The organism is Paenibacillus sp. GCM10027628 (assembly GCF_042676385.1).
Lineage (GTDB): Bacteria > Bacillota > Bacilli > Paenibacillales > NBRC-103111 > Paenibacillus_E.
Genome location: NZ_JBHTHA010000014.1, coordinates 57672 through 115342, shown reverse-complemented (window position 1 = coordinate 115342; position 57671 = coordinate 57672). Strand labels below are relative to the sequence as shown.

At 45.8% G+C, this 57671-nt stretch carries 57 protein-coding genes and 6 pseudogenes (2 of these 63 cut by a window edge); 18 read left to right on the top strand and 45 right to left on the bottom strand.

Translation table 11 applies throughout. The features are described 5' to 3' along the window. From ACFQZT_RS14510 to ACFQZT_RS14500, 3 genes are all read left to right on the top strand, one after another. Positions 1 to 81, top strand: partial view of an aldo/keto reductase gene (locus ACFQZT_RS14510; RefSeq protein ID WP_379300982.1) — the final stretch only. The gene continues 909 nt to the left of window position 1, outside the view; 81 of the gene's 990 nt are visible here — the last part of the coding sequence; the start codon falls outside the window, past its left edge; the stop codon is at positions 79 to 81. A 579-nt stretch (positions 82 to 660) separates the two neighbouring features. Next, positions 661 to 1278 (top strand): TetR/AcrR family transcriptional regulator, encoded by a 618-nt coding sequence (locus tag ACFQZT_RS14505; RefSeq protein WP_379300980.1) that lies wholly within the window; start codon positions 661 to 663, stop codon positions 1276 to 1278. 35 nt (positions 1279 to 1313) lie between these two features. Continuing rightward, positions 1314 to 1718 (top strand): hypothetical protein, encoded by a 405-nt coding sequence (locus ACFQZT_RS14500; protein ID WP_379300978.1) that lies wholly within the window; start codon positions 1314 to 1316, stop codon positions 1716 to 1718. 255 nt (positions 1719 to 1973) lie between these two features. Here ACFQZT_RS14500 and ACFQZT_RS14495 read toward each other — a convergent pair whose 3' ends face one another. The 6 genes from ACFQZT_RS14495 to ACFQZT_RS14470 all read right to left on the bottom strand — a co-directional run bounded on the left by ACFQZT_RS14495 (position 1974) and on the right by ACFQZT_RS14470 (position 6646). Further along, complete coding sequence (locus ACFQZT_RS14495; protein WP_379300976.1) at positions 1974 to 3056, bottom strand: alkene reductase; 1083 nt, start codon at positions 3054 to 3056, stop codon at positions 1974 to 1976. A gap of 31 nt (positions 3057 to 3087) precedes the next feature. After that, the gene (locus tag ACFQZT_RS14490) at positions 3088 to 3873 is read right to left on the bottom strand and encodes an SDR family NAD(P)-dependent oxidoreductase (RefSeq protein WP_379300974.1); all 786 of its coding nucleotides are present in this window, start codon (positions 3871 to 3873) and stop codon (positions 3088 to 3090) included. Continuing rightward, on the bottom strand, positions 3870 to 4568 hold the full coding sequence (locus ACFQZT_RS14485) for an SDR family oxidoreductase (RefSeq protein WP_379300972.1): 699 nt from the start codon (positions 4566 to 4568) through the stop codon (positions 3870 to 3872). Before ACFQZT_RS14485 ends, ACFQZT_RS14490 begins: the two co-directional genes overlap by 4 nt. A 13-nt stretch (positions 4569 to 4581) precedes the next feature. Further along, the gene (locus ACFQZT_RS14480; RefSeq protein WP_379301063.1) at positions 4582 to 5574 is read right to left on the bottom strand and encodes an NADP-dependent oxidoreductase; all 993 of its coding nucleotides are present in this window, start codon (positions 5572 to 5574) and stop codon (positions 4582 to 4584) included. Between the two features lie 95 nt (positions 5575 to 5669). Beyond that, positions 5670 to 6248, bottom strand: coding sequence for a TetR/AcrR family transcriptional regulator (locus ACFQZT_RS14475; protein ID WP_379300970.1), 579 nt, complete (start codon positions 6246 to 6248; stop codon positions 5670 to 5672). Positions 6249 to 6550: 302 nt separating this feature from the next. Then, on the bottom strand, positions 6551 to 6646 hold the full coding sequence (locus tag ACFQZT_RS14470; protein WP_379300968.1) for a YjcZ family sporulation protein: 96 nt from the start codon (positions 6644 to 6646) through the stop codon (positions 6551 to 6553). A gap of 78 nt (positions 6647 to 6724) precedes the next feature. Between ACFQZT_RS14470 and ACFQZT_RS14465 the strand changes: the two are divergent. Continuing rightward, positions 6725 to 6976 (top strand): annotated as a pseudogene (locus tag ACFQZT_RS14465) (DUF6241 domain-containing protein); the annotation flags it as partial. A 47-nt stretch (positions 6977 to 7023) separates the two neighbouring features. After that, positions 7024 to 7110 (top strand): annotated as a pseudogene (locus ACFQZT_RS14460) (transposase); the annotation flags it as partial. Positions 7111 to 8231: 1121 nt separating this feature from the next. Here ACFQZT_RS14460 and ACFQZT_RS14455 read toward each other — a convergent pair. The 5 genes from ACFQZT_RS14455 to ACFQZT_RS14435 all read right to left on the bottom strand — a co-directional run bounded on the left by ACFQZT_RS14455 (position 8232) and on the right by ACFQZT_RS14435 (position 11479). After that, the gene (locus tag ACFQZT_RS14455) at positions 8232 to 8963 is read right to left on the bottom strand and encodes an SDR family oxidoreductase (RefSeq protein ID WP_379300964.1); all 732 of its coding nucleotides are present in this window, start codon (positions 8961 to 8963) and stop codon (positions 8232 to 8234) included. A gap of 47 nt (positions 8964 to 9010) precedes the next feature. Beyond that, positions 9011 to 9475, bottom strand: a complete 465-nt coding sequence (locus ACFQZT_RS14450; RefSeq protein WP_379300962.1) for a nuclear transport factor 2 family protein — start codon at positions 9473 to 9475, stop codon at positions 9011 to 9013. Continuing rightward, on the bottom strand, positions 9438 to 10406 hold the full coding sequence (locus ACFQZT_RS14445; RefSeq protein WP_379300960.1) for a DMT family transporter: 969 nt from the start codon (positions 10404 to 10406) through the stop codon (positions 9438 to 9440). Before ACFQZT_RS14445 ends, ACFQZT_RS14450 begins: the two co-directional genes overlap by 38 nt. Positions 10407 to 10537: 131 nt before the next feature. Then, positions 10538 to 11053 carry a DinB family protein gene (locus ACFQZT_RS14440; protein WP_379300958.1) on the bottom strand — a complete coding sequence of 172 codons (516 nt, stop codon included), beginning with the start codon at positions 11051 to 11053 and terminating at the stop codon, positions 10538 to 10540. Positions 11054 to 11083: 30 nt separating this feature from the next. Continuing rightward, positions 11084 to 11479 (bottom strand): VOC family protein, encoded by a 396-nt coding sequence (locus ACFQZT_RS14435; RefSeq protein ID WP_379300956.1) that lies wholly within the window; start codon positions 11477 to 11479, stop codon positions 11084 to 11086. Positions 11480 to 11601: 122 nt separating this feature from the next. Here ACFQZT_RS14435 and ACFQZT_RS14430 point away from each other — a divergent pair. Then, positions 11602 to 12051, top strand: a pseudogene (locus ACFQZT_RS14430) (EamA family transporter); the annotation flags it as partial. A gap of 69 nt (positions 12052 to 12120) precedes the next feature. On the opposite strand, the gene ACFQZT_RS14425 reads toward ACFQZT_RS14430, so the two are convergent. Beyond that, a complete protein-coding gene (locus tag ACFQZT_RS14425) occupies positions 12121 to 14040 on the bottom strand; it encodes a copper amine oxidase N-terminal domain-containing protein (protein ID WP_379300954.1) in 1920 nt (639 codons plus the stop codon). Positions 14041 to 14090: 50 nt separating this feature from the next. Further along, on the bottom strand, positions 14091 to 14297 hold the full coding sequence (locus tag ACFQZT_RS14420) for a hypothetical protein (RefSeq protein WP_379300952.1): 207 nt from the start codon (positions 14295 to 14297) through the stop codon (positions 14091 to 14093). A gap of 660 nt (positions 14298 to 14957) precedes the next feature. Here ACFQZT_RS14420 and ACFQZT_RS14415 point away from each other — a divergent pair. After that, positions 14958 to 15860 (top strand): aldo/keto reductase, encoded by a 903-nt coding sequence (locus ACFQZT_RS14415; protein WP_379300950.1) that lies wholly within the window; start codon positions 14958 to 14960, stop codon positions 15858 to 15860. A gap of 121 nt (positions 15861 to 15981) precedes the next feature. On the opposite strand, the gene ACFQZT_RS14410 is transcribed toward ACFQZT_RS14415, so the two are convergent. After that, complete coding sequence (locus ACFQZT_RS14410; protein ID WP_379300948.1) at positions 15982 to 16752, bottom strand: DODA-type extradiol aromatic ring-opening family dioxygenase; 771 nt, start codon at positions 16750 to 16752, stop codon at positions 15982 to 15984. Positions 16753 to 16766: 14 nt separating this feature from the next. Next, on the bottom strand, positions 16767 to 17420 hold the full coding sequence (locus ACFQZT_RS14405) for an alpha/beta hydrolase (protein WP_379300946.1): 654 nt from the start codon (positions 17418 to 17420) through the stop codon (positions 16767 to 16769). Positions 17421 to 17774: 354 nt separating this feature from the next. On the opposite strand from ACFQZT_RS14405, the gene ACFQZT_RS14400 reads away from it, so the two are divergent. The 4 genes from ACFQZT_RS14400 to ACFQZT_RS14385 all read left to right on the top strand — a co-directional run bounded on the left by ACFQZT_RS14400 (position 17775) and on the right by ACFQZT_RS14385 (position 21348). Continuing rightward, the gene (locus tag ACFQZT_RS14400) at positions 17775 to 18326 is read left to right on the top strand and encodes a helix-turn-helix domain-containing protein (protein ID WP_379300944.1); all 552 of its coding nucleotides are present in this window, start codon (positions 17775 to 17777) and stop codon (positions 18324 to 18326) included. 113 nt (positions 18327 to 18439) lie between these two features. Beyond that, positions 18440 to 18952 (top strand): CBO0543 family protein, encoded by a 513-nt coding sequence (locus tag ACFQZT_RS14395; RefSeq protein WP_379300943.1) that lies wholly within the window; start codon positions 18440 to 18442, stop codon positions 18950 to 18952. A 102-nt stretch (positions 18953 to 19054) separates the two neighbouring features. After that, positions 19055 to 19861 carry a DUF2935 domain-containing protein gene (locus tag ACFQZT_RS14390; protein ID WP_379300941.1) on the top strand — a complete coding sequence of 269 codons (807 nt, stop codon included), beginning with the start codon at positions 19055 to 19057 and terminating at the stop codon, positions 19859 to 19861. A gap of 455 nt (positions 19862 to 20316) precedes the next feature. After that, on the top strand, positions 20317 to 21348 hold the full coding sequence (locus tag ACFQZT_RS14385) for an FUSC family protein (protein WP_379300939.1): 1032 nt from the start codon (positions 20317 to 20319) through the stop codon (positions 21346 to 21348). A gap of 20 nt (positions 21349 to 21368) precedes the next feature. On the opposite strand, the gene ACFQZT_RS14380 is transcribed toward ACFQZT_RS14385, so the two are convergent. Next, entirely contained in the window at positions 21369 to 21833 is a 465-nt protein-coding gene (locus ACFQZT_RS14380; RefSeq protein WP_379300937.1) for a (2Fe-2S)-binding protein, read from the bottom strand. A 51-nt stretch (positions 21834 to 21884) separates the two neighbouring features. Then, the gene (locus ACFQZT_RS14375) at positions 21885 to 24212 is read right to left on the bottom strand and encodes a xanthine dehydrogenase family protein molybdopterin-binding subunit (RefSeq protein ID WP_379300935.1); all 2328 of its coding nucleotides are present in this window, start codon (positions 24210 to 24212) and stop codon (positions 21885 to 21887) included. Positions 24213 to 24383: 171 nt separating this feature from the next. Here ACFQZT_RS14375 and ACFQZT_RS14370 point away from each other — a divergent pair, with 171 nt between their 5' ends. Then, the gene (locus ACFQZT_RS14370; protein ID WP_379301061.1) at positions 24384 to 25064 is read left to right on the top strand and encodes a L,D-transpeptidase family protein; all 681 of its coding nucleotides are present in this window, start codon (positions 24384 to 24386) and stop codon (positions 25062 to 25064) included. 287 nt (positions 25065 to 25351) lie between these two features. Here the strand turns inward: ACFQZT_RS14370 and ACFQZT_RS14365 are convergent, their stop codons facing one another. From ACFQZT_RS14365 to ACFQZT_RS14325, 9 genes and pseudogenes are all read right to left on the bottom strand, one after another. Beyond that, positions 25352 to 26164, bottom strand: a complete 813-nt coding sequence (locus ACFQZT_RS14365) for a hypothetical protein (RefSeq protein ID WP_379300933.1) — start codon at positions 26162 to 26164, stop codon at positions 25352 to 25354. After that, on the bottom strand, positions 26157 to 28640 hold the full coding sequence (locus ACFQZT_RS14360; protein ID WP_379300931.1) for an FtsX-like permease family protein: 2484 nt from the start codon (positions 28638 to 28640) through the stop codon (positions 26157 to 26159). The genes ACFQZT_RS14365 and ACFQZT_RS14360 overlap by 8 nt, the downstream gene beginning before the upstream one ends. Then, positions 28637 to 29320, bottom strand: a complete 684-nt coding sequence (locus tag ACFQZT_RS14355; RefSeq protein WP_379300929.1) for an ABC transporter ATP-binding protein — start codon at positions 29318 to 29320, stop codon at positions 28637 to 28639. Before ACFQZT_RS14355 ends, ACFQZT_RS14360 begins: the two co-directional genes overlap by 4 nt. A gap of 194 nt (positions 29321 to 29514) precedes the next feature. After that, on the bottom strand, positions 29515 to 30162 hold the full coding sequence (locus tag ACFQZT_RS14350) for a response regulator (RefSeq protein WP_379300927.1): 648 nt from the start codon (positions 30160 to 30162) through the stop codon (positions 29515 to 29517). Beyond that, positions 30143 to 32650 carry a sensor histidine kinase gene (locus tag ACFQZT_RS14345; protein WP_379300925.1) on the bottom strand — a complete coding sequence of 836 codons (2508 nt, stop codon included), beginning with the start codon at positions 32648 to 32650 and terminating at the stop codon, positions 30143 to 30145. Before ACFQZT_RS14345 ends, ACFQZT_RS14350 begins: the two co-directional genes overlap by 20 nt. Before the next feature lie 58 nt (positions 32651 to 32708). Continuing rightward, the gene (locus tag ACFQZT_RS14340) at positions 32709 to 33605 is read right to left on the bottom strand and encodes a DUF4362 domain-containing protein (protein WP_379300923.1); all 897 of its coding nucleotides are present in this window, start codon (positions 33603 to 33605) and stop codon (positions 32709 to 32711) included. 163 nt (positions 33606 to 33768) lie between these two features. Further along, a complete protein-coding gene (locus tag ACFQZT_RS14335; protein ID WP_379300921.1) occupies positions 33769 to 35028 on the bottom strand; it encodes an MFS transporter in 1260 nt (419 codons plus the stop codon). 17 nt (positions 35029 to 35045) lie between these two features. Beyond that, positions 35046 to 36413: a DJ-1/PfpI family protein gene (locus ACFQZT_RS14330; RefSeq protein ID WP_379300919.1), complete on the bottom strand. Its 1368-nt coding sequence runs from the start codon at positions 36411 to 36413 to the stop codon at positions 35046 to 35048. A 328-nt stretch (positions 36414 to 36741) separates the two neighbouring features. After that, positions 36742 to 36861: pseudogene (locus ACFQZT_RS14325) on the bottom strand (NAD(P)H-dependent oxidoreductase); the annotation flags it as partial. 237 nt (positions 36862 to 37098) lie between these two features. Here ACFQZT_RS14325 and ACFQZT_RS14320 point away from each other — a divergent pair. The 3 genes from ACFQZT_RS14320 (at position 37099) to ACFQZT_RS14310 (ending at position 37569) form a co-directional block, all read left to right on the top strand. Beyond that, positions 37099 to 37212 carry a YjcZ family sporulation protein gene (locus ACFQZT_RS14320; RefSeq protein WP_379300917.1) on the top strand — a complete coding sequence of 38 codons (114 nt, stop codon included), beginning with the start codon at positions 37099 to 37101 and terminating at the stop codon, positions 37210 to 37212. 81 nt (positions 37213 to 37293) lie between these two features. Beyond that, a complete protein-coding gene (locus ACFQZT_RS14315; RefSeq protein WP_379300915.1) occupies positions 37294 to 37383 on the top strand; it encodes a YjcZ family sporulation protein in 90 nt (29 codons plus the stop codon). A gap of 72 nt (positions 37384 to 37455) precedes the next feature. Beyond that, positions 37456 to 37569 carry a YjcZ family sporulation protein gene (locus ACFQZT_RS14310; RefSeq protein ID WP_379300913.1) on the top strand — a complete coding sequence of 38 codons (114 nt, stop codon included), beginning with the start codon at positions 37456 to 37458 and terminating at the stop codon, positions 37567 to 37569. 159 nt (positions 37570 to 37728) lie between these two features. Here ACFQZT_RS14310 and ACFQZT_RS14305 read toward each other — a convergent pair whose 3' ends face one another. Both ACFQZT_RS14305 and ACFQZT_RS14300 read right to left on the bottom strand, forming a co-directional pair. Beyond that, a complete protein-coding gene (locus tag ACFQZT_RS14305) occupies positions 37729 to 38700 on the bottom strand; it encodes an aldo/keto reductase (protein WP_379300911.1) in 972 nt (323 codons plus the stop codon). A gap of 73 nt (positions 38701 to 38773) precedes the next feature. Beyond that, positions 38774 to 39523 (bottom strand): annotated as a pseudogene (locus ACFQZT_RS14300) (aldo/keto reductase). A gap of 226 nt (positions 39524 to 39749) precedes the next feature. On the opposite strand from ACFQZT_RS14300, the gene ACFQZT_RS14295 reads away from it, so the two are divergent. Beyond that, positions 39750 to 40256, top strand: coding sequence for a hypothetical protein (locus ACFQZT_RS14295; protein ID WP_379300909.1), 507 nt, complete (start codon positions 39750 to 39752; stop codon positions 40254 to 40256). Next, positions 40222 to 40731, top strand: coding sequence for a hypothetical protein (locus ACFQZT_RS14290; RefSeq protein WP_379300907.1), 510 nt, complete (start codon positions 40222 to 40224; stop codon positions 40729 to 40731). Before ACFQZT_RS14295 ends, ACFQZT_RS14290 begins: the two co-directional genes overlap by 35 nt. Here the strand turns inward: ACFQZT_RS14290 and ACFQZT_RS14285 are convergent. Beyond that, positions 40708 to 41085 carry a hypothetical protein gene (locus ACFQZT_RS14285; protein ID WP_379300905.1) on the bottom strand — a complete coding sequence of 126 codons (378 nt, stop codon included), beginning with the start codon at positions 41083 to 41085 and terminating at the stop codon, positions 40708 to 40710. The two genes, ACFQZT_RS14290 and ACFQZT_RS14285, sit on opposite strands and share 24 nt — an antisense overlap. Before the next feature lie 102 nt (positions 41086 to 41187). Between ACFQZT_RS14285 and ACFQZT_RS14280 the strand changes: the two are divergent. Next, positions 41188 to 41577: pseudogene (locus ACFQZT_RS14280) on the top strand (DDE-type integrase/transposase/recombinase); the annotation flags it as partial. Between the two features lie 84 nt (positions 41578 to 41661). Here ACFQZT_RS14280 and ACFQZT_RS14275 read toward each other — a convergent pair. The 16 genes from ACFQZT_RS14275 to ACFQZT_RS14200 all read right to left on the bottom strand — a co-directional run. Then, positions 41662 to 42492, bottom strand: a complete 831-nt coding sequence (locus ACFQZT_RS14275; protein ID WP_379300901.1) for an amidohydrolase family protein — start codon at positions 42490 to 42492, stop codon at positions 41662 to 41664. After that, a complete protein-coding gene (gene fucU / locus ACFQZT_RS14270) occupies positions 42482 to 42931 on the bottom strand; it encodes an L-fucose mutarotase (RefSeq protein ID WP_379300899.1) in 450 nt (149 codons plus the stop codon). The genes ACFQZT_RS14275 and fucU overlap by 11 nt, the downstream gene beginning before the upstream one ends. Positions 42932 to 42944: 13 nt before the next feature. Further along, entirely contained in the window at positions 42945 to 43670 is a 726-nt protein-coding gene (locus ACFQZT_RS14265; protein ID WP_379300896.1) for a LutC/YkgG family protein, read from the bottom strand. Continuing rightward, positions 43663 to 45177: a LutB/LldF family L-lactate oxidation iron-sulfur protein gene (locus ACFQZT_RS14260; RefSeq protein ID WP_379300894.1), complete on the bottom strand. Its 1515-nt coding sequence runs from the start codon at positions 45175 to 45177 to the stop codon at positions 43663 to 43665. The genes ACFQZT_RS14265 and ACFQZT_RS14260 overlap by 8 nt, the downstream gene beginning before the upstream one ends. Beyond that, positions 45174 to 45902, bottom strand: a complete 729-nt coding sequence (locus tag ACFQZT_RS14255; RefSeq protein WP_379300892.1) for a (Fe-S)-binding protein — start codon at positions 45900 to 45902, stop codon at positions 45174 to 45176. Before ACFQZT_RS14255 ends, ACFQZT_RS14260 begins: the two co-directional genes overlap by 4 nt. Before the next feature lie 97 nt (positions 45903 to 45999). After that, positions 46000 to 46794 carry an SDR family NAD(P)-dependent oxidoreductase gene (locus ACFQZT_RS14250; protein WP_379300890.1) on the bottom strand — a complete coding sequence of 265 codons (795 nt, stop codon included), beginning with the start codon at positions 46792 to 46794 and terminating at the stop codon, positions 46000 to 46002. A 56-nt stretch (positions 46795 to 46850) separates the two neighbouring features. Continuing rightward, positions 46851 to 48011 (bottom strand): UxaA family hydrolase, encoded by a 1161-nt coding sequence (locus ACFQZT_RS14245; RefSeq protein WP_379300888.1) that lies wholly within the window; start codon positions 48009 to 48011, stop codon positions 46851 to 46853. Between the two features lie 14 nt (positions 48012 to 48025). After that, a complete protein-coding gene (locus ACFQZT_RS14240; protein ID WP_379300886.1) occupies positions 48026 to 48349 on the bottom strand; it encodes a UxaA family hydrolase in 324 nt (107 codons plus the stop codon). A gap of 31 nt (positions 48350 to 48380) precedes the next feature. After that, on the bottom strand, positions 48381 to 49283 hold the full coding sequence (locus ACFQZT_RS14235; protein ID WP_379300884.1) for a fumarylacetoacetate hydrolase family protein: 903 nt from the start codon (positions 49281 to 49283) through the stop codon (positions 48381 to 48383). 27 nt (positions 49284 to 49310) lie between these two features. After that, positions 49311 to 50084: an SDR family NAD(P)-dependent oxidoreductase gene (locus ACFQZT_RS14230; RefSeq protein ID WP_379300882.1), complete on the bottom strand. Its 774-nt coding sequence runs from the start codon at positions 50082 to 50084 to the stop codon at positions 49311 to 49313. Between the two features lie 51 nt (positions 50085 to 50135). Beyond that, a complete protein-coding gene (locus tag ACFQZT_RS14225; protein ID WP_379300880.1) occupies positions 50136 to 50885 on the bottom strand; it encodes an IclR family transcriptional regulator in 750 nt (249 codons plus the stop codon). Positions 50886 to 51084: 199 nt separating this feature from the next. Continuing rightward, positions 51085 to 51405, bottom strand: coding sequence for an L-rhamnose mutarotase (locus ACFQZT_RS14220; protein WP_379300878.1), 321 nt, complete (start codon positions 51403 to 51405; stop codon positions 51085 to 51087). A 13-nt stretch (positions 51406 to 51418) separates the two neighbouring features. Beyond that, complete coding sequence (locus tag ACFQZT_RS14215) at positions 51419 to 53353, bottom strand: DUF8034 domain-containing protein (RefSeq protein WP_379300876.1); 1935 nt, start codon at positions 53351 to 53353, stop codon at positions 51419 to 51421. Positions 53354 to 53398: 45 nt separating this feature from the next. Next, positions 53399 to 54160 (bottom strand): SDR family NAD(P)-dependent oxidoreductase, encoded by a 762-nt coding sequence (locus ACFQZT_RS14210; protein ID WP_379300874.1) that lies wholly within the window; start codon positions 54158 to 54160, stop codon positions 53399 to 53401. A gap of 9 nt (positions 54161 to 54169) precedes the next feature. After that, the gene (locus ACFQZT_RS14205) at positions 54170 to 55453 is read right to left on the bottom strand and encodes a Gfo/Idh/MocA family protein (RefSeq protein WP_379300872.1); all 1284 of its coding nucleotides are present in this window, start codon (positions 55451 to 55453) and stop codon (positions 54170 to 54172) included. Between the two features lie 24 nt (positions 55454 to 55477). Beyond that, a protein-coding gene (locus tag ACFQZT_RS14200) for a glycoside hydrolase family protein (RefSeq protein WP_379300870.1) crosses the window boundary here: on the bottom strand, positions 55478 to 57671 show its 3' portion. 80 nt of this gene lie beyond the right edge of the window; 2194 of the gene's 2274 nt are visible here — the last part of the coding sequence; its start codon lies off the right edge, out of view — the gene reads right to left on this strand; the stop codon is at positions 55478 to 55480.

The following is a 57671-nucleotide window of genomic DNA, read 5'->3' as shown; positions in this document are numbered from 1 at the left end:
CTTGCTATACCGGAGGATAGAATTGCAGGAGCCAGTTTCCCTGATATGCGGTTCAAAAATGGCCTTGTGGCTAAGTTCTAACGACCGGTTAACGCCTTGTTATAAAAAATGCCTCTTCTCTTGAACGGGTGTGAAGTCATCTATACGGCGACAAAGGACTCCTTCTGCCGAACGTGAAACGCTTAACGAACTGAATTTATTTGCAAAATAGCTCAAAGATTCAGCATCAATATCGCTTAATCTTGTGTCAGTCATACATCCCTAGTGTGTAAGATTAAGACGAACAGTGTTTGCTCCCCTTAAACTTTGCAATATTGATTTTATTGTTTTTAAAATACACATAGAGAAATAAAAGTACCAACTTTTTGATTAAAATAATTGAGTTATTACACTAATCTGCCCGTCCCTCAATGAACAAAGCAGGTCGCCGCGGCGCCTGCTTTGTTTGCAATGTCTTTATGAATCAAAGATTATCCGTTAGAGCGTAATGATTTACTGTGATATGGTTCTCCGCACTATCTATAACGGCAAGTTTTCCGCATAACCCTAATGATGTTGTTCAGGTTGATGAAATCTTCGAAGTGATCTTGATTTTTTTGATCGATCGTACTAAAATTGAACCATTAACACTAAAATTAAAATGTGAGGATAAAAACCAAGATGAACATCCCAAAAAAGTTGTCATTCATCGAAGAAGCAAGGCGAAACCAAATCATGAAGTGCGCAATCGAGATTATTTCCTCGAGAGGTTATGCACAAGCCTCTTTGGCACAAATCGCCAAAGAGGCTGGGATCAGCAAAGGGGTGATTTCCTACCATTTCTCCAGCAAGGACGATCTGATCGAACAGATTGTTTCCGACTTATACGAATTCGGCTCTACGTTCATGACACCTTATCTTGCGGCGCAGACGACAGCATTGGGTTGGATTAACACATATATCGAGAAGAATGTGTTGTTCATGAAATCGCATCGGAAGCATGTTATTGCCGTAACGGAGATTATATTTCATGCAAGGGACGAGGAGGGAAAGCCTCGCCATTTCAGGAGCATCGATACTGATGCGACAATCAATGTGCTTGTGAAGATGTTGCACCGGGGCACTATGGAAGGGGATTTCCGGGAATTTACCGATTTCTCCGCTCGTGTCTTGGCGGCCACGATCCGATCGGCCATTGATGGACTCAGCTTTCAGTTAGCAGCGAGTCTTGATCTTGACCTTGACGCTTATGCTAAAGAGCTCGTTACTATATTTCAAATGGCTGCACGCAAGGTTTGAACCGCTTTATCCATTACCATTAAGCAAAGGAGTTGGTGAGGTTGAATAAAACATTTGTGGTCGGTATCATCTTGATCCTGATCGGGATCGCGTGGGGTCTGCTATTGGACGGGATCGGGATGCGCGAATGGTTATTGTTGCTGTCAGGAATCGTCCTAGGGATTATTGCGGGTCTCGTTCAACGCTGGGCAGTCGCCAGACAAAGACTCGGGCTCATCACACCGGGCAAGAAGAGACTGTGGATTATCGGCGTCATCTTTGTGCTTGTCATTGTAAAAGTTGCCATAAACGTCTTCATCCCGTCTTATCTTGCGACGAGTAATAGCGGCATCTACTTGTCCATCGTCTTCGCCATCGGTGGCCTCCTCCTCGGTCATGCATTGTATCTCATAGTCAAACCCATGCCTCAGCCAGCAAAGCTAAGGGCTAATCGAATGTGATTCGCATTTCCTTAATGCGTAGCCTCCACACATATCAACCCCATACGCCGCAAGGAATTCCGTAAAAAACTTACTTTTACTTGTGATACGGTTCAGCGTAACACTCTAACGGCGAATTTTTGAGGCACCCAACAGTTGCATGACCCTCTTGAAGAAGCATAACGGAGAAATGGAGCAAGGTGACGCCGGTTGAGTACCGTCATCACCTTGCTCCGAACTTTTTAGGAAACTTGTTTTTTACCATTCAAGCTATACTTACCCCTTCTGAGACTTTAATTCTTTCATCGTTGGATAATCCGTATAGCCCTCGCTCCCGTTACCAAAGTACAATGTTGTACGGTCTGCTTCATTCAAAGGGAAACCTTCTTTAAGACGCTCCACCAAATCCGGATTAGCTAACGACCATACCCCGACTGGCGCCACATCAGCAAGGCCATTATCAACATCTACACTAAGATCTTCTAGAGCCCGTCCAGCTCGATTTACTAATAATGGATTTGACCAGATGTTGCGAATTTCATGGAGCAGTGTTTCGTTCCCTAAATGCATAACATGGAGGTATGCTAAATTGTATTTAGCTAATTCTCTTACAAGGTGAAGATAAACTTCAGGACCGTGTTCACCTTCATCAATTCCGTTAAGAGGTGTTCCCGGGGAAATACGGAAGCCTGTTTTTTCTGCTCCGATTTCTTCAACGATTGCTCTCGTTACTTCAAGTGCAAATCGAGCACGATTCTCTATCGATCCACCGTATTTATCCACTCGTTTATTCGCATTTTCGCTGATAAACTGATTAATCAGATATCCGTTGGCTCCATGAATTTCAACGCCGTCAGCTCCTGCTGCAATAGCTGCCGCTGCCGCTTTTCGAAAGTCCGCAATTGTCGTTTGAATATCTTCTTCACTTAACTCTCTTGGAACAGGTACTTCCAGCATCCCTTTAGCCGTAAATATTGGTTCGCCAGGTGCGATCGCAGATGGAGCAACTGCTTGACGATGATGCGGAGTATTGTCGGGATGCGATATCCGACCGACATGCATTAATTGGATAAACAGATATCCACCTGCTTCATGCACCGCATCCGTAACCTTTTTCCAACCTTCAATATGCTTTTCAGTATATATGCCAGGTGATCTTAAGTAGCCTTGACCATCATCAGAAGGCTGTGTACCTTCCGTAATAATTAAACCCATAGATGCTCTTTGAGCATAATAAAGGGGAGTTAGTTCTCCAGGTGTACCATCCTCTTGCGCTCTGCTTCGTGTCATTGGTGCCATCGCCAACCGATTAGATAATTCCAGATTTCCAATTTTCGTTTTGCTCCATAGTTTTTCCATTTTCATGCACTCCTCTTTTGTTTATATTCGGTTACTGTTCTACTTTGCACTGTGCGGATCCGACCAAATGGGTCATCAGCTTGCGCGGCAGTAACCGCGGAAGGAAAGCCATCAGCCGACTACGCCCTCCTGTAATAATTAACGTCTTGCCTCGCATGAATTCGCGATATCCGATGTCGGCTACCTGCCCAACCTCCATGACGCCGCTCCTAAACAGCTTTGAGGAGGCAAACCCCGCACGATCTACGAAGCCAGTCGCTGTCGGTCCCGGACAAAGTGCCGCTACAGTCACACCGGTGCCCTTGAGCTCGTTCTCCAAAGCCTCGGTGAACGAAAGCACATACGCCTTTGTCGCGTAGTAAACCGCCATCAACGGTCCTGGGAAAAAAGCCACCAACGAAGCCACATTCAGCACGCCCCCTTGGCGCCGTTTGACCATATCTGACAGGAACACCTTCGTCATAGCAGTCAGAGCCTTGATATTGATGTCGATCATGTTCATCTCTTGCTCCAACAGCGTCTCCAAGAATGCATCATACAAGCCGAAGCCCGCATTATTAACGAGATAATCGATGGTGATACCTTGCTCGCTTAGCTCCTCGTAGATCTCCTCCGCCACGCCGGGCAACGCGACATCTTTGGCGACGACGGTCGCTTGGACGCGGTATCTTTCCCGATATTCCTTCGCGAGATCCAGGAGCTTGGCCTCACTACGCGCTACCAGCACCAGGTCATATCCATCTTTGGCGAATCGATCCGCCAGCTCTTTACCTATCCCGCCCGACGCGCCGGTGATGAGTACCGTTTTGCTCATCACGCCAGCTGTGGGTACAACGCAGCAACACCGCCGGCTAGACCTCGTTGGAGATTACGGCTTGCTTCGTCGGCAAGAATCTCAAAGCTGTCGGACTCTATTCCATCGATAGCCTTTTTTGCAACTCCCGCAGGGTCGACCTTAGGAGCTTCAATACCCGCCGTCATATCGGTTTCCATAAAGCCCACATGCAAACCGGCTACTCTCACCTTTTGTGGATACAGATTTAAGCGCAACTCGTTCGTCAGAGCCCACTCTGCCGCCTTTGCAGCCGTATAGGCGCCTGCACTTCCCATACTGAACCAAGATAATGCGGAAAGAATATTCAGAATAGACCCCCCACCATTATTTGAAATAACAGGTGCAAAAGCACGAACCATGGACAGTGTGCCAAAGAAGTGCGTATTAAATTCCAAGTGAATTTTATCGAGATCTCCGTCAAGTAAAGAAGCGCCTGTAGACGATCCTGCATTGTTGATCAGAAGCGTAACGTCCTTAGCGGTCATAGCAGCTGCAGCTACCTCTTGCGGGTTGGTAATATCAAGCTTTAAAGGTATTACACCTGGAATATCAATGGATTCCGGATTTCTTGCGCCAGCATACACTTTAGCTCCTCTGGATAGAAGCTCCGTGGCAAGTTGGCGGCCTAAACCTCGGTTCGCGCCTGTGACAAATGCGATTTGTTCAGAAATTTTCATTATAAGATGCTCCTCACTTTATCTTTAATATTAACTTCCCTTTTGCTCTGCCCGATTCTGAGTACTCCATCGCCTTTTGAGCTTCTTCAAAAGGAAAAATTCGATCGATAACAGGTTTTATTTTTTCGGATTCAATCCATTCGGAAAGGATCTCCAGTTGCCTGCCGTTCGGTTTCATGAACAAGAAGCTGTATTTGACATTATATTTTTTCTCTAATTTTGTAATCTTTCGGGAAATCAATCGAAAAACATTCGTTTTGATGAAGCCCAGCCTTTCCGCTTCTCCGAACCGCGCATTCGGCGGCCCTACGACGGATACGATTTGACCTTGCTTTCTGACAATTTTAAAGGCCTTCTCTAGAGTCTCTCCGCCTTTGGTATCGAGAACGGCATCATAACCTTGTAACAGCGTATCGAATTGTTCTGTTTTGTAATTGATGATTCGATCGGCTCCAAGCGATTCGACCAATTTGGCTCCAGCTTCGCTTGTCGTTGTTGCGACATAAAGTCCCATCGCTTTGGCAAGTTGGATCGCAAACGTACCGACGCCGCCCGATCCAGCTTGAATCAATACCTTCTGTCCGGCCGATAGCTTCAATCGTTCATGCAATACTTGATAAGACGTAAGCCCGACCAATGGGATTGACGCTGCTTCCGCAAAGGATAGGTTTTTGGGTTTTAGGGCGATATCGTTTTCATGTACGGAAATATATTCAGCAAAGGCTCCGCCCTTACTTGGCCGTCCGTATATTTCATCGCCTATGTTGAATTTTGTAACCTTCCTCCCCACTTGAATGACAATGCCTGAGAAATCATATCCTAGAACATGCGGCATATCGTATTTCAACAGTACGCGTAATTTGCCATCCCGTACTAAGAGATCGAGAGGGTTAATACTTGCCGCATGGATTTCCGCCAACACATCATGATCTCCTACTGCAGGCATTGGAATGTCAGCCAACTTAAGCGGGTATGTGCCGTATTTTTCTATTAACATTGCTTGCATCATGTCACCTCCATTTGCTTCGGTTCACATTTGAGAACGATCATTCTAATAATGGCAAAAAAAATTGTTTTCTATATGGGGAAGAAATGAATCTGTTATTTTTCTAGAAATTTTATCGATACTTGAGCAATACGGTGAAGTTTCTCTTTAGTAACCGATGTTCTTGCCATTACCCTTAACCCCACCCATGCATTATGCAGATATTCCGCCAATTCACCGGCCTCATAATCAGTGGTGAACTGACCGTCCCGCTGCCCCCAAGCAATAATGTCTTTGAGAAGCTGCTCTGCTGTAGCGAACGCTTCAGTGGACTTTGTATCCACATCGGCATCTCGTGCTGCCAACTCCACGGCCGAATTCACCATTAAGCATCCGGGAGGAGAGTCCTCTTCTCCCTCAATCATGAGTTCGAAAATAAACTGAAGAGCTTCCACTGCAGTCTTGGAGCGCTTAACTCCTCCTTCAAGAGAGGCGCTAATTTTATTGTCGAAGCGATCCATCACTTTTAGAAACAACTGATGTTTATCGCCAAATGTGTCATACAAACTTCTTCGATGGATTCCCATGTGCTCGACCAGATCAGTCATGGACGTCTTCTCGTAGCCCTGTTGCCAGAAGAGTCTCATCGCTTTATCCAATACCGCACTCTCTTCAAACTCCTTGCTTCTGGCCATTTCATTTCCCCCCCCCCGACATCAATATAGCATATTGAGAACGATCAGTAAAGAATTGAGGGCTGCCTTAACTTTCCGATGCCTCACTTATCATACCCCTTGCATTCTCAGGATAATACTGGATGAATACTACCAAATTAGGATTTCTCCAAAAATTCGCCGTTACTTGTGATACGGTTCTCCGCCCATGATCTTGAACTATCCTGCCCGTTCAACGATATCAAAAAAGGAGCCGCTTCAAAGCAGGCTCCTGCACTATAGTTTGCGTTAGCTCAACGCCCAACAACATATCATGACAGTGTTTAGATAACAAAGGCCATCGAAATAATGACAAGAAGTATGAACAGTACTAGAATAGCGGCACTCGAAGTACCATATCCACCAGCGTACCCACTCATTTAAAACACCACCTTCCCTTATGGGGATTAAATAAAAGGAGGAACAGTTATAAGTTATTTAACTTAATCTGTTATTGATTGGGCGCAAAGTGTATTTGGTCTTTCGTAAGGGCTGTAACGAATAAGCCGAGCAGTACGGAATTCCTCGACCTCATGATCGAGAACATCGAGAAGGCTCCGAACGTCGAGGACCGGGAAAATTATCTCGCGCTCGCGAAAAAATGGAAAGCAGGCGACTTCACTCGAATCGTGGACGATCAGAACTATCTCGATAAACGACAAGGCGGGACAGACGGATTTTCGACCGGAGTCAATTTACCGGAAGAGGAGGCCCCCTTCGTTCAAAAATGGTTTAACAAAAAGGACGCGACAAATGGTTTGATCACGCAAAGAAACTGGTGGCCTTGGCCGGTGTTGATCCAAGTGCTTATTCATCAGGTAAATTCGTAGCTACCCAAAACAAATCATCCACTGGATTTTTGCCATCTTAACTACTAAGGAAGCGTTCCGCTTAGAGTAAGTAGCAAGAAATAGAAATATATGGAATGCCTCTCTGTGCTTTATGGGACGGTTCTTTCCTGTGCACTTTTTTAAGTATACCACCTCATGAATTCGCCATTAATATACAGTTAAGAGGCCCATTTTCAAAATTGATACCAATCCAATCACTGGGTGAATCGTACGGTTCTTGTACTAACACAACTGTCAATAAATACTCGAAAACTTACTCGTGTGCATTTAAAGATAACTTTTACGTGTAGATCGAAAGTACCAGTTCCTGCTACTTCAACTCTGTCGTTGCCTACTTTACGTGAACTTCCCACAATCCTAAGATGACCCGGATTTGCTTTATCGGTAGGTGTTAATGTCCATTCATAAACAATGTCTCTATCACGTCCAGAACAAAGGTCACCTGTGCATATTAAATTAGCATCTGCAAAGTATACGTTGCTAGTTCCTTCAACCCTTTTAATACCTTCGCCTCTTAGATGTGACTTAAAGCAACAACCACGTACACCTCGGCGTTTATGACTTTTACAGATTAATGATGGAACAGACAGCATGCCATTTCCGATTTTCATACTGATAAAGCGAGTTTCCTTAGCCAATTTGTTGTGTTTCTTTTTGTTGCAATTTCCTCCACATCCACACGAACAAGACATCCTGATACACCGTCCTTAATCGAAATTGATTCAGGTATATCGTATGAAATAGCTTGTTCAAGTGTGTGGACAATTTTCGTGTAAAAGTGCAAAGACGGAATCTGAACGCCCTTGTTGCACATAACTGCACTTTAGCTCAGTCAACAAAAAAAGGGACCCGCAGCAACGGGCTACGGGTCTAAGGTTTATATTTTAAAGGGGGTCACTGTTTATTATAGGCTTGATTTATTAATACTGTATGAAAATAACATTTCAACTTTATTACATTTAATGCTCAAACGTTCTTCGATAGCGGAATAAACAATTTTACATTCGCGAAAAGTCCATATCTATATATGGTGTGTTATTCAGTAAGTTGAAATAATAGAATCGTCGAGCTTGTTCATCCCATTCACTCCAGCCTATGTCGACCTCGTTGCCATTCACCAATCGATTCTCTTCCTATCGCGAAAAAAGCCTCCACTCGGACCATCAGAGTCAAGCTGCGTCAGCCAGAGAATGGATGCCGCAGCTTGTTCGGCGCTGCGCGGCGCCGATGGCCCTCCCATTTCCGTGCGCACCCAACCGGGGCAAACCGCATTTATTTTAATATCTCCCTTAATCTCGGCTGCAAGCAGTCTCGTCATCCCGTTTAAAGCTAATTTGGATAATTTATAGGCTCCCGTCCCCTCGCTGTCCATCGCCGAATATTCGCCATAGCCGGAGGAGATGTTCACGATTCGCCCGTAGTTTTGCTCTTGCATAAAAGGCAGGAAAGCCCGTACGACATAATAAGCGCCGAGGAAATTGGTTCTCATCGTCCGTTCCAACACTGGGAGCTCCGTTTCCGCTAACCGTTCCCCTTCATCCAGATAAATCGCGGCATTATTCACCACAACATCTACGCGGCCGTATTGCTCTCGGACCAGGTCAGCTGCCGCAAATATGCTCTTCGGATCATCGATATCCATCTCCACAAAGGAAACGTCCAGTCCGGAATGAGCTATCATTCGAGCGGCCTCCCGCCCTGCTGCAGCAGTTCTGCCGGCCAGCAGAACATGAAATCCTCTTTCGGCCAGCTGCTTGCACATCTCATAGCCTATGCCGCGGTTACCGCCGGTTACCAAGGCGATTTTTTGCCCGGCTGACGGCGCTTTATTCGAGATCCCCTTCATCCGTGTACCTTCTTTCCTTTTCTAATCCACAATGTCGTTGGCAAAAATCATTTTTGTTGTTCTCCCGCCAAGTTCATAATATTTTGATTGCCGCTAGCCCACACAGCGGTCATGACCAGCTCGGATATTTTCCAATGGCCGTTCTCCTTCTCGAAGCGAAATAAGTATTTCCCGCCCAAAGTCCACTGACTTCCTCCAAAAGGGTTCGGATATTCATGCTGCGCCTGAAAGTAAGCACGGCATGTTGCCTGACGGTCGCTGTCCAGGTTGATAATATGGTTGGAAATCAAGTGCTGCGTTGCTTTTAACGGCGTTAATCCTTTATCCCAACTGTCCATAAGCACTTTTGCCGGGATGGTTGCCGGTTCGCCTCCAGCCAAGGATGTATAGTCGACTGTCACTTCTTCCATGAAGAGTTGCTGCAAATCATCCCATTGCCGATTATCGGCGTAATAAGCAAATTTGGACACTGTTTCAATTATTGATAGCTTGTTCATCCAGTTGAATTTCATTCCTCCTAAGTGTACTTTTACCATTCGGCACCGCATCGTTCCGAACCGTTGACTGTGCATCCAGATCGTTCCCAATTGCAGCAACAACTCCAAATATGGCCATAAAAGTGCCAATCGCTTGTATCCAGCCCACCGATTTGCCCGTTAGCGCAGAGAGGAGCAAAGTAACGACGGGTACCAGATTGAAAAACACGGAAGTGCGGCTTGCACCGACCTTCGCTATGCCTTGATTCCACCAAAGAAAAGTGAGAACTGCGCCGAAAGTACCCATAAAAGCAATGCTGATCCAGGCAGTTACGAGAGCGGCTTGCGAAACATCCATCGAATGGTTGCCCGCAAATGGTAAAAAGCAAACCATAGCAACCGCCATGGTCATGGTTGAGGTTGCCAAAGGAGAACTGTTTCTGAGCCATTTTCGACCAAGCACCCCATAAAGCGCCCAGCTGAGGTTCGCCCCCATTGCGAGAATATCCCCGAACGAAATAGAGGTTAACTGCAACAACGCTCCATTGGTAATAACCAATAAAACGCCTGACATCGAGCAAATCATCCCTATGATTTGCCGAACACGAATGCTTTCCTTAAGCAGGGGTACGGCCAGTAATGCAGTTACTATAGGGTTTGTAGCCATAATCAATGCGGGATGAAGCGGCGGCGTAAATTTTAAAGCCGAGAACTGCAAGGCATTGGTTACGAATACTCCGACAACACCCAGAAGGACATAAGCCCAAAGCGAAGATCGAATCGTACTCCAAGACGGCCTTTCTTTCACCATGAGAAGCAGCAACATAAGCACCGTAGCTATGATGAATCTCCAAGCCGTCACTGTCAGAGGCGGCATTGCTCGAACGGCCAGTTCGCCGGCATTAAAGCTGGCCCCCCAAAACATGGCAACGGCGGCAAGGCGGATATACGTCCATCCGTTTTTCATGGTAACCACTCCATTAACTGTTTTTAACTTTACAACTTCAGTATAAGGAGTTCATATCCGATTTTCTTGAACGTTCCGCTCCGCTTTTTGTACAAAAAGCGCACGCAAATATTCCTGAATTAGGGAAGCCCCTATCTTATGCCTGCCTCCGCCAGTTTTTCGTCCAACTTCGCCTTCTGGCGCAAATGGTGCCTGCTGTGCATCCCAACCATCTCAAACCAATCACGCGCGTTGAGCCAGCCAAACCAGCCATGGCGCACCTTGCAAGCCGGATTCGCTTCATCTACGCAACCCGCCCAGTAGGCCAACTTCTCTAGCACCTGCTCCAGGCCAACTATGATTTCATCCTTGCTCTCGGGGTTGCATGTCGCGTTGGGCGGTTCTTCAAGTTGCACACGGATATTGGGCCACTCTTTTTCGGCAAGCGCCTTCGTTCCATCTTCCGTCTTGCCTTCAAGCTCTTCGTGTGTTGCCTTGGTGCATGTTTCAATATGCCCGATGTACTCTTTCGCCACTTCGATCACGTGGATATACATTTGCCCGACCGACCATACGTTTTCTTTGCATTTAAATCGCAACTGCTCTATCGAATATCTGTCCAGATCCCGCATGTATTGCTCGATAATAGCCGAAGAATCGTTCAACATCCAGATCCTCTCCCCGTTAATCCTAATTCATTACAGCACCTGCGCTATCTCCCATACATGCCCGTCCGGATCGGCAAAACAAGCCGTCCGCCGCCCCCATGGGCGCGTTATCGGTCCATTCAATAACTTAACGCCCCGCACTTCCAGCTCATCGCATACCCGGTCAACGTCTGGCACTTGGATCGTGAATTGAAACCGCGCGCCATCTCCGCCGCGACCAACCTGCGCCGGCTCAATCAACTCGCGGGCATCCGATTGATTTAACAGATTGATGCTTGTATTGCCATAATCGAACACCGCGCAGCTTTCATCTTCATATATGATCGCAAGTTTGAACGTCTCTTGGTAGAATACCTTCGACCGATGTAAATCTTCAACAAACAATGTGATTTCGGTAATTTTGTTCGCCCAGTCAGCTGTCGCCATCCGCATTCGACCTCATTTGCATTTTTTTACAATCCTATTTGGATCATACGAATTGCCTATTCCATTGTCAATGCTAATATGGAGGCTGTGCAAAAAGGAGCTGCATCATTGCAAACTCCCCACTGTACGGGGCCACATCATCGCCAATAGGTGATGGACTAATGCTAGCATCATTTATTGTGTGTGGTTATGGTTATGCGGAAGTAGCACTTCTTTCACGGAGATTAGGTGGTTGGCAAGTCATCTCTTGGGCACTTGTCATTTCGCTCCCCGTTATGTTATTGATCTCGTTTTGTTACATGCCTCAATCTTGGGCTAATATCCATGTTTCTGCATGCTTGAGCCTTGCTTATGTCTCCCTATTCAGTATGCTCATCGGTTTCGTGTTTTGGTATCGTGGTCTTGCTCAGGAAGGTATAGCAGCAGGCGGGCAATTGCAACTCTTCCAGCGATTCTTTGGTTTGTTACTCTCTGCTCTCGTTCTTAATGAGTCAGTAGGTTGATCAATCTTTATTGTTAACATTGGTGTTGTATTGTGCGTGGCGTTTGCAAAACGGTTTGCGACCAAATAGTTCACAAGACGGTTATCCCTCCGAAAAAAGGCAGCCTCTCCAAATAGGAGAGACTGCGCATGCTTGGTGCTAATTTCCGACCGGACTACTGAGCTTAGCATCAAACTCGTTTAGAAAGATCGAAGGTGCTCCCAGTGGATTATTGAAATCGAATTCGAGAGACTGGACAAATTTTCCGGTGCCTTTGATGCGTAACAACATAGACATTGGATCGTGCCCCTCCGGCATCCATCTGGCAGCTATCTTGTATCGCCCGAGCGGTATTTTATCAACTCCGTGACCGCCTGTTGAGAGTGCGTCTGCGTGTGTCGTTATTGTTTTGCCGGCGCTGCCGTCAAACAACGGTCCGACAGGCGTAAGCGTAATTTCCAGGTCGGTCGTATCGAATTGCGGCAAGCTATCGGGGAACGACCAAAAATCGGGATGGATTTCAATATGACCTACGACATCCTTCAAGGTGAAATTGCGTATGGCCCCTGTGCTCCCGGCGAACGATTTGTCGCCGTCAGCCATTAACCAGAAATCGAGCGGTTTGCCGTTATAATCGAGGGAGAATCTCGTAGTCATTCTCCAGGTTGCCGGTACTTGAGCCAATTCAATCCGATAGTATCCATTCACGTCGGTTTCCCCTTGCATGTTGCTATCATATAGCAAAAGGTTATCCGCATTTATCGTAACTCCCGGAATTGGTTCGCCCCGCTTGTTAAGCAAGTAGCCCTTTACGACGTAGGGTTCAACTTCACCTGCAGATGGTACGGGCGCCGGTGTCGGATCAGGTGTCGGTGCGGGTGTCGGTGTCGGTGTCGGTGTCGGTGTTGGCGTTGGAACCGGATCCGGCTCCTTACCCGTTCCGGGGGCAGCGTCCTCGATCCGAATCGTCCACACATTGCCGCTGCTGGAGAAGGCAACATCGTAGCCGCTGCTCTCCGATACGAAGCGCAGTGGTACCATTGTGCGACCATCAATAATCTGCGCAGGTACGTCTAGGGAGACAGCTTTTCCGTTTACCATTGCATTCGTATTGTTGATCGTCAATTCGATGGAAAGGCCGTTCTTCGTTCCAATCGCCTTCCGGACAGCTCCTTCTTCCACCCACTGCACCGTAAAACCCAGGGTTTCAAACAGTTTGCGGAATGGGACAAGCGTGCGACCGTCTTTAACGATCGGCTGGGCATCGTCAAAATGAAGCTCTGCCCCTTTGAAAAGAACATGGATCGCAATATCTTTTGATGCATCCTCAGTAGCAGGGACGGGAGCAGGACTCGGCGTCGGGTTCGGTGTTGGGTTCGGTGTTGGGTTCGGTGTTGGGTTCGGTGTTGGGTTCGGTGTTGGGTTCGGTGCCTGGGAGGGTGTCGGACTAGGTAACGGCGTTGGCGTCGTAGTAGGAGCAGGCGTCCCTTCCGAAATCATTGGCTTCTTGTATTTAATCGGTTTGGAAATTATCGCACCTTGCGGTGTCTCGATTTCCAGCACATAGGACTGCGTTTCTTTAATCGTGCCGTTGTCGCTAGCGTACAAGTCGAACGTGAGCTGCCCTTGGAATTCACCGACTGGCTCCTTCACATCTTTTCGAAAACCCGGGTTAATAATTTCGCTTTCATGGGTTATGGCGCCGTCTGCAGCGGTAACCGATTTGTCCTGTACGATGCCGAGCAGCCAGCCGGTCGTAGCGCGGTTCGTTCTCCATACCCCTTGATAATTATCCTTACCGTAATCATCCGTAGAGCGAAGTACAACCGCATTAATGACCGTTTTCTGGGCTAAATTCAGCACCAGCTTGAAGTGGCCATCCTTATTGCCCTCCGGCTTGAAGTCTGCTGCACCGACAACATCAGACGCAGTATCGAGCAGACTAAACTCCTTGATCGCAACTCCCGCAGGCGAGGTTTCTCCGAAAGCGCCAGCGACTCCGCCATATGACAAGCAGCCCGCCAGTACAAGCGAAAGAGCAGAATTCCAAATTCTTTGTTTTTTAAACGTAACCTTCATGATCATTCTCCTTCTCCAATTTTACAGATATGGAACGAATTTAATATTAATCAGTTGTCGAGAGTTTCTAGGTGCGTTCTTTGGATTGATGGATTCATTGTAACTCCCCAAACTCCCCTCTCGACAGAGGAAGCGATTCCCGGAATCCGGGAATTGCGGTTGGGAAATTTGAGCGACGACGGCGTCATCCCCATTCTGATGGTTCCCGCCAAAACGCCAAGAAACCCAAGCCACTTGACCACTCTCTCCAGTGTCATTCTTTCATCCTCCGTTTGATTCTGTTTTCTTGTAATAAACATAACAAACCTTTATCCCTGATTTGGAGAGTAGCTCCCCTAGGTGAAGCGGGAAATTTCCGTAGGTAATTTCGGGAATTACGGGGGATGTCCCGATTGAAGCAACGAGGAATGGCTGTTCTTCTTGCACCGGCCCAACCAATGTGCATGACCGAAAACCGGTCAACAATCGCCCCACCAGCAGCTCCCGCTGCCATACCAATTTGAAGTATAGACGTATTTAGGCTCAGCACAATTTTCGAAGCTTGGGGAGCCAGTGTAATTAACACGAGAGAGAATACAGTGACAAGCTGTCCGGCTTACATATTGGGATTTTCAAATCGACCGCGATCCTGTCCAATATGCCAGCTATCACAAACTCTGATGTCCCGGCCAAAAAACCTCCCGCAGCCAGCAAGTAAACCCTCCAATAGTACTTCATAAATCATTCGGAGGACATGAAAAAAGAAGAGCTGCATCGCTGCAAGCTCCTCTACTGTGGTTATCCGTTTGTTCAGTTTCGAAAACCTGAAAATATTGCAATAACAATCTAAAAAGCATTGAAAGTATTTGTTTTAGTGAGGTTGTACAATGAAAACGGGTGTATTTGTTACATACTCAATACAAGGTGGGTGACAGTTGATGAAAATTCAACTAAACGATCAGCTTTCCATTTCCAAGTTGGTCATCGGATGCATGAGGATGAATGATTGGAATATGAGCGTCAGGCAATCAGTTGAGTTTATTGAATGGTGCATTGAACGGGGAATTACTACTTTCGACCATGCCGATATTTACGGAGGCGATCATCGAAACGAAGCGCTTTTTGGTGAAGCTTTGCAAATGGAACCTTCCCTGCGGGAGAAAATACAAATCGTTACGAAGTGCTCAATCTGTGTCCCGAATGGGAAAAATCCCCATATTAAAACCCGTTTTTTCAACACGGATAAATCATACATCTTAGAACAGGTTAATGACTCCTTGAACAAGCTTCATTGCGATTACATTGATATCATGTTAATTCATATGTTTGACGTTCTCATCAATCCGGGCGAGCTTAATGAAACTCTCCAGCAGCTTAAAAAAGAAGGAAAAGTCAACTTTTTTGGTCTATCCAACCATAGTCCGCTTGAATTTGACACCTTGCAAAAGTATACGGACATCAAATTTGTCACACACCAATTTATGTTGAATCCGCTCGGCATCCAAAATTATCAAAATGGCACCATGACTCATTGCTTGAAAGAAGGCATTTCGCCGATGATTTGGTCGCCTTTAGCGGGAGGAAGACTTTTCAAGGATACGAATAAGGTTGATGAAAAAATGAAAATCGTACTGGAAAACATTCGGAAGGAACTTCAACTGGAACATCTCGATGAAGTCATTTACAAATGGATCTTCAAGCATTCGTCAAATCCCGCTATCGTACTGGGCACCAGAAACAAGGAGCGGATTGAGCGGGCGATAAAATCTGTGGAAGGCCCACAGATGACCAGAGAACAATGGTATAAAATCCTTATCGAAGCAGGTTATACATTATGGTAATGGGTTACCAACACAATAATTTTTAATGCTAAGTATCCGCGATAAAGAAGGATGTTATCGTCATCTCTTTACGGCTTTAACTTCGGGTGGCACTCATCTCATCCTCTTATATTCGTCTTTCTTAATTAAATTGCCAACAGCTTAAGCTCAGGTTGCCATATTGATAGCTGCGGTGAAGCAGCTTCGCCTGACGATTGGAGTCACCGGTTCCCATCGTAAGAAGCAGCGGAATAAAGTGTTCGCTCGTCGGTACAGCCTCTCTGGCGTATGGAGCCAGTTCATGATATTGGAACAACGATTCCGTATCCCATGACTCGAGCTTATTCTGGAGCCAACTGTCGAACTGTTCCGCCCACTCATCGATTCCTTCGGAGCGCCAATTCAATCTTCTTACATTGTGGACTGTTCCTCCGCTTCCGATAATGAGAACATCCTGTTCCCTTAACTCCGACAACGCTTTACCGATTTGATACTGCTGTTCGTTGGTCAGATACCGGTTAACAGACAGTGCGATAACCGGGATATCCGCATCAGGATATAACAGCTTCAAAACCGCCCAAGCCCCGTGGTCGAGTCCTCTCCTCTCATTACGAACGCTCTGAATGCCATGTTTTTCAAACAGCGATTGCACCTGCTCGCGCAACAAGCGATCGCTCTTGGCCGGATAGGTCATCTCATAAAGCTCATCTTGAAAGCCGCCAAAATCATAAATAGTTTCATACGTTTCAGCAGCGCTGACCGTCTGCACTGGCTCCTCCCAATGAGCGGAGAAGAGAACAATCGCTTTCGGTTTAGGCGTATGATCCTTAAAGCTCTTTAATAGTTGTGTATATTCGTTATCCTCAAGCACGATCGACGGGGCGCCGTGCGAAAAAAAATAGGAAGGCAACATACGGTTTTTCACTCCTAGTTTGTAATCAAATCGGCATCCTGCTTAAGCCAATTCAGAATATCAAGCTGATTCTCTACGGATACGGCGTGATCGGTTGGATATAATTTAAATGCCAGTCGTGGCGTTTGATCCATGAAATACGCCGCCGTCTCATGGCCAATCCGAACCGGGAATACGGAATCGAACTCTCCATGTGAAACAAATACCGATAAGTCCTTCACGCTGCGCAGCGGATACTCCGTCTTCACAAACTCAGGAACATACCCGTTCAGCGCAACGATCCCCCTCAATTGATCTCCCATCGTAAGCGCAAGTGTCATGGACAGGATAGCGCCTTGGCTGAAGCCGAGCAAATAACGCTTTCCAGGATCGATCGGATACTTCTCGGTCGCATAATGAATGAATGCAGCGAGTTGCTTAACCGCATCATCAAACATTTCCCGGATTGGATTGCCCAGGCTTTTCAAATCATAATACTGATAACCTGCGCCTAATGGCAGGTTGCCGCGGATGCCGATAATGATGAAATCATCAGCCAATGGAGCGACCAAACCGAACATATTATTTTCATTGGAGCCTTTGCCATGCAGCGTAAAAACGACCGGATATCTCTTGTCAGTGGCCATATTTGCCGGCATATGAATGCTATATTGAAAAACTGGGTTCATAAGAAAATCCCCCTTACTTGTAAGTTAAGCATTGCGCTTGTTCAAAAATAGGCGGTCAACCGAGAGAGACGAGTTATCGGCAACAGTCAGATACAACGTAACTAGCATGAATCCGAGTTCCAGTTCAAAGCCGGGCATCTGGGCCAAGGGAGATGAACCATGCGTCTACATGACTAAGTCCCATTTTAAACTTAGCAATCCCGTGAACAATGAATATAATCCGTAATATATTTGTTATAGAGAAATAAATTTTATATGACTAATTTAATTTAAACACACTGGATTGTCAATGGAAATATTGCTAATATGTAATTATATTTTGTATTACCTATATTTCATGAGAGGTGCAATCGAATGGATATCGGCTCCACTATACGAGCGATTCGGAAGCGAAAGAATATCACCATCGCGCAAATTTGCGAAGAAAGCGGCCTGTCCCAAGGCTTCATGAGTCAGGTTGAAACCAATAAAACCTCCCCCTCAATATCGACGCTGGAAAGCATAGCGCTGGCTTTGAAGGTGCCTTTGGCTTATTTGCTTTTGAAGAAAGAGGATCGGATGAATATTGTCCGGAAGAATGAACGAAGAATTACAACAAGCGGTGCCGAAAAGTTAAGGGTGGAGCACTTGAGCTCCAGAAAGAATGTAAGGATGATGCTCGTAGAGTTCCCTCCCGGGGCTTCCACTGGGGACGTTCCTCATGCGCATGAAGGCGAGGAGGTCCACGTTGTCATTAAAGGGAGGATCTATGCGGAGCAGGGTGATGACGCGGCCGAATTCGGAGAGGGAGATTCCTTCAGTTGGAATGCGTGCACGCCCCATTTGGTGAGAAACATAGGCGGGGACACGGCAATCGTGCTCATTTCCATTTACACAGAGACCGATAGCGGACTGGATTTACTTTAATTATAAAAATCCGGTATGAGGCAACCCGATCTAGAATGCGTTTTTTACGTTGATATTTGTCCAGAGACGGGGAATGATAGATCTAATCATGTAATATTATTGGGTATCCGGTGGTGATTAACATTCATCTTGCAATCGCATTATTCACTATATTTGCGGCCTGGCGTTGGGCGGATTGGAAGCATTGGCGACGATACCACCCGACCATGCTCTATATTACTGCAGCAGGGTTTCTGTATGAGTATTTGACGGATGATTTCGAACTTTGGGCGTTCCATAACGTCTTACTGCCTAATGTTGAAATTGTCGTCATTATTTATGCCGTTATTACAATGCCGCTCAGCATCCTGCTCTATTTATCTCGATACCCCACCGAAAAATGGACGCGGCAGCTTGGGTACATCATTCTATGGATTGCAATATACGGTGTTGTTGAATTGCTACTGCAATTGAATGGAGGAATCGTGTATAAAAACGGATGGAATTTCGGGTACTCACTTCTATTCGATGCAATAATGTTTCCCATGCTGGTACTTCATCTTAACAAGCCGCTTTGGGCGTATCCAATTTCGGTTGTAATTGTCGTATTGCTTATGTTTTTGTTTAAGGTGCCAATTTATGAATAAATATTAATTGAGTTGTCCTATTTTATCGACATTTGGCATATACCCCCTTCCCGAAGATTATACATATGTTAATCGAATGATTTATGGGGGGGTGTATTCAATTTGTCAAATGAGTTCGTTACGCGTTCATTGGATGAGATCCGATTTTGGTCGCGTATTATGAAAGAACATTCCTTATTTCTAAAACTGGGTTTCCGATGTGAGGATACCCAATTAATCCAAGAAGCAAATCAATTTTATAGTATTTTTGAGCAAATTGAAGGTAAATCCCATTCATTTACTGAGGTAACTGACCCTGAGCAGATTAGACGTTTTAACATGGAAGTGCATTCAGCAGCTACACACATCTGGGCTTTTAAAAGAAAAGTTTTAGGGCTGATTATAACTTGTCAACTACCAGGCGCAAACAATTTCCCTTTATTAGTAGACCACACTAGCAGAGAGGCTAATTATTTTAGAAATCGATTGGAAGAATTAAACACAGGAAGATTAGAACCGCTACCTGATGCGATTATAGATGAAAATGTATTCTTTTTACGGATAATGGCTGACCACGCAAAGTTCATAGGACATCTTCTTGACCCATCTGAACGTCAGCTCGTGGAGCAAGCGCGAAATTTCAGTCACGATTTTGACCAACTTCTATTTCAAGCCATTGATTTAAGTGGAATGCGTCCTCAATCACAGACACATCCGCTTCTTGACCAATTCCTTGACCAAAATCGTGTTTCTGTTGCTTCCTTAAGGGATTTCAAAAAGACAGCACGAGATTTAATTGATGCTTGTCGGATCAAGAGTATTATACATCCATTACTTGCAGACCACGTGTTTCGCGAAGCAGAAAGATTTTTATCCATTATCGATATGTTTGAGGCAACTTTAACGGGAAATCAAGTTCCGAGACCCTGAATCTGAAGTCCAAGAATTACCAAATAAAACTGAATAATATATGATATCCCCTTGTATACAAAGGAGTTGATATCATGAGCCAATTTCCAGATGTAGTGATTATCGTCAGAAGTAAAAGAAATTTTGCTAACATTGGCAGATTCCGAATCATCGGAAGTGCAAATCCGTGTAGAAGATTTATAAGAATAGGGGCTCCAGTAAAAGATGCAGTGTTATGCCTTCTTCAGAATGGGTTTACAATAACTGAGCAAGGAAATATCGGTGTATTTTTCCGCACTCGGTAAGGCTGACATATAGCATTCCGTGCCCGGCATGATGAAAAAAATCATTTCAGATAAAGAAGGCTACCGATCATTGAACGGTAGCCTTCTGTTTTTTTTAACTAATAATTAAGTAAAAATGGCATAAAATAAAATCATAATTTGTCCAACTAAAAAAATGGGGATATCTACATAGTGAAAAGAAAAATCTGGGCTTTTATGAATCATCATGCGGTTGTATGGAAAATCCCATTAGCTGCATCATTATCATGGCAATTCGCTAAATGGGCCGGATCTAACCATCCTTACCTGGCTCCGCTTACGGTCATCTTGACCATACAGATAACGGTTACCAAATCCATGCAATTTGCATGGCAGCGAATTTTGGGTACGATCGCCGGCGTTCTTTTCACTGCGGCTGTAGCGCCTTATGTCGGTTTAAGCGGATGGAGCATCGGGCTATTGCTCCTTGTTGGGGCTATCGTTGTTGCGCGGTTGAATTTGGATCATGCTGTTATGATCCAAGTCGCACTCAGCATTTTATTGGTCATGTACTTTCAAAGCAAGATGCCCAGCTATCCGCTCGATCGCATTCGCGATACGGTTATCGGAGCTATCGTAGCGGTGCTGATCCAAATGCTGATCTTCCCTCCCGATTCCGTTAACAAAGCAACAAAAAAGTTGATTCATTTCGCGGACCATTTATCCAATCATTATGTTAACGCTGCCCAATGGGTTGAACACGGGTGCTCCTCGAGTGAAGCTCAGAGGATGGAGACAGAATTGCAATCCTTATTCCAAGAACTTCATCAAGCGACGACCGAATGGGATACGGCGGAAAAAAGTCTGCGTTATAATCCACTCGCGCAAAAAAAACGCAATACGTTGATCCAACTGTCCCGACAACTGAGTCAGCTCCGGTTAGGCTATGGGAATCTTTCTGATATGATACGAGTCTTTATGAAATGGTCCAAAAGTGGCAGTTTTACAAAAGAGGATCAGCGGATTTGGGCTGATCATATGAACACGTTAGCGGAGCTTGTAAAGGAATGGAAAAACCTTTCAGCCGCCCCGGCCATTCACGGTTTTGTTCCAAATGCCCCCGTCCTGCAAATAAAAGTGCCTGCCCATATGGAGAACTATCAGTACGCTAATGCTTTATATGTGGACGCTGAACAAGTTATTCAAGATTTCCAGGACCCTACATCTATCAATAAAGACTCATAGAACCCTGAGGTTGCAAGAGTTTACGGTCGGTTTCTCGGCTTAAAGACGCTCTTGACCGCTTCATGAATTTCTTCGTAGGACATGCACCTGCAAATATTGGATTCCAACCATACCCGAATCGTTTCGTCATCCGCGTTCGGATGAACATTCAACAGGCCATGACAGTTCACAATAAAACCAGGTGTGCAGTATCCGCATTGAAACGCCTGCTTTTGAACAAAAGCTTCCAGCACCGGCGAATTTCGCAAGCCTTCGATCGTTGTGATATGCAGCCCATCAGCTTCCACGGCAAGCATAAGGCACGCTTTTATAGGAAGCCCGTTTACTAAGATCGTACAAGTGCCGCAATCGCCATTGTCGCATCCGGATTTGCTTCCCGTCAGTCCGAAATGATCTCGAAGAATATCTAAGAGCGTATCGGCAGCCCTTACCCGAGTCATTCGCTGTTCCCCGTTAACGATTAGCGCGGTATCGTAAGATGGCATGCTTCACCTTCTTTCCAGAATGTTTACGCCATCAGCCGCCGGAGAAGCACATCAAACGGTATCATGGACTGCCCTCCATATGGATTCCGGCGTTAGTGGCAGCTTATTAAGTCCTATACTGACAGCTCTTGACAAGCTGTTTGCCAATGCTGCCGGCATGCCAATTAAGCCATGCTCACCGATTCCTCGTAATCCGAAAGGCGCTTCCAAATGAGGCGTCTCGACAAAATCAACCAGATACATCGATTGTTCTCCATACCGAATCAGCTTATAAGTTCGCAGTTGCGGATTTATGATGACCCCATGTTGATCAAACAGAAAAGCCTCCCGGCTTGCAAAACTTAACCCCATACTCATCCCGCCTGTAATTTGACTACGGGCGAAATCCGGATTGATCACCTTGCCGGCATCAATCACCGTCGCCGCTCTGACGATTTTATAAGAGTAATCTCTTGTATTCAATTCAACTTCAACCGCCTGGGCGCCTACCGTCCACTCCGGACCGGGATTCCCTTTACCGGTTTCTGGATCCAGCGGTGTTAAATTTCGCATCGCATAACTCCCCCGCCCGATCACCTGTCCGCCGATCGTATCCCCGTTTGGTAATATATATCCATTGGCGATTTTTACAATCTCTACCCCGACTTCGTCATGACTTTTCAGGAAAACCCTGCCAACTCCAACATCCAACTCGGCCGGCGAGTATTTCAATACCATTGAAGCTATAGTTTTTAGTTGTTCGATAGCATCATCAGCCGCCTTCAGGACTGCGTTACCAACGAGAAAGGCACTACGGCTCGCCACCGTTTTCCAATGCTGGGGATCCTTCCCGGTATTTATTTCCGTAGAAATATGGATCATTCGGTCATCCATGCGCAAACGTTCAGCCAACATTTGAGTAAGCGCCGTCCTCGTGCCTTGACCTATCTCCACTGCACCGCAAAGCAGATTCACGCTCCCATCCGGATTAAATACGACGACGGCTCCCGCCCCTGCGTCTGTTGGCGTATTTGAATTTTTCCAGAAACAGCAGACCCCTTTCGCTTTGATAAGATGACCATCGGTTTCAATTTGGGGACGGTCGTCCCAGTGGATCAAAGTTTTCAGTTTCGCGATACTCATGGGCAAATCACCTACGTTGCTTCGATCTAGCAAGGTTTGCGTCGGGGTTGTATCCCCCGGTCCAATGGCATTCAGAAAACGAAACTCCAATGGATCCATTTTCACTTGATTGGCCAATAATTCCACTGCTCGTTCCATGGCGAACGTCTGCTCCGGATGGCCGAATCCTCGATATGAGGTTGAATAGGGATGATTGGTATACATACATAACGAGTCGCAATGAACGTTATCGATTCGATAAGGCCCCGTACAATCGGCGGCTCCCGCGCGGCTCATGACGACTCCACGGTCCGAATAGGCGCCGCCGTCATATAGAAATAAAATTTCCGCAGCAACAATTCTTCCTTCATTCGTACAGCCAAGTTTGATTCTGGCTTCCAGTCCGATATGTACCGGAGAAGAGATCATGTCCAGTTCCCTGGAATTTATCAATTTCACAGCTCTTCCTCCGACGGCTTTGGAAGCTAAAAAAGCAAGAAATTCCATTTGAATTGCGGATTTTCCGCCAAAACTTCCTCCTACCAAAGGAGTATGAACGATGACTTTATGAAGCGGAATTTGAAACGATTGACTAATCGCTCTGCGAATGACAAAAGGGGATTGTGAAGCGGAATGGATAATCACCTTTCCGTCTGGTCCAATCTCCGCTATACTGCACCGCGTTTCCATCGCGGCATGATCCGATTGCGGCGAAGCAGCATGCAACTCGATGATATGATCGCTCTTCTTCCACCCTTCCTCTAAATTCCCCTTGCGTATTTTGGTTCGGTTAGCGATGTTTGTTCCCGGCTCCGGGTAAACCTCTTCATGCCGCTTGTACTCGGCAAGACGTTCATGAATGAGCGGAGCAGTTTTCTGCAAGGCTTCATTCGGGGAATGGACGACTGGTAAAAGTTCATATTCCACTTTGATCTGAAGAGCTGCCCACTCGGCCGTATATTCCTGATCCGCAACAACAAGTGCGATAGGCTCGCCATAATATCTAACCTTGTCAATTGCGATTGGCGGCCGATCTGCCAGTGGTGAGCCCGTCAAAATTGAATCATATTTTCCTGTTATCACTGCTCTCACACCCGGTATTTTCCAAGCCTCTGAGGTATCGATTGATAAGATGTTGGCGTGAGCATGTGGGCTAACTGCTATTTTGGCATGCAAAAGCCCCGGTCTCGAAATATCATCCATATATTGGGTGAGGCCTGTAACTTTCTCCCATGTTTCCTTTCTGGGGATGCTTTTTCCAACCGATACAGTGTTCATAATCCCCTCCTGTTTTCGAAATTTGGCAGGACTCATCTATACAATATATACAAGACTTTTTGTCCGTATTATCTAAAATCATGCTCATATTATAGGAATCAAAACCTGCCGTGAGGACAACCTAGATGAATATCTTGAAATACTTTCTTATGGTGACATCTTATGAATCGAATGAAACTTTACTCCGCAATTGTTTTGCTGATTTTAAGCATGATTCTAGGAATTGGTCACAACCCTGTCTATGCTGATCCAGCGCTGCCAATTGTGGCCGACCAAGGCATTTATTCCATTGAAGTTTACCCGCACCAGCACCAACTTGTTGTTCGGGCACAGGGACAGAAATTGAAATCATATCCCGTCGCCGTTGGCAATCCATCTACTCCTACACCTGTTGGGGAATATCAAGTCGTTTACAAAGGGAAAAATTGGGGAACTTCCTTTGGCCCACGCTGGCTTGGTTTAAATGTTCCTTGGGGAACTTACGGTATTCATGGAACGAACAAGCCGTTTTCCATCGGGCAGCATCTGAGTCACGGTTGCATCCGCATGCGAAACAGCGATGTTATCGAATTATTTGATATGATTCCGCTTGGAACAAAAGTAACCATTTTCGGGCATGTATTGGGGGATCCGAATCATGAACCAAGGGATTTGGCGGAAGGTGATGTCGGGGGAGATGTGCAGCTGATCCAGTCCCGTTTGAAGAGTGCCGGTTACTTTAAAGGGATATGTAATGGAAAGTTTAGATCGAATACTACTACTGCCTTAAAACTATTTCAAAGAGACCATCGTTTAGCGCAGAACGGTGTAGTCTCGAAAAAGGTTTATGTGGAGTTAGGATTGTTAGAGTGAAGATCAGGAATTTTCTGTCGATCATATATTTTCCAGTAATTTGAAAAAGATTCCCCCATTGGTCATAGAGGAACCTTCTTTTGCATGAAATATGAATAAATCGCTTAGCAAACCTTTATTGAAGGCATCTTTACGTAGTGCTTTGATAATGCTGTTATTGCCCTTGTTCATGAAAAACTGTCTCACATATTCCATAGGTGCACGAATGAGGAAAAATACGGAATCATTAAAAAGCGAAATAAACTACCGACAAATCCCAAAATATAATGCTTGGGGATTAAGCTTAATTATGGAACCTTCACAACATAAGATGCCGTAAACACTTGATTGTCTCTTTGAAACTGTCCCCATATTTTATAGGTTCCGCTCTTCGGAAACGATGTCTCGAAAATCGCATCCGGTCCCGTGCCTTGACCTTCATCCGCATGTACGTGCAGATATTGTTCTCCGTCTTCCGTTAATATCACCACGTGCCCAATTGACCCTAAATAGGGCTGCAGGTCAGTAATCGGTTGACCGGTTTTCTCATCCTTGAAGGAAAACTTCAACGTCAACTCTTTTGCCGCCGCCAGTTGATCGATGGCCAGCTCTACTCGCTTCCCTTCGATGGTCTTGACCAGACTCGTATCCGGGACGATCGGGATGGACTTCGCGCTTTCACCCTCGATACGAACCCATTTCATCTTCGTCATCGCATCACCAATCGTTGGTTTAAAATCGGCTATCAGCCTGTATTCGCCACCGCTAGGAAAGTCATTCGAAATCTCGAACACACCATTCCCCTTATAATCGGGATGGATATGGTTGAAGTAAGATAAATCCTTGCTGATCACCATCAAGTGCAGCAGCTTTTCGTGATTGACCTCAAAATCTTCAATCCGCCCGCCGTCCTTTTTCTTGATCTCAACCCGGATCAGCTTTTTCATGCCGGATCCGGACGCTTGTTCGTCATCAAGCGTCCAGACTGCTTGCACATCATCCGATAAAATTCTCGTGCTGGCGGCTGTCACGGTTTCGTTCTCCCACGAAGGTTTGGTTCCACATGCGGATAAAAGCAGGATCGTGATCATCATGAGAAAAAACAAGGGCCTTTTATTCATATCGCAACGCCTCGCTTAATCGGGTTTTCGCGGCTCTGGATGCCGGCGTGAAGCTGGAAACCAAGCTTACCAATATGCCGAACATGCCTATGCACAGGACAATGATCCAAGAAACTCCAAATTGGTAAGTCAAGGAACGAATCTCAAGGAATGTTGAGGTGATATAGATCAATAGGATTCCGAAGCTGCAACCCACCACGGCGGCTGCGAGTCCGATGCCGAAGCCTTCCAGCATGATCATCCGGATCACTTGCCGGCGCGTAACCCCGACAGCTCTCATCATTCCAAGCTCGCGAATCCGCTCCATAATATTGATAAGCAGCGTGTTCGTAATCCCCATGCCTGAAATGATGATCGATACAATGACAAGGCCGTTGATGACATTGAAGGTTCCGGCATACATGGAACCGACCATGGAGACGATATCTTCAGGGCCGAACATATCCTCGATCCTTTCGCCGAAGCGGCTGAAAATATTTTCTCTCATTTGCAGCGGGGAGGTTATGTTGTCATTAAGCACCAAAGCGTTCTTCGCGTATTTGATCCCGAAGCTTTCTTGAAAGGAATCTTCTTTCATGAAAGCGCCGTAACCGCCGTTTTTCATTGAGCTCACAATGGCGACAACCTTGAAGGAATGCTTCCCCTGCAGCGTCTCAAGCTCGATGCTTTCCCCAATCTTGCCGCCCCAAGCGGCATAGGCGATTCTATCCAAAATGATTTCATCACGGTTCAACCGTCTCACCAGCTCGCTGCGCGATGTGCCCGAACCCGCAAATAACGGGAACCGGTCGATCCACTCTCCAACGCCGAATACTGGGAGCTTGCGCTGCTGGCCGTTCAAGGTCCAGATGGCGGAATACAGCGAGTACATCCTTGCGTCGGCCACGCCCGGAGTTTTCTCCAACTGCTCCAAATCCGTCTTTTCGGTATGATGAAAACGGATATCCAGGTTGCCGCCGTAAGAGGAATAGACGGTTTTTTCATAAGATTGGATAAATGCCGAATTCATCGAGCTCATCAGAACGACCATCGCGATGCCCCAACACAGGATTACTGAGGTCATCGAGGTGCGTCCCAAATTCCGCTTCAAATTGCTTTCAGCCATATGGCCGCTGAATCCGAATAGCTTCCGGTAGAAAGGCCGCAAAAGAACAATGAGCATGCTGAACAGGTACGGATAGACAAGCGCCACTCCAAGCATTAAAGGCACGATCAGGAGCAAATGCTTGATAAAGAAGCTGGAAACGATAAGCAGCACCCCAGTGGCAACCTGCCACTTGCGAGCGATCGTCTTTTCGAAGTGTTTGGGTCTCAGCACATCAATCACACTGGTCCTGCCGACTTGGCGAATCGGAATCAGGGCGGCGGCGAACGGAACCAGCAGTCCGGCCAATACGGAAACCGCAATGCCTTTGATCAGCAGCATGCTACTACCTTCGTCATAGATGCTGAATACCATGTAGATCGCTTTTGTTAAGAGTGTGCCGAATCCATATCCGAGCAATAAGCCGGCGGCCGTTCCCGCGATCGACAGTAACCATACTTCGGCAAGGACAAACCCCCGTAACTGCTCAGGTAAATACCCGATCGTCTTGAGAACGGCAAATTCCTGTTTACGCTCTTTGACGCTTACGTACAAGCTGTTGAAAATGATAAACCCGCTGAGAGCGATGCCCAAAAATCCGGCTACATACAGGGCCAGAAAGAAGGTTCCCGATTCGCTGACGGAACCGAAATCGACCATAACAGGCTGCATATACATGTTTCCGTAACGCTTTACAAGCTCATTCACTTGCTGCTCTACCGCATTCCGGTCGGATTCATGAACAGACTTGATGTGAACATTTTGAATTTTTCCATTCAACCCGAACCATTCCTGCAATACGGAGAGTGGCACGGCTGCCGCCCAATGATGATACTTCGCCATTCCCCAGCTGGAAGGCCCCATAAGCTCAACCGTGTACTTAACTATGGCCGATATTTGGATACTTTTGATCCCCTGATCCGTATCGAAGGAAAGCGTATCTCCCACGTTGGCGTTCCACGCCATTGCCGATCTGTCTGTAATGACGGCACCGCCGGACGTCAAGCTTCCTTTGACCACGCTGAAGTTTGTAAGCGGCGTATCCAGTCTCGAGTAACCGCTCAGCTCCACCCTTTTTTGGATGGCGGAAATCCCTTCTTTTTCTACATGAAGCTTCGTATTTTGCTTCAACACGGCGACAGATGCCGTATTGTTCATTGTTTCGACGTCATTGTAAACATCTTCCGGCATGTAGGCTTCCGTACCTGAGATGAGATAATCCGCTTTGCCGAAAGCCGCTTTCAAATACAGCGGAAACGTTCGCTTGGCGGTATCGACGGAAGCGGTCACCGCAAACGAAGAGGCTACGCCAATGACGATCGATAGAAATGTGAGCAGGGTTCGAAGTTTTCGGCGCATTAAGTTACGCCATGCGATCTGCCAAATATTCAATGCCGGTCCCCCCCATCTTGCACGACTTCCCCATCACGGATCATAATGATACGATCCGCTGTTTGTGCAGCTTTCCGATCATGCGTCACCATCACGACAGTAATGCATTCTTCCTTGTTCAAACGCGACAAAAGCTTCAGAACTCCCTCTCCGTTCGTTTGATCCAGATTTCCTGTCGGCTCATCCGCTAAAATAAGTCCCGGCTTCATCGCAAGGGCTCTTGCAATCGCAACTCGCTGCTGCTGTCCTCCGCTTAGCTGTGACGGGAAGTGCGCCGATTTGCCCTCCAGATTGACGTCTTCCAGCAGTTGATTGACCCTCGTTGCGATCTCCGTCGCCGGTGCCTTATTGGCAGACAAAGAGAGGCCGACGTTCTCCGCCACGGTCATCATGGGAAGCAGTTGATAATTTTGGAACACGAAGCCTACTCTCGTTCTGCGAAACAATGTCCTTTGTTTCTCATCCAGATCGTTCAATCGAACTCCATCGACGGTGACATCTCCCGAGGTAGGAAGGTCGAGACCTCCGATCAGTTGCAGCAGCGTGCTCTTTCCCGAACCGCTAGGTCCCATGATGGCAATGAATTCTCCTTTTTTGATATGAATATCGTTCTCCTTCAGGGCGGTGTAATTCCCCGCTTCCAAGGCGAAAACTTTGGACACTTTATTAAGCTTGATCATCGAACTATCATCCTTTCTATTGATTTGTATAATTTAGTCGATCGATATGAAGTTATTCTAATGCAGAAAGAGATCAGCTAACGCGCAAACGATGAATATACGACCGCAAATATTTGCGGTATCCGCGCAAATAGCTCTCAAGATTGGTGGACAAAACAAAAAAAAGACCGGTATGCACCGGCCTTTCCAAATGACTAATATAGGTCTTCTGTTGGCAGTATCCCTAAGCTTTTCGCTTTTTTTATGACCTCAACCCGTGAGCTCACATGCAGCTTCTGAAACAGCTCCGTTAAGCTATACTCCAAGGAACGCTGGCTGATCATGAGTGTTGTGGATATCTCCTTATTGCTCTTCCCCTTCGCGAGTTCCCGAAGCAGCTTCTCTTCTTCTGGTGTTATTGTTGTTTTATCGCTTTCCGTATCCCCGAGCACCACAATTTCTTGACGTCTTAGCTGCTTGAGCAGCCGCATAGGGATAATCGCCTCTTTCCTTGCGGCGCAGCGGATCGCTTGGATCAGTTGCTCACGCGTGGAGGTTTTGGCTATGAAACCGGAAACACCGGATTCCATCAGTAAATTAAAATGAGGGGCGATATCAAACCCCGAATAAATGAGGATGATGGCATCCGCGACGTAGTCAAGCACTTTGCGTGTCAGATCGGCTCCGTTGGTGTTCGGCATGTATAAATCAAAAAGCATCACGTCGAACTTCTTCAGGCGTACCAAATCAGGCACACAATAAACATCCGTCTCTATCGTAACATTCATATCCGGTTCGGATTCGATCAGCATCTTTGTTCCTTCTACAACGGATCTATGATCGTCAACCAATAAGATTTCCATAGCGCTCACCTTTAAGTTGTGTAGTTATCGGAAGTGAAATCGTGACGTGAAACCCTTGTTGCGGAGCAGATTTCAAATTCACATCCCCTTCCAAGCTAAGAACCCTCTTTTCGATTCCTGCAATGCCCATATTCTGAAATGAACCTTCAAAAACGGTTAAATCCATTCCTGTGCCATCGTCCGAATAGGAAAAACGAATCTTCCCTTTCTCGCTTGTCAGTGCCATGGTTACTTTATTTGCTTGAGAATGTTTTGTTGCATTGTTGAGTAATTCTTGAACAATCCTATAGACGCCCAGAATTTGTTCCTCCGTTAACGTATACTCCAGTTGTTCGGCTGAGAATTCAATCTCATAGTTGGAAAACATTCGCGTGTACGAGAAAAGACTCTTTAATGACTCCACTAGCCCCATTTTAAGAAGGAACGGGGGACGCAGCTCATTGCAAGTTATGCGAATCTGATGAATGGCATCCAAAAGCCCCTCTTCGATTTGCTTAAGCTCAAGAAGAGTTTCCTTAGCGAATGTAGCGGAAGAACGTAGCGATTCAAGCTTACGATACCAGATAATCAAATCTTGCAGCACCGAATCATGCAAATCGCTGGAAAGCGAGGCCCTCTCCTTTTCCGATAAATTAAACAGCAATCGTAACATCCATTTTGGTGTTTCATTTTTCGCTACCATATCCTCAAGGCGTCTCATCAAATCTTCAATTAAATGAAGGTTATCATACAGAATAGTGACGTAATGAACGGCCGTTTCAAGCCATTCCTCCTCGATCTTAAGCATTGGGATATTCATCGAGATCCTTAAATAGACCGGTTGCTGCTTCTCGCCGATTTTAATCCAGATGCCCCCCCTGCTGATGATACTGTGTTCCTGTCCCCGAGGCACTTCTTCAATGGATATATCGGTGATATGCAGTACTGCCTTTACCTCGTCTATGAGCCTGTTCTCGAGTTCCGATACCTTCATGACGTTTGCGAGGTCATTAGAGAAGCGATTCAAACTCTGTTGAAGAGCTTTATACCGTTCTTCGCTTTGAATCAGCTCTCTCTCTTCTCTTTTCCGTTCCGTAATGTCCTTTACGATACCATGGATACCATGTAATTCATCGGAAAGAAAAATGGGAACAAATGTAATACTTACGATTTTCTCTCCTTGTTTGGACTTCATGATCCGGCATTCAATGTCCCTCGACTCTTTCTGTTGGATGACGTGGAATAGAGCTTCATACACGAACTCGTGATCCTCATCCATAATTAATCCCATAAAGCAACGGTCGTACAGATTGTCAAATTGAATGCCGGTTATGGTTTCAAAAGATCGATTGGCATTGACAAAATAAAATCCGCTCAGATCGATAGAAAATACTCCATCCAAATTGTTTTCAAACAAAGACTTATACCTCTGCTCGCTTTCTTCGAGTGCCAACTCGGAACGCTTCTTTTCGGTAACATCCATCAAAATGGCGTCGAGCCGCTCGACTGCTCCCGTATAATCCAAGTATGGATGGATCGTCATTTTAATCCATTTGGTTTCTTCACCGTGGAACAATCGAAATGTTTTAACGACGGGTATTCCCATATCAAGTTGGAGCTTCACCTCATGCATGAGGGCAGCGTCATCGTCCGGGTGCATGTGTTTATGCATAATGATGGGACTTGCCATAATGTCTGTTTTGGACATGCCAAACATCTTCACGATACTGTCGGAACAGAAGTTCAGACGGGAAAAATCCTTGTCGGTTGACATCACTCCGGCGTTAATATTATCCAATATATTCTCCAACAATTGTTCCCTCAATTTTCTTTCGGTCACATCCCTGGCTACCGCCACCACATATTTCACTTGATCCTCGCAATCCAGAACAGGCTTTACTTTGGCCTCAATGTAAACGGTATTGCCCTGCGCATGAAGCACCCGATATTCCAAATCCACCGGCAACTTTGATCGTAGAGCCTCCATATGTAAAAAACGCACACGCTCCCTATCTTCCGGATGAAGAACATCGAATGCGTCCATACCTTCGTATTCTTCGACATTGTAACCAAATATGGACCTAATGGAAGGGGATACATAGCGAACAATGGCTTCGTTATCTACCAAAACAATCGTATCCGATGTATTCTCGGCAACAATTCGATACTTCTCTGCAGGCTGCATGGGATCATTGTCGATTGTATTTTGACTCGTACATTCTTTTAACAGAACGGTATGCGCAATCACTTCTCCGTCGTCTTGGATTGGAACTAAAACATATTTGGCGGAAAGTCGTGAGCCATCGTTACAAGTTAGGCTGCAAATACCCTCCCTTTCCTTCCCGGCGAATTCTTCTGTCATATACTGGTTAGTATTATCGTCAAAACGACATTTGAAGGCGTCATTAACCCAGATGATTCGATTATCCAAATTGATGATAAACATCGGATCAGGCATGTTCATTAGCAACTGTTGTGCACTTCTAATTAAACCAAGTATTGGATTCATTCTGTCACTTCTCTCCCTATACTAGTAAGGACGTCGATTATTCATTGTTCAATGATTATTATAATTGAATGCTAGCAGGTTTGGCGCGCAAAAAAAAAGCGGATGTCCGCAAATTTTGATTAATAAAAAGGTTGGTTATTATTGTCCTATTTGGCGTTGCATAAGATTGATTTGCATTTACAACCTCAATAATTGTTTTCGCTAAATCAGTCATTATTTTGTTATCATCGCCATTAAAGCAATCTGACCAATTGTATTCACGAACGGCACCATTAATTTTAACTTTTAGATAGTAACTTGGCTTATTCTTACATACCGCAAATTTCTTTTCACTTAAAAAGTTGGATAACACCATTTTTTTATAAATCTGTTGTTGTTCTTCTTTATTGAGTTGAAAATCGCTTACGCCTAGCATTTGACCATTTTTCAGGTCTTTCACCAATTTCATATCTATGGTATTAATTTCATTAGCTTGATTATCACCATATTTTAATTGAAATTGGAATAAATCTTGCTGTGACACGTCATAAGAAATGTATAAGACATCAACGCTTTTTGAATCGGTTGAACAACCATTTAGGCTATATTTCAGTTCAGTATTTGTTTCAGTTTTATCAAGCTTTTCACAGGTATATGTTGTTACATTTTTTGGTCCAAAATTATCTTGTGTAGTATCGTATTGAATCTCGAATTTCCCACCTTTGAACTTGATATTATGATAAATTGGGTCGCCTTCAATCGTGTAATGAGAAATACGAATAGAAGCATTTTCTTTCGCATTCACACTTTTCACAAAATCATCCATTTTGTATAGGTTGGAAACATTTCCATGAATATCAACGACATCAGCATTATTTTTTATTTCTTTCCCTTTTGGTGAACCTAAGGTTTGTATATTTTGACAGCCTGATATGAGACTCACTGCAAAGGCAAATATCATTAACTTTTTGAGCATTCTATAGCCTCCCTTTTCAATCATACAAATATTGACGAGTCGAACTTACATTTTGTTCCATGTAATATACCCTTAATCCATTTTATATAAAAAAAAGCGAAGGCGTGGAAACCTTCACTTTTGGTTATTTGATATTAGATATAACAAGCAGCGTTATCTATATTCAATGATGGAAACCTGCTGCTGAGGCAGCGTTACGGGCGGATGCTTTATGCCGCAGCAGCGGCAGGACGCCGACCGCTCCTATCAGGAACAAGCCTGCTGCAATCCAATAGAGAACGGTCAACGGAAGGCTCGTTTTCAGCATGCCTACGATGCTCATGTTAAGAACCATTCCCCCTATAAAGAGCGGGTTCAGAATCCCGCTGACCCTACCAACGAAGGCTTCCTCCGCATGACTCATGATCAAGGTCTGACAGGCGATATGTATGAATGGCACCATGAGTCCGGAACAGAATTGTGCTACTAGCGCAAGCCCACTTGAGTTGGTCGAGCCGATGACAGCCACCGACACGCTGTTGAAGATGAATCCCACCAGTAGCATGGCTCGGGGCGGCATGCGCTTGGATAGCCCCATAACAAGCATACCACCGAGAATCATGCCGATTCCATTTATTGCCGTAAACCACTGTAAATGCTCTGCCGTTAAGCCCAGGTGTTCGGTTACCACAAAGATGCCGAGCGGATTAATCAAACCGAGGGCCAGACCCGCAGCCAGAAAGAAGCTGCCCATATAAAGAAAAACTTTGTTCGCAATTACATAATGCAAACCTGATTTGATATCCTGCACAAGTCCAGCCGGCTGAGCTGGCTGAGTGTTCCGATCTTGCGGCAGGGTTGTTAGAACTGCAGCAGAGATCAGAAAGCAAATGCCTATCATAAAGACTGCCGTCTCGATGCCGAAGCGGAAAAACACGAGAGTGCCCAGCATCGGACCCAGAATCATGAATACGGCCTGAATGGTCTGATACATCGACATTCCCATCTGTATCTGGGATTCCGGTACGTGGAGCTTGAACAGCTTCAAGCCGGCCGGCTGCGAGAACTGAGATAGAATCGACGAAACCAGCGTCGCGAAAAAGATGGCTTGCCATCCGCCGTAAATCAGGGCAAGCAAGACTATGAACACGGAAGCTGCGCTCAGAAGATCGCACCACACCATGGTGCGTTTGGGCTTCCAACGGTCTGCGAACGCGCCCCCGACGAAGGAAAAGATGAAAATCGGCGCGAATTCGGCGACGGATATGAGCGAAATGGCGATTGGATCTTTATCCGTCTGTTCCGTTACAAAGAGCAGGATCGCAAAATTACGAACCCAGATGCCGAGCTGTAGAAACACGGCGGAGAGCAGAATGGAACGAATGAAGCGATTTGAAAAAAACGAGTGTTTGTCTGGAACGGATGAAGCTTCTGCATGTGACATGGACAACTACACCTTTCTTATCGAATGGATTTGTTAATGAATCGTCTGTCTATATAGAAAGCTGCCAACAAAGCCAGTAAACCGGTTAACAGCATATTGCTGTATGTTCCAAGTGGCAGCGGTTTGCCTGCAAGATGGATACCTTCTGCACGATATTCAAATCGTTTTACAGCATGCTTGGCAGTTATAAGGTCTTCTTGTTTAGCTAGGTCTTCCAATGGCGCTTCGAATGCATATCTGTTAGGTGAATCACTATGAATAAGGAGGGTCTCTTTCGCTTTTCCCTTTTCGTTCCAAAGTCTTATCTCTGCTGCGGCTAGTGATTTTGCGTCGCCACCTGGGATGATCATTTTATCCAACTTTGGAGCATTCGATATTTGATACCTGGCCAGTATATGAAGATGATGTTTTGTAGAAATTGGTGCATCCGAACTGGAAACGGTCAAGACTCTTGTCGTTCCTGTGTCTCCATAAGAATCAAATATAGAAGATAGAGATATTTCATCCATGTTGTTATACAGAAGTACCCCCATCTGTTTCTTACTCCAATGGAATCCAAGATTTAGCCAATAGGTTGCAAATTTGATATCCATGTGAAAAGGGTTGTCTACCTTTGGATTTTGAACGAATTGGTAAGAAGGATAACTAATTTCCTTAGATATTTTTGCAGCCATGGGTTCTCCTAGTTGCTGAGATATCAGGTGAAGCACTGCATCTATACCTGCGCTTTGACCGGCTGAAGTTAAGGTATTTCCTTCGTGAACATAACGCACATCCTCTTTCCAATGTGTATCAGGATATTGCTTCAAAAATATAGGTATCCATTGCCAGTGTGAAGTGGCTGATTTCCCTTTTAATAACCCTGTATCGGCAAGATTGAGTGCCCCACCACAAATACTTAAGAAAGTAGTGGATTTATTGCTGGAATGTTTTTGAATCCATTCGCGAGTTGGTTGATATTTCTGTTCATTTACTATAGGCATATAAGGGACCACAATAATATCAGGGCTTTTATTCAATAGGTCATCCAGTTCTTTATAAGAGTAATGTGGTATTACATCTAGTCCGCCTGATAAGGACTTCACGTTTTTGTCCGGTGCAACGGCGTATACATTATAAGCATCTGTCATCGACAACAGTGTGTAAGGAATAAGAAAATCAAAATCTTCCGTCGGTATCATTGAATCCGCTAATACGACTGCTACTGTAGGTTTATTGGGATTGTATTGAGGTATATTCACTCCTTGTAGTGTAGGAACCGGCTCATGGCGGACGTTTAAGTAAAAATCTTTTTGATGACGATTAAAACCATAGAACCCGATCCCCCCCACAAACACAACGAAAATCAATACATAAACAGCTAAACGTAGGAATAACTTTTTCATTTCCTTTTTTTCCTCCTTGTAATTTTTTCTACAATACCCCAGTACCGTATTGATTAATGTTTCGATCATACACCTGAATACGAACCTCAAACGCGCAAAAAAAATGCGTGCCCCCGCAAAATTCACAAAAAAAACGCCTTTGGCGGCGGGTTTTCCCATACAAACGATCTACTATGATAAGCCAAATCAATCCGTCTCTTCGCTTTGCTCCTACTAGATGATAACGAAAGCCCATGACCTTGGGTGCAGTCATGGGCTTTTACTTAGAATAGCGTATTAATTTCTTCTTTAACCTCTGATAACATACCTTTTCTTGTATCATCATCTAATCAAAAATTCCTGTATCCGAGGTTTTCTTTAATGATTCCGTCATCCCTATTGAATCATAAATTTCCTTCGGGGTACCGTGTGTATTAATGATTAAGCCTTTCTTTGAGGTTACAGTTTTTGGATATATAAGTGTAATCACATCTGCCCACAAAATATGTTCTTGTTTACACAACCTCCACATGAATTTTTCTCCAATAATTTACACTAACTATGAAAGCATTATTCACTTGGAGTAAACGTATTAGACAAACATATTGGGGAATTTTTTAATAATCCCATCAGATGAACAAGCACATTGTGCTTCACGACATATAATACGTTAGGTATTTAAGCGATAATCTCAGGAGGTATTGATTTGGACGGTTATGACTCTGCCTATGATTTTGCTCCTATTGGCGTTATTTTAGTTCTATTTATCTTGCTTATTTTTATTCTATGGTTATGGATTGAATTAGGTAAAAGTATCTGATTATTTCGTCCAAGCATTAGTGTTAATAGTTTCGTATTGTATATTGTTTCGAAACTCAATTTCCAAGAGGAGGTAATCAATATGGGTTACGGAGGATTTACTACTTCGACTGCAATAGTTCTTGTTCTTTTCATCTTGTTGGTTATCGTTTTAACGACATTCAGTTTGTAAAAACAAAGTGCATTTAGCCCTTTCATCAACCCATTTTTCAAAATCACTATTAATGAAAAGAGGTGTATGATTATGGGAGTTGCAGTAGGAACAACTGGAGCAGGATATGGCGGTTTTACAAGCTCAGCAGCAGTTTTGGTTCTCTTTATTTTACTGGTGATTATTACCATGACATTTGTTTGGTAATTTGCATAGCAAGTTATTATAGTAAAATTGTTAAAAGAGCTTATGTCTATTTGAACATAGGCTCTTCTTTAAGGATTTTTAGATGTCAGAGCAACTGACTATTGCACCATTCAAACATTTGCATGAGCAGGTTCGGCCCTTCCGGTCGTTGGTTTCCGTTTATGCTTTATAAAAATTACGAACCCACCGATGTGCCTTCAACTTTTCAACCATATCATGTGAGAGGCCTAGCCCATCTCCTGTATGGCAGTTTCTCTCCACATTCCGAACCGAACGCATTCCAGGAATGACCGTGGAAACTGCAGGATGACTCAATACATACCGCAGTGCAGTTTCAGGCATTTGATCTAATTGGATACCAAGATCAGAAGTTATTTGTTCCACTCTCTCAAAAACCTCTTTTTTACGATCCCCACGGAAATAATTGTTGCGGAAGTCACTTTCCTCAAATTGAGTCTCCGGCGTAATTATTCCCGTCAATCCTCCTTCATCAAGTGCAACCCTAACAATGACACCCACATTGTGTTCTTGGCAGACGGGCAGAAGCCGATCCTCAGGGCTTTGTTCGAATATGTTATAAATGACCTGAACAGTGTCAACGACACCCGTTTCGATTAACTTGATCGCATTCTCGGGTTCATAGTCATTAATTGAGACGCCAAAATAACGGATTTTTCCTTGCTGCTTTAATTTGGAAACTGCTTCAAGCCAATCACCCTGCCCTATCCATTCATCGGACCAGACATGAAATTGCTGTACATCGATCGATTCCAATCCAAGATTTCGAAGACTTTGCTCCGTACTAGCTATGACATGATCAGCAGGGAATGTCTCCTCTACAGATACACCCGTCTGTGCCGGCCATTGCATGTTTTTCGGAGGAATTTTCGATGCGATGTATATCGATTCCGATCGTTCCCTAACAACCTGCCCGATTAATTTCTCACTATGTCCATCCCCATACCCTAATGCAGTATCAATAAAATTCAATCCCAGATCAATGGATCTATGAAGCGCTTTGAGTGACTCTTCATCGGATGCGCCGATCCAACCTGTTTTTCCAATCCCCCAAGCTCCGTAACCAATTTCGGAAATTTTCAGCCCTGTTTTACCTAGTGTTCTATAGTTCATGATAATCACTCCTTAATTTCACATTACATTCCCCCAGATTTCCGCCTGCACCCGTTATAAGTACTTTTATACTTCACTTAAGTAAAGCGGGAGAATACCGATCAATTACTTCAAGCTCCGCATTGGAAAGCAGCGGCCTTACGGAGGCTTCCACATTTTCTGTAACTTGTTGAGGTGTTTTTGCACCTGGTATAGCTACTGAAACGGCAGGGTGGGATAATACAAAACGAAGAGCCCCTTGTCCCATGGTTTGACTCTCTTTTTCTAACTTACGCAAATGTTCCACTTTTTCCAAGCTGTCCTTGAACCATGGTTCTGTTGGCCAATTTTTACGAATATCACCTTCCAGGAACGTTGTTTCCGGGTTAAACTTTCCTGTTAATAATCCCATACGAAGCGGCCCTCGAACGACAACAGCAATTCCATTCTCTTTTAGATAAGGTAGCACTTCTTTCTCCGTAGAACGATTGAGAATACTGTAGTCCAATTGGACGGCATCGAGTCCTCCCTCACGGTTGAATGCTTGATATATTCAAAATTCTCAGTGGATACGCCGACTGCTCTTACTTTCCCATCATGCTTTAAAATTTCAAATGCACGGATGAATGCTTCCGTTTCCTCATATTTATCCCACCAGAGATGGCAAAAGTGCCATAAAATCTGCCGTATCAATAAAATTAACTCCAAGATCAAGCGCTTTCTCCATTGCTCTAATGGAAGTATCCGCTTCAACCGGTCCCCATGCATCACCGCCAATAGCCCAAGCACCGAATCCTACTTCCGAAACTTGCAAGTCCAATTTTCCAAATTTCCTATAGTTCATCACTATCGCACCTCCAGTTTCGTTCGTGACAGTTCCATAATCTAAGTAGATCTTAGTATACCGACAAGAAAGCTGTAAAGTACGCACTTCTCTTTAAGTTGGTTACCTTGAGGTTACATATGTCCACACCAATTCTCATTGGACTAAGGTAAATCCTGTTTAATATACGGGGAAGAGGGAAAGGTAATATTATACTTTTCTTAAAAGGGCTGTGAAGGGTGAAAGCATGTATCTCATGATCGGAACGTTTGTTGTTGGCATCCCACTCACCTGGTTGTTCATTCGTTACCGTCGCCTTCATCCGATAGAAAAGCTGGGGCAGTGGCTCGTTGCCATTACTTTGCACAAGATTACTTTCAATATTATTGTGATGAATTTAGAATGGGTGCAAAGATCCGGGCGATGGCTGGATTTCATAACAACTTCGACAACAGATTACTTAAATTACTCCGTTTTTATGGCATTCGTCTCTTCAATGCTTGTTGCTTGTCGAGTGAGCTTGCTTTCGGCTGTCGGCTGGATCGCCATATCCGCTCTTCTTCTTGCCGAGGCGCTCCAACTATATGAGCACTACGGTATGATCCGCTTTGTGAAGTGGGAATTAAGCACTTCTTTTATCTATTTCTTTTTTCAAATACTCATGATTTATGCTTTCGGGACTTGGTTCAGGAAACGAATGCAAAAGGAAGGTTGGCTCAGTGATTCTCTATTTGCCCAAAAATTTCAACGCTAACGAATGGTTTATTCTGATTGCCGGCACCTTATTATTGGCTCTGGTATTGCTGCTGCCGAAACGGATGTCTTTTATCGAAATGCTTCTGATTTGGCTATTCAATATCTTATTGACGGAGTCGGCCGATTTCTTTATCGGAGTACCTCCGCTGGATTTATACGATTTTAACGATTGGCCGCAATACGAAGTGTTCGATTTGCTGTTGTATTTGTTTATGTACCCGCCGATCGCGTATTTCTTTATTTATATTTATGACATTTGGAAGCCGCGCAAGTTACAGGCTGCGTTCTTAATTGTGGTGTGTTCTCTTGTGACAACGGCGTTGGAAGGTTGCTCGATCAAGTTTTATGTATTTACATATAAAGGATGGAGTCTGCCATACTCGTTTCCAACATACATACTCGTTTTCGTGCTCAACTTACTCTTGTATCGGTTTATGAAAGCGAAATTGCTAACCATTTATCGCAGTAATTAAGAAACAAATCGCAGTGAGAAAAGATAATGGTGTCATAACAAGCTTTTCCTTTTTACTTTTAGACAAAGCATTCATCATGGTATTTACAAATAAATAAAATGCAAAAAAGTAACATATTCCTTTTGCAATCGTTTTTAAAGCATCTATCGAGATTACATTCCCTGCTTGTAGTATAAACATGATTGCCATCAATTGAATTAATACCGAAATTGCACATGCAACTCTCATTTGTTTTGGCATTACTTTATACTTACCGCCCATTGCAAAATCTCCGTAAGGTAAACCCATAGCTAACAATATGTACAAAATAGCAACTGCCAAAAAAGTAACACTTCCAATTAATGCAGTTATCACTTTCCCACCCCAATAAATTATACTATTTGTACCTAAATATTTTTGTAATATTATAGCATTTATTCAAGCATCCTGCCGATTACTTCAATAAAAAAAACCGTGTTATCCGCTAATCGGGATGTTGATGCAGCAAAACGATTTTTCAAAAAGGCGTTATCTTCGCCTCATAATCAATCACCACGCGTAATCACAGTTGATAAGAACCCTTCATATCCACACGCTTTGCAGCAGTTAATACGTGAAAATTCTTTGTCAAAAGAAACCTTAATCAGACAAACAAAGTACCTCAACAACATTGTAGAACAAGATCACCGATTCATAAAAAAAATTACAAATCCAATGCTTGGCTTCAAATCGTTTTTGACTGCTGATAGGACCTTGAAAGGAATCGAAGCCATGCATATGATTAGGAAAGGACAGGCCGAATACAATCATTCGTCTGTCCTTTCAACGGTTGAACTGATCAATATATTATTTGGATTGGCAGTATAATCTAACCACTAAAGTGATAAGTACTTTAGTTTTTTATTTTTTGCACCACAACCCGCAATGCCAACCCCGGAGCGGTTTTTCATATCAAAGTTTGTAAAACATTTTGGCGTTAAGCCCGAATAATTGATCGATTTCCTGTTGTGTCCAGCTTGTAGGAAGCGCTTGTGTCAAGACATCCACAACTTGATCGTAATCGGCTGCCAGAAGGCAAACCGGCCAGTCGCTGCCGAACATGACCCGGTCAGGGCCAAATATTTCGATTATATATTGGATGTACGACGTGAAATCGGATGGTTTCCATTGCTGATGGTCAGCCTCTGTCACCATCCCCGACAATTTGCAATACACATTCGCATGTTTGGCGATCTCCCTCATCTGGCTCTTCCAAGGTTCCATCCGCTGAAAGACAATTTCAGGCTTGGCAATGTGATCGATGACGCACCGCAAATTCGGCACTGCATCTATGAGCTGGACAAGAGGATCCAACTGACGGGAGGTCACGAGAAGATCAACCGGTGTGCTGAGCGAGCTGAAGTAGGTCAGCGCCTCTACAAAATGCTTCTGGAGAATAGCGTTCGCATCCGGCATTTCCTGAATCATGACCCGGAATCCTACAAATTTGGAATGCCGCTGAAATCGCTCGAAGGTTTCCTTATACGATGAATCATTCAAGTCAAGCCAGCCAACTACGCCGAGAATGGATTCATTCTCACCTGCTAATGACAACATATAATCCGTTTCCGCATGCGTTGTGGCAGCCTGAACAACCACAGAGCCACTCAGCCTATGTTTGCTGAGATGAGGCTTTAAGTCGGACGGAAGGAAATCACGATACAAGACGGGTAAATTCGGAGTAAGCCAATCGTAATCACCGCGGTCTAACTTCCAATAATGCTGATGCGCATCAATCCGCATGGCTTACGATCACCCCTTTTTTCAAAATGATGTTCGCATACTGGGCGGATTCACCTGTCGCAATGACCGCATATGCTTGTTTGGCACGTTCGTAGAAAGCAAACCGTTCCACATATTCGAAGTCTTGGAACGGTTTATCTTTTTCACTATGATGTTCAATGATTTCCTGGTATCTGGTCCAAATCGGTGTTTCCACCGGATCGCCCTGGACAACTTCCATCAGTGCCGCAGGCATGTCAGTGTATTGGTCGAGAGGGAAAAGACGAAGAATCGCATCAAGCAGCTCCGGAACCGGATGGCCGTCACAGCGAACCAGTCTTTGGGCTAATCTCGCTGCGGGAAAATTCGCGTCTGCAAGGACGATTTCGTCGCCATGGCCCATCTCCATCAGAATCTTGATCAAATCAGGCGATATCAGCTTGGATATTCCGATTAACATGGAAGGTTCCCTCCTATCCTACGATGATTGCATAAACAATTCCAGGTCCGTGAACACCGATGGTAAGGTCATTTTCAATATCTGCCGAACGACTCGGCCCGGAGATGAAGTGAATACCCGCAGGCAATTTCTCTCTTCCGGCGGTATCAAAGTTAACCAGCGTTTCCCCTAAGCGCGTCCCCAACCGCTCAATTGGAACAATAGCCATCAATATGGTTGGCAGAAGACTAACCGACCTGCCTTTGCTACTTGAGGAAAGAACCGTCAACGATCCTGTATAAGCTGTCGCATAGTCAGCTACCACAACGCCAAAGTCCGCTTCTGCGGCACGAGCTTTCCAGTTCTCATCTTGATCGCGATTCCATACAGTTACCTTCGCATCCGGCAGTTCTCCTTCCAGATCAAGGTCGCCCAGCTCTTGCTGATCCTGTCGGATGATGTATTTCGCACTCGTCTCCGTTGCTTTGCTCACGATGAACGTTTTGGCGTCTTCCATCGTTGCCAATCGGACCACATGTCCGCCGGCACTTTGAAAATTGGCTGTAAACCTCTCGATCCGCTCTGCGATCGGCAGCTCAAAAGCATTCCAGAAATCGGGCGCCCCCCTGAAAGGATGACTCGGCTTTTCGGTCACACGAGGTCTTCCAAGCTTACCGGCAATACCGTTCATAAAAGCTTCCTGCTTTGCCAACGATTCTGCTTCAAGCTGATCTAACCATTCCTGATGCGCATTAGCCATGTCTGTGACCTCCTCCGCCATTCTCTCTTTCCTTCACAATGGCTTCCATCCTCTTCCGAACGTCTGGATCCAACTTCTGCAGACCATATCGAATTTCTTGCTCCAGCGTTTCCCACTGCTCACGGAAAGATTCTTTAGGCAAGCTCGGCGCAACGCGATAGGTGTTCCAGCCTTTAAGCGGACCCAACTTCGAACGGATTTCTCCGCTTCGAACGACAAGCTTTTGCCCCAATTTCCCAAGCTTCAAAACGCGTTTGAACCGGCCGGAATTTCCCAGGACCGCTGCAAAGCCTTTCATCCCGATGGATTCCAGCAATTTCCCATGTCCGCTCTCCACCTTGCGCCGGCGTAAAGATACAAGCATATCGTGCAATGGAATTTTAACCGGACACGCTTCGTAACAAGCGCCGCACAAGCTGGATGCATTAGCGATATCATCCCACTCGGCTACGTTTTTCTTTAAGGCCGGCGTTAAAACGGCGCCGATCGGACCGCTGTAGGTGCCGCCGTAAGCATGGCCTCCGATATGCCGGTACACGGGACAAGCGTTCAAACAAGCGCCGCAACGGATACAATTGAGCAGCTCTTGAAATTCCGGGTCGCCGAGCTGCAGAGAACGTCCGTTATCCACAATAATGATATGCATTTCCTCAGGCCCGTCGGCATCCTTCTCTCGTCTGGGTCCCGTTATTCCCGACATATAGACGGTCAGCTTCTGACCTGTCGCCGATCGCGGTAATAAGGTAGCCATAACCTCCAGATCCGACCAGGACGGAATGATCCTTTCCATACCCATTAACGTAATTTGCGTTTTAGGAACCGTCGTTACCATGCGGGCGTTGCCTTCATTTTCAAATAAAACCATAGATCCCGTCTCGGCAATCGCGAAGTTACAGCCCGTCATGCCGATGTCGGCCTCAAGAAACTTCTCCCTCAGCTTCTTGCGAACGAAGCCGGCGAGAATCGAAGTATCCGGCGGCAGCGACTCTCCTGCGACTTCAGAGAGCAGCTCCGCGATCTGGTACCTGTTTTTATGAATGGCCGGGATAATAATGTGGGAAGGCGTTTCTCCGGCAAGTTGAATAATGTACTCGCCTAGATCCGTCTCGATCGCCTCCACCCCAATCGATTCGAGGGCATGATTCAAGTGCAGTTCTTCCGTGACCATTGACTTTGATTTGACAACGGATTTGGCTGCCCTGCTCTCGGCAATAGCCAGGGCAATTTTCACAGCTTCCGCCGATGTCTCGGCAAAGTGGACATGAACCCCATTAGCGCGAGCGTTATTAGCGAACAAATTTAAGTAATAATCCAGATGAGCGATCGTGTGAAGCCGGATTTGCCTTCCCCTTTCCCGCCACTCATCCCAATTGCCATGTTCTTCGGATGCATTCTTCTTGCCACTCCGCAGCCTTTCGGTCGTGAAACGGACCGCTTTGCGCAAAAACTCATCATTGAGCGCCAGGTCTGCCCTTTCTTTTACGGTTTGGCGGGTTGTCGCATTCATAACCGGCCCACTCCTTCGTATAACAACTCAGCCAAATGCATGACCTTGACCGGCTCGTTGCGATAACGCAAATTGCCGGCGATATTCATTAAACACGCCATATCCAGACCTACCAGAATTTCCGCTTCCGTTTCTTTCACATGATCTACTTTCTCCGTAACCATAGCACCTGAAATATCCGCCATTTTCACAGCAAAAGTACCGCCAAACCCGCAGCAATCCTCTGCAAAAGGGAGCGGCACAAATTGCAATCCTTTTACATTTTTTAACAACCCCATCGGCTCATCCTTGACGCCCAGAAGCCTGCTGCCATGGCATGACGGATGATAAGTGACTTTATGCGGAAACACTGCGCCGATATCCGTAACGCCAAGTACTTGAACAAGAAACTGAGTAAATTCATACGTTTTCTTCTGAAGCTTCACTGCTTTGTCCAAATAAACGGGATCGTCTTGAAAAAGATTTGCATAATGATGAATCATATACGTACAAGAGCCTGATGGAGAAACGACGAAATCGCTATCTTCAAAGGCTTCTAAAATCGTTTTAGCCGTTGTCCTTGCTTCATCCCAGTACCCGCTATTATAGGCAGGTTGGCCGCAGCACGTTTGAACGGTCGGGAACTCTAATTTAACGCCATATCTGGCTAATAGACGGACCATTGCTGTACCCACTCTCGGGTAAATGGCATCACTTAAACAAGTAATGAATAGGGATACTTTCATGATGCACCTCTTTTGAAGAATTCTATCTATAATAAAGAAAATCACTCCTTGTCGTTCTTGGAGGATTTTCTTTATGATCGCGAATCGCTATTCTTTTTTAATGATCCATATGGTCGTCCGGCTGGGCGGCCTTGACTGTAAGCCCGCCGTCGACCATCAGCAAGTGACCGTTGATCTGCATGGCCTCGTCGGACGCGAGAAACACGACGGCGTCGCCAATTTGCCGGGAAGTACCGAGCCGCTTCATAGGATTGGCTTCGATCTCCTTGGCGCGAATCGCCGGATCAGCTAGGAAGTCCGTACACATATCGGTGTCCACGGTGCTCGGACCTACAGCGTTTACGTTAATATTGAATTTGCCAAGCTCGATCGCCATGCCTTTCGTCAACATATGGGCAGCAGCCTTGGACGACTGATAATGCGGAATAACTGGACTTGTCACCATCAAACTGGCAGTCGATAATACGTTGATGATTTTGCCGTATCGCTTCTCAATCATCGACTTAGCTGCAAGCTGCGAAGCGACGAATATCGATTTGACATTCGTATTATAGGTACGGTCCCATGTTTCTTCCGATACTTGCATGAACGGCTCGAACGGTGCGATACCGGCGTTGTTGACGAGAATTTCCACTTCACCTAGCTGCCCGCGCACTTGCGCGAACATGTCTTCAACTTGCTTTTTATTGCCTACATCCGCTTGGACGATCATCGCTTTCACACCCAGAGCTTCTGCCTGCTCCTTCACCTTCTCCGCGAGCGGTCGGGAACGTTCCGACGTGTAATTGATCGCCACATGCGCGCCTTCCTCCGCCAAACGAATTGCGATCGCTTCTCCGATACCTCGACTTGCACCAGTAACGAGCGCCACTCTGTTAGCTAATCTTCCCATTTCTAATGCCTCCTATGGCAACAGCATATTTTTAAACGTCTCTTAGAAGCGATGTATTACAGGCTCGGACCGATGCGGTTAATACTGAATTCCGTATGGCCTAAAATTTCGGCTTTAGTCAGCTTGCCGTTTGCTACATCAACGATTTCTTCCCAAATCAGATTTCCCGCCGCTTCGAGACTGAGCGTGCCATCCAACATTTCGCCGACGTTCACATCCATATTATCAGACATGCGTTCGTACATCCGTGTGTTTCCGGTAATTTTGATCACCGGTATAACGGCCGAACCGGTCGGCGTTCCCCGACCTGTGGTGAAGCAGACGAGATGCGCGCCGCCTGCAGCCATCCCGGACACGCATTCGATATCATTTCCCGGGGAATCCATGAAGTAGAGTCCATGCTTCGGAAGTTGCTCCGCATACTCAACAACTCCTTTAATCGGAGCAGTGCCGCACTTGCTGATACAGCCAAGCGATTTCTCCTCGATCGTCGTTAAACCGCCGGCAATATTGCCTGGGCTCGGATTGCCGCCTCGCATATCGGCGCCCATCCGCTCTACCTCTTTTTCAAATCTGTCGACGATGTGGTACAGCTTTTCCGACGTTTCCGGAGTCGCACAGCGGGAAGCGAGGACATGCTCGGCGCCGATGATTTCGGTCGTCTCGCCGATAACAACGCCCCCTCCATGCTGGATCAGTGTATCGGCAGCTGCGCCCAGCGCCGGATTGGATGCCAGACCCGAGGTTGCGTCCGAGCCCCCGCACTTGACGCCAATGATAAGCTCGCTTAGCGCGACCGGCTCCGGCTGCATCGCGTCAAGCTGGGCACGCATCGCTTTGGCCAGCTCTACGCCATGTTGAATCGCTTTGACTGAGCCGCCTACCGATTGGATATCGAACACTTCGATCAGTTTGCCTGTCGGGCGAATCGCTTCAGCGAGCTCATGAGGATCGACAACCTCACAGCCGAGACTGATGATGATGACGCCTCCGACATTCGGATTACGACCGGTTCCAGCGAGCACCTCGAATGTCCGTTCCTTGTCGGCTCCGATCTGGCTGCAGCCGTGCTGATGCGGGATGGCTACAGTTTCGGGCACCATCTGCATGATCCGGCTGCTCACTTGGTTGGCACAGATGACCGTAGGAATAATTAATAGATGATTGCGGATGCCTACGTCGCCATTCGGCCTTCTATATCCCATCATATGAGTCATATCTAAGCTCCTCCTTATTGTTTTTCTGCATTCGCTTTATCGCCGCGACCTCGGATACCTTCGACATTATGCACATGAACATGCTGCCCGGCTTGAATGGCTGTCGTTGTGCGCCCTATGACCTCTCCGTACTTACGTATTTCCGTACCTGCAGGAATATTTTCAATAGCAATTTTATGCCCGAATGGTACCGGGTCAAGCAGTACCAATTCAATAGCCTGATCATCCTTCAAGTAAGTGATGTGGTCTCCGGCCTGTAAATCATTGATCGCGGTTGCGACATGATCGCGTGCATCCATGACAAGCGCACTGGCGCCGGCTTCAATAGGTCCAGCCATTAGGGGCCGCCTCCTTTTATCTATATTAATATTAGGCTCTCTCGTTAACCATCCGGTTGGTCAAAGATCCGAGCTTCTCGATTTCGATCGTCACGACGTCGCCGTCTTTCAGATATACTTGCTTATCCTCCGGATATCCGAGCACGACCCCTTCAGGCGTTCCGGTGAGAATAATATCGCCAGGCACCAACGTCATGTGCTGCGAAATGTAGCTGACGATCTCATCGCAATGGAAAATCATATCCGAAGTGTTCGAGCTTTGACGGACTTCGCCGTTCACGATACAACGGATAGACAAATCGTTCGGGTTACCCACTTCATCGGCTGTAACCAGGTAAGGACCGAGCGGGCTGAATCCGTCGCAAGATTTGCCGAGCAGCCACTGATGTGTGCGCAGCTGTAAATCGCGGGCGGACAAATCATTGACGTTGCAGTATCCGAATACATAGTCAAGCGCGTTTTCTTTATCAACATACTTGGCTTCCTTGCCAATAACGATAACCAGCTCCGCCTCATAGTCCACTTTGCTGGTAACTTTAATCGGCAACTGAACATCATGACCGTTCCCGGTCAGCGTATTATTGAATTTATTGAACAAAATCGGATATTGCGGAATGGGCGCATTCGTTTCTTCCGCGTGTTTGCGGTAGTTAAGTCCGACACAAATCATTTTATTCGGATGCGTAACGCACGGACCGTAAGTAAGATCCGCCTCGTTCAGGATGTAGCTGCCGCCTGCAGCCAGAGCTTCGTTCACAAAAGCCTGCAGCGCAGATATCGCTGCTTCGCCCCCCTCAATAACCTGATGCACGGTGGTCGCAATATGATCTTTTGCAGATACGCTTTCCAATGCTTTGGAAATATGAATAACGCCTCTGTCCGTTTTTACGCCTAGCTTCTGTTGTCCGTTTTCAATAAAAGTTAATAATTTCATTGGTTTTCTATAGCCTCCGATTTTAAATTAGCAGTTCTTGCCGAAGACGACTCCGCCGTCAATGTAGAGCGGAGAGCCCATCATGAATTTCGAATCGTCCGATGCAAGGAATAGCGCTGCTTTGGCCACATCGTCGGGACGAAGCAAATCGCCGCTGAGCTGACGCTTTTTGAGCGATTCGTAGCCTGCCTCAATATCGTCGTAGGAGTTGCGCAAGTAATTTTCAACAAATGGAGTAAGGACGGTACCCGGCATAAGCGCATTCACGCGAATACCGTATTGCGCATAATCGACCTGCATGGATTTCGTTAAAGCCAGCACAGCTCCCTTCGTTGCAGAGTAGGAAGCCCGGCGTGCCAAGCCGATCTCGGCGATACAAGAAGACATATTGATAATTGAGCCGTTCTTCTGCTCTATCATATGAGGAATCACGTACTTGTTCGGTAAAAATACGCCGCGTATATTGATGTTCATAACACGGTCCCACGCTTCCGGTTCTACTTCGTGGATGGCGCCTACGCCGCTGACTCCAGCGTTGTTGAACAACACGTCGATCCTGCCGAACTTTGCGATGACTTCGTCCACCATCGACTTTACCGATTCAGGAATGGTCACATCGGCTTGAATAAATATGGCCGACCCGCCTCCTGCTGTAATTTCATCCGCTGTCTCCTGTCCTTTAACAAGGTCCAAATCGTTGACGATCACCGTTGCGCCTTCCTTGGCAAAAAGAAGTGCCGTCGCTTTCCCGATTCCTGAGCCGGAACCGGTGATTAAAATGATTTTGTTCAGAAGCCTCATTACATTCAACTCCTTATTCAAATTAGTAAGGTTGTAACCTATTCGCCAGCTTCAGGATTGTGACAATCTTTGCGCCAGTGCGCAAATCTCATTCTGCGCCATTTCCCGCTTCTGCTCCCACTCGTGCTTGAACATCGAGCAGCTGATGGCGGCGATAATCCGCCCTTCCCCATCCCGAACAGGCGCGGCTACACAGCAGAAGCCCATCACAGCTTCTTCCAGATCGAACGCGCAGCCCGCTTCCCGTACGGCAGCGAGATTACTGCGCAGCTCTTCCCGGGTTTGCAGCGTGTGAAGCGTGAGGCTGGGCGCAAGCTCATCCTCGGGATATAACGCATCAAATTCAGATGGGTCCAGCCATGCAAGCATCGCTTTGCCGAGCGCCGTCGCATGAGCGGGCAGCTTCTTGCCGGGTTCCGAGGCGATCCTTACGGGAGAAGGCATCTCTTCCTTGGCGAGATACAGCACATCGCGCTGCTCCAGCTTTGCGAGCTGAATCGTTTCGAGAATGACATGCTTCGTTAAAGCCGCCTCCTTCCGGAACCGGTCAATCAGACTGAACTGTTTGAAGAATGCATTACCCCAGAAGCCCAATTTGGAACCAAGCGAGTAAGTGCCGTCATTTTCACGAACAACCCAGTCAAGCGCTTCCATTGTGTTCAACAGCGTAAACATGGAGCTTTTGTTTATTCCCAGCTGTTTGGACAAATCGATCAGTTTTAGCTCCGAAGGCCGCTCGCAAATCTGCTGCAGCACATCGTTCGCTTTCTCCAAAGCCGGAACCCAGTATTTCCTTTCCATGTTTGAGTGCCTCCAAGCAAATTGGTTTATTATAATAAACCGTGGTTTTATATTTTAATACCTTTATAGTATCACTTGTTATTTTGAGGTGTCAATACGACAATTTCATCATCTGCCTGCTATTTAATACTGCCAAAAAAGCAAATGGCTAGGCAGGCATATTGTCCTGTCTAACCATTTGCAATTTTAACTTATTATTTCATTTTTTTATCTGTTCTTGCATATCAAATATGTTATCGGCCTGCTGCCAAAAAGACTCAAAACATCGCCCGGTTTTATGATGCCATTCCTCTTCCGCCTGTTCATCAATCGTTCGATCAGGGATCATTTGTGTTTGATCATGCTCCGTCAGCATGATCAGATAATCACCGTGCAGATAAATCTGTAAATCTGTGTACCCAGACTCAATCAAGTTCTTAACAATTTGCTGGGGGATATGGTCGTGCAATTGACGATATTCAACGATAAGGTCTCGGCGCAATCGGGCAACACGAATTTCTCTCTTTACTTTGGGATTCATCCACGGCTCCCCCTCACTTCTCCCGGCCGCTAATCATAACGGTATCTTGGGGATTACCCCAAGGTGTTTCATAGGTCGGCGGGTTGACATAGCGATTCATCGTCATATGCAGACGAATTCCGGTTCCAGGAAGCAGTTTGATGAGGAACCATTTACTGTTTGCCGGCAATGTTTCTTGAACGTCTCCTTCTTGACTCGTAACCGTAACCTTTTCAAACTGATGCTCACCGAACATTCCTGCCTGAATGATGATTTGCTTATCTGCGAATAAATCGAGATTAACAAGATTTAAAGTCACAGAATCGGCATGAAGCGCTTCGACGAGCGCTGCCGTGCCGTCCGGTAAACCCGGGCGCTTTAGATCCGCATTAAAGTAGCGCACCCGACCGTGCTGCAAACCTCCGTGAGAAGTGTGCATCGGTGACCCTAGCGTCAATTGCAGCAGCCCTTCAAAATAAACCGGACACATTTCCTGCCATTTGTGAATGCTTGACAGAGCGCCAAGGCTGAATCCGTCAGAAATCCAATGGTTCGGATCTCCTTCTTCCGAGCGCATTTTCAACAGCTGGCGAGCTACCAATTTGTAATTCGCTTCGAGAATTTGCTTCGGATAATCCGGATTTTTCCCACGCATGTAATGGAACCACTGGACTGTATTGCCGTTATAATGCTTGGTTAATTTCCCCGTGTTCGGATTGGTTCCCGAATATTCAGGAACATCGATGTCCAGATCATATGGCATTATGTCGATCCGATCTGCGCGGGCTGCATCTTCTTCCGCCATAGAAACCGTCCACAAATGAATCGGATATATCGGACTTGGTAACCGGTAAGCAGTCCATCCGCTGTCGAAATGCTTGGTCGGTGTCACCCAAGTCCCATTCTCTTCACGTCCAAGCTCCCAATTCCGATCCAACTGCTCTCGCGCTAAACGTAAACAGTTCAAATCGCCGCTCAGCAGCACGGCGTTCATCGATGCATTGACAATCGGTTCAATGATCGTCAAAAATCCGTGCGGCCAGCGCCAGCCGTAATACCCGCCCCACCATTTGCCATCGTTATATTCTCCGATTTCACCGGAAAGGCCTATGTTATCGGGAATGATCCCGCCGTTTTGTTCGGCACGTTCCCTCCAGGCTTGAACGTAATCAAGAACCCACTTTTTCAGCTCTACGTCACCGGTATACATATAGGCGTGGGCGATAAGTCCGGTTGCGTTCAGATTCAGCGGCACATCCCCCTTCGCCATACGTTCATTCATGATGCGGATGATAGTTCGATACACTTGATCGTCCGACCAAGGACATGTGCCGCTGGCAAAATCAACACCGGGAATGTCCTCAAATGGAGCCAAATAGTTGTCAAGAATACCTCGATGTGTACACCAGTCTTCCTCGGACATTTCGTGCCGTGGCCCCCGGCTGCCGGTAATCGGCGACCGAATCAGCTTTTTCTCGGCATCATAGTTTTGCGCTTCCGCATCATTGCCAGTATAGAGGCTTGCAAAACGCCGAGCGCGCTGAACGCTTTTCAAATTGAAAGGATCCGCCAGCCCAAGGAAATAAAAGAACAAATAACCTTCTCCATGATGCATCCAATCGTAATAGCTATCAAAATCACGATAAATTTGCCCGTATTCCGTCCACTGCCACGTAACACCTTCCCAAATTCGCAAAGCCATTTCACGAAGTTCTTCATCGCCGCCGAGCGCGTATAACAAAGCAATGTACATAAATCCTTCATACGGATCATCCGAGCCGTCCATCCCTGGCCATTCACTGCGCCAGATGAGCGTTCCATCCGGACGGACATACTTCTGAACAAACTCCTTCGCCGCCTTGTTCAGCATTTCGAAGAGCTGACGTTCGAGCAGCGCCCACGTCGGAGGTGTCCATATCTCCTTTGCTGTGACTGACGGTATCTCTGATAGGTTTCTTTCAAGTGTCATACCTTCACTCCCACCCTTGCCCTTTTGCATAATTAGAACTACATTTTACGATCCGATATGGAAGCCGCCATCAACTGGAATTTCCGCGCCGTTGATCCAGCTGGAGCGCTTGCTAGCCATTAAGACGATTACATTCGCGATTTGCTCAGGTGTAGCCACATTTTTCGCTTCTTTATAGATTTGCTCTATTTCTTCGGGCGAACGATGGGTCATGCTAAACCATTCGTTTAAAAGCGGCGTCGCCGTTCCTCCGGGCATGATCGCATTCACTCTAATATTCGCCTCTCGAAGATCCATCGACAACCCTCGGCTCATATGATTCAATGCGGCTTTCATCGCGTCATAGACGAGATTGTTAGGACAATTTACAAGCCGGTTAATCGAGCTTACATTGATCACGACACCTTCGCCGCTCCGTTTTAACCAAGGAAGCGCCTCCTGCGTCAGGAAAAAAGGAGCTTTGACATTCACTTCAAACAGCGAGTCCCAGTCATCGTGTTTGATTTCTTCAATCGGTTTATTACAAATAAGCGCCGCATTATTAACAAGGATATCCAATCCTCCAAAACGATCAACTATTCGTTCAACGAGCTGCTTGGGCGCTTCCCGCAGAGATAAATTTTGGCGTATAAATACAGCGTCTCCACCTAGATTGCATATTTCCTCTACAACCTGACGCCCCCGTTCTTCATTCATGCCGTGAACAGCCACTTTCACGCCGTGACTCGCAAGCTCAATCGCGGCCGCTTTGCCGATACCGCTTGTTGAGCCGGTTACAAGAGCTATTTTGCCATGTAAATCTTTCATATTCTCACCTCATTTTGCAGTCGATTCCGATTTCAATTCTTCTCTGAAATCGTCAATTCGGATAACCCGATTTTCCAAGCGAGATTTCTCGGCGGCAAACGCCATGAGATGACTTTCGACAGAAGCACTCGCTGATGTGAGCCCAACTTCCAATCCATTCTGGCGTACCAATCGTACAAAATCCTGCATGATGCCTTCATCTCCCCCGCCATGTCCTTCAAGCGGTGATTCAAGGCGGATGATCTCCTTCTCTCCTGTCACAAAGCTCGTGATTTCAATCTCGTTCCTTTCCATATCCGCTCTGATTTGTCCTAGCGATCCCATCAACTTCAACGATCTCCCGCCCTCAAATGTAAAAGCGCTCATCGTAAAAGCTACCGTCACCTCGTTATCAAACTCGATATTGACAACCTGATGATCAACGACATCATTATCGCTGTGGTACACGCATCTGCCGTATGGTCCTTCTTTCAATGCTTGGAGTACCCCCTCATCACTAGTATCACTGCTAACTACAGTTCGCCAAACTTTATTAATCCAATCATTTCGATCCATGTATATTTTAGGCGCGTAGTAAGGGCATTCATGTTGAACCGGACAACCGTCCAAACACCTTTTAGGAGCACCATCAGGCGCGCTCTCTTTTCTGAAATGCGTTAGTCCGCCAAAGGAAGAAACCTTGGTGCAATTGGCATCGGCAAGCCATAATAAAATATCCATATCGTGACAGCTTTTGGCCAATATCATCGGGCTCGATTCTTTGGATTTTCTCCAATTGCCTCTTACAAAACTATGGGCATAATGGGCATATTCAACATTTTCCGTATGCTGGATCGAAACCAATCTGCCGATCCGGCCTTGCTGCAGCAGCCTTTTTATCGTTTTGAAAAAATCAGTAAATCTGAGCACATGGCAAATCGAGAATATTCGCTGATACTTCTCTGCAAGCTCCCCCATAATGATACATTCGAGCGGATCGTGTGACATCGGCTTCTCAAGCAGAACGTGATACCCTTTTTGCAGTGCCCTGCTGGCTGGTTCAAAATGCATCTGGTCCTGCGTACAAACAAGCATTGCATCAGCCAACTTCGGCATTTCTAACAACTGTTCCCAGCTTTCATAGCATTGCTCTTCCGGAATATTGTGGTCAACCTGAAATTGTTTTCTTCGAATGGGGTCCGCTTCCGCAACAGCGACAAATTGAATTTGTTCCGGATATTTAATCGCATAGGTGGCGTAAGCTCCTGCGCCTCTTTGTCCGGCACCTACCAGGACTGCGGTAACTTTTTGCATAATAAATCCTCCCGAGATTGTCTTTTATTTCATCAAGTCCATCGTATACGTACTGTTCGGTTCAATCACGATCGTCTGATAATCCAGCATGATATTTGCATGCAACGGTTTTAACGAATCCTCATCGTCTTCAATAAGCACTTTAATTTTTGCCTTAAATTTAGTTGTATTTTTTAAAAGGATCGTAAGTTGAGCAGCATTGTCCTCAACAACTTCTGCATCAATATGATCGATTGCGCAAACATATCCCTTATTTTTTTGAATATAGAGACCCGGGACTTCAAAATATGTAAGCATATTGGTTACTTCACACCAGCAGGAACCGCCGAGAACGCCGCCAACATTAGCCTTGCCTTCCCAGTCACTTGTATTGACACGTTCTCCCATCCACCCGGGAGGCGAATAATTGTCACTCGGGTCGGAATCCCAGGAAATTCTTAAAGGACGATCTTCTCTCGATAAATATTGAGGAATGTTATGCGCGATTTCACGCAACAGTTCCAAATAAAACTCATTCGATGTAGCCCGATAGAGCTTTAACAAAGACAGTCCCGATAAGGTGCAAATACCCGGAGCGGCATGCTTGTTTTGCACACTCGCCCACACTGAGCCTACAGAACGCAAATCAAGTTTGTTGAACTCGGAGGCAATCGGGTATTCAAAGTTATAGGAAACGCACCAAGTGGCGCAAAGCTTGGCCGTATCCTCCGCCATCGACAGCCATTTCTTGTTACCCGTTTCTTCATATAAAACAACATAAGACTCCAAAAGTGCAAAGGCAGATTCACTATCCGGACATTGACAAATCTCCCCGGGCCCGCCGGTAGTTACTCCAGTTTTCACAAAATCCATATAATAAATTTCTGCTAGGTGAGTAGCAGTTTCAATATATAAGGGGCGATTAAAATATTCCCCCGCCAAGGCGAGTCCAGCTGGGGCAATGCCGGCGGATGCACTGCCGCCAATGATGATCTCTTCCTTGTGCACATCAATGAATTGTCCGAATTGCCCGTTGTTCTCCCATAACCGGACAAATGCGTCGCAAGCTTTTTTCAGCCCTTCCCTCCAAAGGGGTGGTATCTCCACCTTTAATTGATCAAGAAGCATGAATTGCTTGACGATAAAATAGATCGCATCCGTATTTTTTCTCACCAACACACAACTGATATCTTCTTGATCTTTGAAATTATCGCCATACAACTTCCCTTTGCAGTGAATTCCATAAAAAAAGCCGGAAGGAGCTTGTACTTTTGAGAAAAGGAAGTCCAATGTCTTGAAAGATCTTTCTTTAGATAGCTCGTTACCGATCGCAAACATCGGATAAGTATTCATAGCGCCACCTACCCAACCTGTTTGCCATTCGCCGAAAACCTCATGCGTCGAAGTCGATGACCGATAAAACCCATCTGCTTGCTGCCAGTTATCCCGATTATACTTTTCTTCCAATATATCCCATGACACTGAGAATGGTATCTCATGACGCAATTGCACTTGACCGGTTAAATCCTTGCGGATTTTCGTAAAATAGTCGAACAGCTCAGGAACATCGTTGCAATCAAAGAAATACAACCGAAATTTCAAGGTCACTTCATCATTTTCGTGAAAATCAATTCCATAATCATCCGAAGGCTCTTTCGAATTGCACATGCTGTACTTATAACGTCTGACAGCAGGAGCGGACAGTGAAATGACCGCTTGCGTTCGAAGGTCATTTTCTTCCACTGTAATTCCAGAATCGCCGAGCGAAGTCCCTTGATGTGTCAGCATGAAAAAACCTTTATTCTGCTCGCGCTTGAAACACCCCACCGCCGGGGTAGCCAGATCGCCCGTTCTCAATTCCATCATGGATAATCCGTCTTCCCGATTTAGCCTGGGAACATCCGTTATCGTTGTTGGAATTCGAGGTCCGATCTCATCATCCCGAGTAAGCATCGGAGGATACACTTGATCGCTGACTTTAAACCGGTTCCCATCGTATGCTGCCGCAGGCATAAGCACATAGTTCTCCTTCGACCAATGGCCCTGCACCATACTAACCGAGACATTCGTTTGATTTACAGAGCCTTTAACCACCTTGAAGGTTACTTCGCAATCCACTGCATGCTCGTTATTTTCAGTTCTTAAACAGGTATAACTGATTTTCCACAAGGAATCTTGCAGCGCCAGCGTTTTGTCACCAGACGCCTCGGCCAACGTGCTTTTGACAGATTGCCTTGCT

Bases quoted from the DNA above. Each gene is read 5' to 3' on its own strand.
- ACFQZT_RS14310 (WP_379300913.1), top strand. From the start codon at position 37,456: ATGGGAGTTGCAGTAGGAACAACTGGAGCAGGATATGGCGGTTTTACA.
- ACFQZT_RS14215 (WP_379300876.1), bottom strand. From the start codon at position 53,353: ATGACACTTGAAAGAAACCTATCAGAGATACCGTCAGTCACAGCAAAG.
- ACFQZT_RS14225 (WP_379300880.1), bottom strand. From the start codon at position 50,885: ATGGAAAGGAAATACTGGGTTCCGGCTTTGGAGAAAGCGAACGATGTG.
- ACFQZT_RS14400 (WP_379300944.1), top strand. From the start codon at position 17,775: ATGGATATCGGCTCCACTATACGAGCGATTCGGAAGCGAAAGAATATC.
- ACFQZT_RS14295 (WP_379300909.1), top strand. From the start codon at position 39,750: ATGTATCTCATGATCGGAACGTTTGTTGTTGGCATCCCACTCACCTGG.
- ACFQZT_RS14205 (WP_379300872.1), bottom strand. From the start codon at position 55,453: ATGCAAAAAGTTACCGCAGTCCTGGTAGGTGCCGGACAAAGAGGCGCA.
- ACFQZT_RS14345 (WP_379300925.1), bottom strand. From the start codon at position 32,650: ATGAATCCAATACTTGGTTTAATTAGAAGTGCACAACAGTTGCTAATG.
- ACFQZT_RS14275 (WP_379300901.1), bottom strand. From the start codon at position 42,492: ATGCGGATTGATGCGCATCAGCATTATTGGAAGTTAGACCGCGGTGAT.
- ACFQZT_RS14350 (WP_379300927.1), bottom strand. From the start codon at position 30,162: ATGGAAATCTTATTGGTTGACGATCATAGATCCGTTGTAGAAGGAACA.
- ACFQZT_RS14250 (WP_379300890.1), bottom strand. From the start codon at position 46,794: ATGGGAAGATTAGCTAACAGAGTGGCGCTCGTTACTGGTGCAAGTCGA.
- ACFQZT_RS14420 (WP_379300952.1), bottom strand. From the start codon at position 14,297: ATGACACTGGAGAGAGTGGTCAAGTGGCTTGGGTTTCTTGGCGTTTTG.
- ACFQZT_RS14260 (WP_379300894.1), bottom strand. From the start codon at position 45,177: ATGAATGCGACAACCCGCCAAACCGTAAAAGAAAGGGCAGACCTGGCG.
- ACFQZT_RS14425 (WP_379300954.1), bottom strand. From the start codon at position 14,040: ATGAAGGTTACGTTTAAAAAACAAAGAATTTGGAATTCTGCTCTTTCG.
- ACFQZT_RS14480 (WP_379301063.1), bottom strand. From the start codon at position 5,574: ATGCAAGCAATGTTAATAGAAAAATACGGCACATACCCGCTTAAGTTG.
- ACFQZT_RS14485 (WP_379300972.1), bottom strand. From the start codon at position 4,568: ATGAAAATTTCTGAACAAATCGCATTTGTCACAGGCGCGAACCGAGGT.
- ACFQZT_RS14245 (WP_379300888.1), bottom strand. From the start codon at position 48,011: ATGACTCATATGATGGGATATAGAAGGCCGAATGGCGACGTAGGCATC.
- fucU (WP_379300899.1), bottom strand. From the start codon at position 42,931: ATGTTAATCGGAATATCCAAGCTGATATCGCCTGATTTGATCAAGATT.
- ACFQZT_RS14220 (WP_379300878.1), bottom strand. From the start codon at position 51,405: ATGAATCCCAAAGTAAAGAGAGAAATTCGTGTTGCCCGATTGCGCCGA.
- ACFQZT_RS14355 (WP_379300929.1), bottom strand. From the start codon at position 29,320: ATGATCAAGCTTAATAAAGTGTCCAAAGTTTTCGCCTTGGAAGCGGGG.
- ACFQZT_RS14230 (WP_379300882.1), bottom strand. From the start codon at position 50,084: ATGAGGCTTCTGAACAAAATCATTTTAATCACCGGTTCCGGCTCAGGA.
- ACFQZT_RS14445 (WP_379300960.1), bottom strand. From the start codon at position 10,406: ATGAAAAACGGATGGACGTATATCCGCCTTGCCGCCGTTGCCATGTTT.
- ACFQZT_RS14240 (WP_379300886.1), bottom strand. From the start codon at position 48,349: ATGGCTGGACCTATTGAAGCCGGCGCCAGTGCGCTTGTCATGGATGCA.
- ACFQZT_RS14365 (WP_379300933.1), bottom strand. From the start codon at position 26,164: ATGAATAAAAGGCCCTTGTTTTTTCTCATGATGATCACGATCCTGCTT.
- ACFQZT_RS14495 (WP_379300976.1), bottom strand. From the start codon at position 3,056: ATGGAAAAACTATGGAGCAAAACGAAAATTGGAAATCTGGAATTATCT.
- ACFQZT_RS14370 (WP_379301061.1), top strand. From the start codon at position 24,384: ATGAAACTTTACTCCGCAATTGTTTTGCTGATTTTAAGCATGATTCTA.
- ACFQZT_RS14210 (WP_379300874.1), bottom strand. From the start codon at position 54,160: ATGAAAGATTTACATGGCAAAATAGCTCTTGTAACCGGCTCAACAAGC.
- ACFQZT_RS14455 (WP_379300964.1), bottom strand. From the start codon at position 8,963: ATGAAGGGGATCTCGAATAAAGCGCCGTCAGCCGGGCAAAAAATCGCC.
- ACFQZT_RS14410 (WP_379300948.1), bottom strand. From the start codon at position 16,752: ATGTTGCCTTCCTATTTTTTTTCGCACGGCGCCCCGTCGATCGTGCTT.
- ACFQZT_RS14380 (WP_379300937.1), bottom strand. From the start codon at position 21,833: ATGCCATCTTACGATACCGCGCTAATCGTTAACGGGGAACAGCGAATG.
- ACFQZT_RS14440 (WP_379300958.1), bottom strand. From the start codon at position 11,053: ATGTTGAACGATTCTTCGGCTATTATCGAGCAATACATGCGGGATCTG.
- ACFQZT_RS14265 (WP_379300896.1), bottom strand. From the start codon at position 43,670: ATGGCTAATGCGCATCAGGAATGGTTAGATCAGCTTGAAGCAGAATCG.
- ACFQZT_RS14405 (WP_379300946.1), bottom strand. From the start codon at position 17,420: ATGAACCCAGTTTTTCAATATAGCATTCATATGCCGGCAAATATGGCC.
- ACFQZT_RS14340 (WP_379300923.1), bottom strand. From the start codon at position 33,605: ATGCTCAAAAAGTTAATGATATTTGCCTTTGCAGTGAGTCTCATATCA.
- ACFQZT_RS14335 (WP_379300921.1), bottom strand. From the start codon at position 35,028: ATGTCACATGCAGAAGCTTCATCCGTTCCAGACAAACACTCGTTTTTT.
- ACFQZT_RS14435 (WP_379300956.1), bottom strand. From the start codon at position 11,479: ATGGCGACAGCTGACTGGGCGAACAAAATTACCGAAATCACATTGTTT.
- ACFQZT_RS14315 (WP_379300915.1), top strand. From the start codon at position 37,294: ATGGGTTACGGAGGATTTACTACTTCGACTGCAATAGTTCTTGTTCTT.
- ACFQZT_RS14415 (WP_379300950.1), top strand. From the start codon at position 14,958: ATGAAAATTCAACTAAACGATCAGCTTTCCATTTCCAAGTTGGTCATC.
- ACFQZT_RS14305 (WP_379300911.1), bottom strand. From the start codon at position 38,700: ATGAACTATAGAACACTAGGTAAAACAGGGCTGAAAATTTCCGAAATT.
- ACFQZT_RS14505 (WP_379300980.1), top strand. From the start codon at position 661: ATGAACATCCCAAAAAAGTTGTCATTCATCGAAGAAGCAAGGCGAAAC.
- ACFQZT_RS14375 (WP_379300935.1), bottom strand. From the start codon at position 24,212: ATGAACACTGTATCGGTTGGAAAAAGCATCCCCAGAAAGGAAACATGG.
- ACFQZT_RS14470 (WP_379300968.1), bottom strand. From the start codon at position 6,646: ATGAGTGGGTACGCTGGTGGATATGGTACTTCGAGTGCCGCTATTCTA.
- ACFQZT_RS14330 (WP_379300919.1), bottom strand. From the start codon at position 36,413: ATGAAAAAGTTATTCCTACGTTTAGCTGTTTATGTATTGATTTTCGTT.
- ACFQZT_RS14450 (WP_379300962.1), bottom strand. From the start codon at position 9,475: ATGAAATTCAACTGGATGAACAAGCTATCAATAATTGAAACAGTGTCC.
- ACFQZT_RS14475 (WP_379300970.1), bottom strand. From the start codon at position 6,248: ATGGCCAGAAGCAAGGAGTTTGAAGAGAGTGCGGTATTGGATAAAGCG.
- ACFQZT_RS14255 (WP_379300892.1), bottom strand. From the start codon at position 45,902: ATGAAAGTATCCCTATTCATTACTTGTTTAAGTGATGCCATTTACCCG.
- ACFQZT_RS14235 (WP_379300884.1), bottom strand. From the start codon at position 49,283: ATGAAATTATTAACTTTTATTGAAAACGGACAACAGAAGCTAGGCGTA.